Origin of the sequence: Citrobacter sp. Cf116, from assembly GCF_030336505.1 — a bacterium.
Lineage (GTDB): Bacteria > Pseudomonadota > Gammaproteobacteria > Enterobacterales > Enterobacteriaceae > Citrobacter > Citrobacter freundii.
The window spans coordinates 346,030-403,700 of sequence record NZ_JAOWEQ010000024.1; the positions used below are offsets into that span (position 1 = coordinate 346,030).

Sequence of the window (57,671 nt, forward strand, 5' to 3'; positions counted from 1 at the left end):
TCGTCTTCCTGCCGGATTATTGTGTCTCGGCGGCGGAAATGCTGATCCCGGCGGCGGATATCTCTGAGCAGATTTCAACCGCAGGGAAAGAGGCTTCCGGCACCGGTAACATGAAGCTGGCGCTGAACGGTGCGTTAACCGTTGGTACGCTGGATGGCGCAAACGTCGAAATCGCCGAGAAGGTGGGTGACGAGAATATCTTTATCTTTGGTCATACCGTGGAAGAGGTGAAGGTGCTCAAAGCCAAAGGCTACGACCCGGTGAAATGGCGTAAAAAAGACAAAGTGCTGGATGCTGTCCTGAAAGAGCTGGAAAGCGGGAAATACAGCGACGGCGACAAGCATGCCTTTGACCAGATGCTGCACAGTATCGGCAAGCAGGGCGGCGACCCGTATCTGGTAATGGCGGACTTCGCGGCCTACGTTGAAGCTCAGAAGCAGGTTGACGTGTTGTATCGTGACCAGGAAGCCTGGACCCGGGCGGCGATTCTGAATACCGCACGTTGCGGCATGTTCAGCTCGGATCGCTCCATCCGCGATTATCAGGCTCGTATCTGGCAGGCGAAACGTTAAGGAATCGCGATGGAAAGCAAACGTCTGGATAATGCCGCGCTGGCGGCGGGGATCAGCCCCAATTACATTAATGCCCACGGTAAACCGCAGTCTATTGGTGCCGAAACCAAACGGCGTTTGCTTGACGCCATGCATCGCACCACCGCTGCCACTCAGGTGGCGGTAACTCCGGTGCCGAATGTCATGGTCTATACCGCCGGTAAGAAAATGCCGCTGGCGGTTGAGGGAAGCGGAGAGTTTAACTGGCTGCTGACCACCGAAGAGGGCGTGCAGCACAAAGGGCATGCCGTCGGCGGTAAATCTTTCACTCTTCCGGCGAAGCTGCCGGAGGGGTATCACACGTTGACCCTGACCCAGGGCGAGCTGCGTACCCATTGTCGTATCATCGTGGCACCAAAGCGCTGCTATGAACCGCAGGCGCTGTTAGCCGGGCAGAAGCTGTGGGGCGCATGCGTTCAGCTCTACACCCTGCGATCAGAAAAGAACTGGGGGATTGGCGACTTTGGCGATCTCCGCGCCATGCTGGTAGATGTGGCGCAACGCGGCGGCGCGTTTATCGGGCTTAATCCTATTCACGCGCTGTATCCGGCTAACCCGGAGAGCGCCAGCCCGTACAGCCCGTCTTCACGCCGCTGGTTGAACGTGATTTATATTGATGTGAACGCCGTAGACGATTTCCGCCTGAGTAAAGAGGCGCAGGCGTGGTGGCAGAAACCCGCGACTCAGCAAGCTCTGCAACGTGCGCGCGATGCCGAGTGGGTTGATTATTCTGCCGTTACTGCACTGAAGATGACGGCGCTACGTATGGCGTGGAAAAGCTTCTCTGCACGTGATGATGAGCAGATGGCGGCATTTCGCCAGTTTGTGTCTCAGGAAGGGGACAGCCTCTACTGGCAGGCAGCCTTTGATGCGCTGCATGCGCATCAGGTCAAAGAGGACGCATTACGCTGGGGATGGCCGGTGTGGCCGGAAGCTTTCCAGTCAGTGGACTCGCCAGAGGTAAAACGCTTCTGCGAAGAACATCGTGACGATGTGGATTTCTACCTGTGGTTACAGTGGCTGGCGTATACCCAGTTTGCTGACTGCTGGAAAACCAGCCAGAGTTTTGCGATGCCGATTGGACTGTATCGCGATCTGGCGGTTGGCGTGGCCGAAGGTGGGGCGGAAACCTGGTGCGACCGCGAGCTGTATTGCCTGAAAGCCTCGGTTGGTGCGCCGCCGGATATTCTCGGTCCGCTCGGACAAAACTGGGGGCTACCGCCGATGGATCCGCACATCATCACGGCACGCGCCTACGAACCGTTTATCGAACTGCTGCGCGCCAATATGCAGAACTGCGGTGCGCTGCGTATCGACCATGTTATGTCGATGCTGCGTCTGTGGTGGATCCCCTACGGTGAAACTGCCGATCACGGCGCTTACGTGCACTATCCGGTCGATGACCTGCTTTCAATTTTGGCGCTGGAGAGTAAACGTCATCACTGCATGGTAATTGGTGAGGATCTGGGTACTGTGCCGGTGGAGATCGTCAGCAAGCTGCGCGACAGCGGCGTGTACTCCTACAAAGTGCTTTATTTCGAGAATGACCATGAGAAAAACTTCCGTACGCCGAAAGCGTACCCGGAACAATCAATGGCAGTCGCGGCGACGCATGACCTTCCTACGCTTAAAGGTTATTGGGATAGCGGCGATTTGACGCTGGGTAAAGCACTGGGCCTGTATCCGGATGAAGTCGTGCTGCGCGGGTTGTATCAGGACCGAGAACTGGCGAAACAGGGGCTGCTGGACGCGCTGCACAAATACGGCTGCCTGCCAAAACGTGCCGGTCACAAGGCATCCCTGATGTCGATGACGCCGATTCTTAATCGCGGCATGCAACGCTACATCGCTGACAGCAACAGTGCGCTGCTGGGCCTACAACCGGAAGACTGGCTGGATATGGCTGAACCGGTCAACATTCCGGGGACCAGCGACCAGTACAAAAACTGGCGGCGTAAGCTCACCGCCACGCTGGAGCAGATGTTCGCCGATGAGAGAGTGAATAAGCTGATTAAGGATTTGGATAAGCGGCGAAAAGCGGCGGCGAAGAAGAAGTAGTGTTATTTTGCCGGATGGCGACGCAGAGTGCGTCTTATCCGGCCTACGATGACAGCGGTAGGCCGGGTAAGCGAAGCGCCACCCGGCACCGTTTTATCAGACCACCATACCCAGCAGCAGACACCCTACCAGACCGCACACGGAGATAATGGTTTCCAGCATTGACCATGACTTGATGGTTTCACCGATGGTCAGGTTGAAGTACTCCTTGAACAGCCAGAAACCTGGATCGTTCACGTGGGAGAAGATGACAGAACCGGAACCAACCGCAATAACCATCAGCTCAGGGCTTACGCCGGTTGTTGCAATCAGCGGCGCCACTATCCCACCAGCGGTGATCGCTGCAACGGTTGCGGAACCCAATGCGATACGCAGTACTGCAGCGATAGACCATGCCATCAGCAGCGGAGACACGTTAGAGCCGTGCATCATTGAGGCGATGTATTTGTCCACGCCGCTATCAACCAGAACCTGTTTGAAGGCACCGCCGCCGCCGATGATCAACAGCATCATCGCAATGATTTTGATTGAAGACACCAGCGTGTCGTTAATCTGATCCATCGAACGTCCGCGGTTCAGACCAAACGTGAACATCGCAATCAGCACTGCAATCAGCGTTGCCATGACCGGGTCACCGAGGAATTCTGCAACCGTCAGGAAAGCATGACCTTTCGGCAGAATCATCTCCGCCACGGCGCGCATTGCCATCAGAATAACCGGGACCAGAGAGGTCCAGACGCTGACGCCAAAGCCTGGCATCTCTTCTTCAGTGAAGGTTTTTGCGCTGTACAGACCTTCCGGGATTGGCTTATCAATGCCTTTCAGGAAACGTGCGTATACCGGACCGGCGAGAATAACGGTCGGGATTGCCAGAATCGTACCAAACAGCAGGGTTTTACCCATATCTGCGTGGAAAATGGTGGCAATAGCGGTTGGACCCGGGTGCGGTGGCAGGAAGCCGTGCGTTACGGACAGTGCCGCAGCCATTGGCACGCCAACGTACAGCAGCGGGATATTGGCAGCAGCGGCAATGGTGAACACCAGCGGCAGCATCAGTACGAAACCAACTTCGTAGAACAGGGCAAAACCAACGGTGAAGCCGGTTAATACCACCGCCCATTGAATATGTTTTTTGCCGAATTTAGCAATCAGCGTGGTTGCGATGCGCTGTGCGCCGCCGCAGTCCGCCAGCATTTTGCCCAGCATGGCGCCAAAACCCATAATCAGGGCGAGGCTGCCAAGAGTTCCGCCGACGCCGGCTTTAATTGAACCGATGACTTTATCCAGTGGCATCCCTTGCATCAATCCGACAGCAAGCGCCACCAGGACGAGAGCGATGAAACCGTTCATTTTGAAACGGATCATCAGGAGGAGTAACAAGATTACACCGATAGCAACGATGACTAATGGCATGATTTACCTGGCCTTAACTTTGTTATGGGTAACGTCAGTGTTTAGATGACAAATTCCGATTGTCCCGACCGGGAACAGAGTATTCTCAGCACCAATGCTGGTTGCCTGCAAAACTAATCAGTTTAGCTGGCTATTATGTGTGTGTTAGGTGCTGATACGAATGATACGGGTAACATGTGGCGCTTGAAAATCACCTGGGCAGGCAAAATTTAAATTATGAGAGGCTGGTCAAATTATGCAGGGGATTATTACAGGGTACGTGCAGAGAAATGTAAGGGCGTAGGCCGGATAAAGCGTTTACGCTGCCATCCGGCATCGATGCCCGGTGGCGACGCGGATGCGTCTTACCGGGCCTACAAGTCTGGTCGTTAGTAGTAAGAGTGCTCGCCGCGCTGGTGTTCGGTTAAATCGCGAACGCCTTTCAGTTCAGGGAATTCAGCCAGCAGCTGCTTCTCGATACCTTCTTTCAGCGTCACATCGACCATTGAACAGCCGTTACAGCCGCCGCCAAACTGCAGAATGGCGTAGCCTTCATCGGTGATTTCCATCAGAGATACGCGACCACCGTGGCCAGCCAGCTGTGGGTTGATCTGCGATTGCAGCATGTACTCCACGCGTTCCATCAGCGGCGCATCATCGGCAACTTTACGCATTTTGGCGTTTGGTGCTTTCAGGGTCAGCTGGGAGCCTAACTGGTCGGTAACGAAATCGATTTCTGCATCTTCCAGATACGGTGCGCTCAGTTCATCAACATATGCGGTCAGCAGGTCAAATTTAATGGCGGTGTCGGTTGCTTCCACGGCGTCCGGCGGACAATAAGAAACGCCGCATTCAGCGTTAGGCGTGCCGGGATTAATCACAAATACGCGGATTTGTGTCCCTTCTTCCTGATTTGCCAGCAGTTTGGCAAAGTGCGCTTGTGCAGCATCGGAAATATGGATCATAGTAATGGCCTAATAGTTGACTATTTTACTTGGTTATAATACGCCCATCATCGAGGCTCTACAAGGTTCGACACAGGCACCATACCTGGACAGTCGCCGCGCCGTTGCGTAAAAGCAGCTGCGCGATTTCCGCGACGGTACTTCCGGTAGTGACGACATCATCCACAATAACCATATGGAGTCCCTGCACCGGCAATTCAAGGCGAAAGGCATTTTTCAGGTTACGTTTACGTAATCGGGCGCTGAGATGGTGCTGCGTGGCGGTTGCCCGAACCCGCGAGACGGTCTGGCTGTCCCAGTCGCAACCCAGCCAGCGTGCAAGCGGACGGCACAGTAAATCGCTCTGATTAAACCCTCTGCGCCAGTGTCGGCGTTGCCAGAGCGGGACGCTGACCAGCCTGTCTGGCAGAGGAAGAGCGCTGACGCGCCGGGCCTGTAATACCTCCAGCAACAGCAAACGTGAAAGGGCGGAGGCCATTTCACTGCGTCGCGAAAACTTGAGCTGGTGGATAAGCCCGCTCAACGGCGGAACATAGTCGCTGACGGTGACCAGCCGCTGCCACGGCGGCGGTTTTTGCTGGCAGCGCCCACAGGGAATGACGGTATGAGCGGCAGGGAGTCCACATTGGGGGCATAGGCTGGCGTGTTGGCGCGTTGCCCGCGTACAGACTGAGCAGATCCCCCAATGCCCTAACGTCAGGGGCATTCGGCATAGCCAGCACAATCCCGGTACTGTTAGCATAGATGCATCCTTTCAGGCTAAAAGAGAACAATAACTGATGAATGACATCTGGTGGCAGACCCAGGGTTCGGGAAATTGCCATCTTGTGCTGCTGCACGGATGGGGACTGAATGCGCAAGTGTGGCATTGCATAAGCGAGGAACTGGGTTCGCATTTTACGCTGCATCTTGTCGACTTACCGGGATTTGGTCGTAGCCAGGGTTTCGGTGCAATGTCGCTGGAAGAGATGGCTGAGCGGGTATTGAAACAGGCACCGGAGAAAGCTATCTGGCTCGGCTGGAGTCTGGGCGGGTTGGTCGCGAGTCAGGTAGCCTTAACGCATCCTGAGCGTGTTCAGGCGCTGGTGACCGTCGCGTCTTCCCCTTGCTTTAGCGCGCGGGATGAGTGGCCGGGTATCAAGCCAGAGGTGCTGGCAGGCTTCCAGCAGCAGCTGAGCGAAGATTTCCAGCGTACAGTGGAGCGTTTTCTGGCATTGCAAACGATGGGTACTGAAACCGCGCGTCAGGATGCGCGAGCGTTGAAGAAAACGGTGCTTGCTTTACCCATGCCGGAAGTCGAGGTGCTTAATGGCGGGCTGGAGATCCTGAAAACAGTTGATCTGCGTGAACCGCTGTGCGCGGTGGAAATGCCTTTCCTGCGGTTGTACGGCTATCTTGATGGCCTGGTGCCGCGCAAAGTCGTCCCGATGCTGGATGCCCTGTGGCCGCAGAGCGAGTCGTTGGTGTTTGCTAAGGCGGCGCATGCGCCGTTTATCTCGCATCCGGCGGAGTTCTGCTCAGCGCTGGTGGCGTTAAAACAACAGCTATAGCCAATGTTGATTTGCCCGGTAGCGTCGCGCTTGCCGGGCCTGAAATTAATGCGGTTGCGCAGGCAGGTCTTTAGCGCTAAGCCCGGTAATTCTGAGTATTGTTAATCTGTCGATACCATCCACTAGCATGGTTGTCGCGATGCGCAAAGCTTCCTCTCGTTTGCCCGTTTGTAACCCCTCTTGTAATCCTTTCCGATGGCCTTCCTGAAGGCCATTAAGATGCCCTTCCTGTCGTAATCTTTCGGCGATAGTCATCAACTTGTCCTTATGTTGGGGTAAACGTTCGGCGATTTCATGAATAAATTCCCCAAAATGCATGGTGTCTCCGGCTTGCATCAGGTAATTAAACAAGGCTTTCAACTGGTTGTCATTAGCGTGTCCTTTAACAAGCAGGATGGCCAGTTTTTCTACCAGCCCCATTAAATCGCGTTTACGGATATATTTTTGGATGAGTTCCAACAGCGCCATCCGGCGATGCTGCATAATCTCGTCATCGGGCATAACGGTGATATCGATCAATGGAAACGCGGTGCTATAAAGCTGTCTGGCGGACTCTGGGTCATCAAACTCGTCCAGCCAACAAAGTGAATAGGGGTATGGGCTTGCTGCACCATGATAAAAAAGTAGGGGGATTACCAGAGGCAGCTTCTTATGTCCCGCATCCAGATGACGCTGCATTACCGCAATGGCATAGCGCATTAGCCGAAATGCCATGTGAGCATCGGCGCTGCTTTGATGTTCAATAATGGTGTAAATGTAACCATCACCTTCGCGAGTTTTTAACGACCACAGCACGTCGGAATAGTACGCGCGTAAATCGTCCTCGATAAAGCTGCCTGATTCCAGTTGCAGCGTTTTAAGATCGCATAGTTTTTGTAAAGAGGCTGGAAGATGGAGCTGAAGAAAGTCGCGTGCGGTTGCCGGGTGGTTTAAGAACGTTTTGAAAATCGCGTCATGCGGCGCAGCAGTCGTGTCAGTATTCATGGCGATCCGTCACCTGAGAAACAAGATGACGAGACTCTACTTTCATGGTCGGCAGTAATCATCCACGAATTAATAACGATGCGTAGCTGGCTGGAGGATAGATCTTTTTTGCTGAAATAATGAAATCTATGTGGAATCCATTACGCAAAAAAGCCGGATATCTGCATAAACGAATTATCCGGCCTGGACGTTTGCATCATTTGTAGGCCGGATAAGCGTAGCGCCATCCGGCAAATAGCATCTGATTAGCGTAAAGCCCACCATTCGCGCAGGCAGGCTTTACCTTCCGGGCAACTTTTGCAGCTTCCGGAAAGACACCCGTCGGCATCTTCCTGAATCCGCACCGCTTTGCCCATCTTTTCTAACTGATTCAGCATGGCGTCAATCATGGGCTGCGGGGTATGCAGCGTGTGGCTAATTTGTGTTGCCTCCATGCGCCCCCGCAAAGCCAATAAATCACGAACCTGAATAAGTGATGCCATTGTCGATAACCTTAGTGGCAATCGCCAGTCGTGCTGGAACAGCAGGAACTCGCCGTTCTGTTGGTTGCCAGCAGTGCGAGGTCCACGCGGCTGCGAGCTCGACGCAGCAGGCCCAGCAACACGATGTTAAACAGGATGACCGCTAAAATGCACACCAGGCTGTAGGTCGGGTGCTCTTTGTAGCTGACCGTCTGATAAAACAGCGTCGACAGAGAGTAGGCGATATTCAGGCCCCACAGAATCGAGAAACTCATCCAGCCACGGCTGGATTCACGTGCGATAGCGCCCATCACTGAAATGCACGGCACATACAGCAGAACAAAGATCAGGTAGCTGTACGCGGCGGCGGCGCTGCCAAATTTCTCGCCCATCACGCCCATTGCGCCCGTCGCCATTTCGCCGTCGCCCTTGCTGGCTTCGATAGGGTTAGCCAGTACGCTCAGGCTGAAGGTGTTTTTCAGGCTTTGCCAGGTTTCATCCACTGCGCCGATCAGCTCGTCACCGAGGTGGAAATCTGCCGGGTTGAACTCTTCTTCCTGAATGTTTTCCGCGGTATAGAGCGTGTTCAGCGTACCCACCACCACTTCTTTCGCCATCGCGCCGGTGAACAAACCTACGGTTGCCTGCCAGTTATCTTCGTGAACGCCAATCGGTTTAAACACAGGAGTAATAACACGGCTAACGGAGGCCAGAGCAGAGTCGTTGATGTTATCGACGATTTTCCCGCTCAGCGAGAAACTGTTAAACGCGCTGAGGAAAATGCTGACGATGATGATGACTTTACCTGCACGCAGAACGAAGCCTTTCAGGCGTTGCCAGGTCTGAATAATCAGACTCTTGATGTGCGGCACGTGATATACCGGCAGCTCCATCACGAACGGTGTTGCTTCACCACGCATGATGGTGTGTTTGAGCATCAGGCCCGTCAAAACAGCCATCACGATACCCAGTACGTACAGCGAGAAGACCGCCAGTGCGCCGTTCTGACCAAAGAACGCCGCGGCAAAGACGGCGAAAATCGCCAGACGTGCGCCGCAGGACATAAACGGCGCCATCATGATGGTCATCAGACGCTCACGCGGGGCGTCCAGCGTACGTGCGCCCATCACGGACGGTACGTTACAGCCAAAGCCGACGATCAGCGGGACGAACGATTTGCCCGGCAGTCCCAGCGCCTGCATCAGACGGTCCATCACAAACGCGGCGCGCGCCATGTAGCCGGAGTCTTCAAGGAAGGAGAGGAACAGATACATCATGCCGATTTGCGGTACCAGCGGCAGCACGGTGTTAATCCCGCCGCCAAGGCCCTGGGCCAGGAAGATGGTTAGCCAGTCCGGGAAGTGCAGCGTGTAGCCAATCCACTGAATACCATGGATAAAGAGTGCTACGGAGCCAACGTCAAACAACGGTTGCAGTGCGCCGCCGATGTTAATGGCGAGCAGGAACATCAGGTACATCACGAACAGGAAAATCGGTAGCCCGAGGAAGCGGTTGAGAACGATTTTATCTACCGCGGTGGTGAAACGGCTCGGTTCTGCCGTCAGAGTATTGCTGACGGTATCGCAGATAGCGGCAATGCACTGATAGCGCGCATCGGCGATATGCAGCGCCGGATCATCCATTGTCTCGCTCAGGCGTGCGATAGAGGCATCGAGATTTTGCGCGGCATCACCCGCATAGGCGCGGCTGTAGATATCGCCTTCCAGCATCTGCAGGCCAAGCCAGCGGCGCTGTTTGAGCGGCATATCTTTAGCCATCGCGTCGGCGAGGGAGTCCGCTTCCTGCAGCAACGGCTGGGCATAATGGACCAGCTCGACAGTGTCGTTTTCTTTGTAGCGATCGATCGCTAGCTTCAGCGCTTCAATGCCGCGGGCGCGGGTGGAAACCAGCGGAACCACCGGGCAGCCAAGACGTGCTGAGAGGGCGTCGATATCAATACGGATTTGCTGCTTTTCAGCGATATCCAGCATATTCAACGCGACGATGCAGGGGATGCCCAACTCAAGCAGTTGCAACGTCAGGTAGAGGTTGCGTTCAAGGTTTGAAGCATCGACCACGTTGATCAACAGATCCGCGTCGCCGCTTAAAATATAGTGGCAGGCAATCTGCTCATCGAGAGAGGTCTGGGATGAGATTGTCGTCAGAGAATAGGTGCCGGGTAAATCCACCAGCGTGACCTGATGGTCCGTTGTGGCGAAATGACCTTCTTTACGCTCAACGGTAACGCCAGCCCAGTTACCTACACGCTGGCGCGCGCCGGTGAGCTGGTTGAATAAAGTTGTCTTGCCGGAATTAGGATTACCAATTAAACCAATGGTTAGTTTTTTCATTTTTATAGACTCACTGTATTAACAGGAAACCGCTTCCACTTCTAATAACGCCAAATCCTTTTTACGCAATACCAGACTTACGCGACGCGTTTCGATATGGATAGGATCGCCGAGCGGGGCGACGCGTACCACGTTGAAGGAGGAGCCGGGCAGCATGCCAAGTGACAACAGTTTCTGACGATAAGCCGGGCTGATTTCACGGGCAAAGCCGGTAATTTTCCACGCACTGTCAGGAGTGAATTGCATAGGGACCTACTTATATCTCGCTAACTGGATGATTACCTCATGGGGCGACAGGGCGGCATGAGACCAGATGATTAGCCAACGTAAGGAAAGAGTAAATAATCAACAAAACAATGATAATGAGAATGGTTTCTATCATCAATAGAATAAATGTGACGGAATGTACAATTGGATAATAATTTGAGCCAATTTTGATATTCCTCAATATTTATTCTGGTAGGGAAAGAATGGTTCGCGGAGGTAATTATTGAGAATCTTAATGTTTAATTAAGGTTTCATCTGTTAATAAAGTGATAAATATATTGTGGTGAAAAGCGGGGGATATATTAAATATGCCGGATAAGGTATTGATTCCATCATCCGGCACACGGTTTAAACTTAGCGCTTTTTACCCATTGCCGCTGCCAGCGCATCCATCATCGCGCTGTTGCCCGCAGGCTGGGCGTCACGACCACGCGGTTTCGCCGCTTTTGGCGCCGGGCGATTGCCCTGAGTGCGATCGTTATTCCCGCCGCCGCGACGCGCATTGGTTTCACCCGGCTGCTCGTCCAAACGCATGGTCAGCGCGATACGCTTACGTTGCAGGTCCACTTCCAGCACTTTCACCTTCACAATGTCGCCCGCTTTCACCACGGTGTGTGGATCGTCGACGAACTTATTCGACAGCGAAGAGATATGCACCAGACCATCCTGATGAACGCCGATATCAACAAACGCGCCGAAATTGGTGACGTTGGTGACCGCCCCTTCCAGGATCATTCCCGGCAGCAGATCGTTCATGGTTTCGACGCCATCGGCAAACTGCGCGGTTTTAAATTCAGGACGCGGATCGCGGCCCGGTTTTTCCAGCTCTTTGATGATGTCGGTGACGGTCGGCACCCCGAAGCGTTCGTCAGTAAAATCGGCGGCTTTCAGATTGCGCAGTTCGTTGCTGTTGCCCATCAGGTCACGCAGCGATTGCTCGGTAGCGGCCAGAATGCGTTCCACAATCGGATAGGCTTCCGGGTGAACGGTGGAGGCATCCAGTGGGTTATCGCCATGGTTGATGCGCAGGAAGCCTGCGCACTGTTCAAAGGCTTTTGGCCCCAGACGGCTGACTTTCAGCAGTTGCTGACGGTTCTGGAACTGACCGTTCTCATCACGCCAGGCGACGATGTTTTGCGCCATCATGCGTGTCAGACCGGCCACGCGGGTCAACAGCGGAACGGAAGCGGTATTGAGATCGACGCCGACGGCGTTCACACAGTCTTCCACCACCGCGTCCAGCTTACGCGCCAGCTGCGTCTGACTAACGTCGTGCTGATACTGGCCCACACCGATCGATTTCGGATCGATTTTCACCAGCTCAGCCAGCGGATCCTGCAGACGACGGGCGATAGACACTGCGCCACGCAATGAAACGTCGAGATCCGGGAACTCCTGCGCCGCCAGCTCGGAAGCCGAGTAAACCGATGCCCCGGCTTCGCTGACGATCACTTTCTGCGCGGTGACTTTCGGGAACTGTTTCTGCACGTCGAGGAAGAAGCGCTCGGTTTCGCGCGACGCTGTACCGTTACCAATCGCCACCAGCTCAACGTTGTATTTTTCACACAGCGCCGCAACGGCAACGGCGGCTTTGGCGGCCTGACCGGTGTGTGGATAAATGGTGTCGGTCGCGACCAGCTTACCGGTACCGTCAACAACCGCCACCTTCACGCCGGTACGCAGGCCGGGATCGAGGCCCATGGTGGCGCGCAGGCCGGCCGGAGCCGCCATCAGCAGGTCATGCAGGTTACGGGCAAAGACGTTGATTGCTTCATCTTCCGCGCGTTCGCGCACGGTGCCCATCAGTTCGGTTTCGAGGTGCATCAGCACCTTAATTCGCCATGTCCAACTGACCACGCCTTTGCGCCAACTGTCGGCAGGTGCGTTATTCAGGCGCAGTCCCAGGTGGTTCTGGATAATCTGTTCGCCGTGGCTCTCTTTTGGCGGCTCATCGAATTGCGGATCGGCATTCAGCGAAAGCTGCAGCACGCCTTCGTTACGGCCACGGAACATGGCCAGCGCACGGTGGGATGGCACGGTAGAGATCGGTTCGTGGTGATCGAAGTAGTCGCGGAATTTCGCGCCTTCCTCTTCTTTACCGCTTACCACGGTGGAAACCAAATGCGCGTTCTTCCACAGGTAGTCACGCACTTTCGCCAGCAGCGCGGCATCTTCAGCGAAGCGTTCCATCAGGATGTAACGTGCGCCGTCGAGGGCCGCTTTGGTATCCGCCACGCCGTTGTCGGCGTTGAGATATTTAGCGGCTTCTGTTTCCGGGTCGTGAGACGGCTCGTTCCACAGCAGGTCTGCCAGCGGTTCAAGGCCTGCTTCAATGGCAATCTGCCCACGGGTACGGCGCTTAGGTTTGTACGGCAGATAGAGATCTTCGAGTTCGGTCTTACTTAACGTGCCGTTGATCGCTTTCGCCAGGTCGTCGGTCAGTTTGCCTTGCTCGCCGATAGATTTCAGGATTGCCTGACGGCGGTCTTCCAGTTCACGCAGATATCCCAGACGGGTTTCCAGATTACGCAGTTGCGTATCGTCCAGACCGCCGGTGATTTCCTTACGATATCGTGCGATAAACGGCACGGTGTTCCCTTCGTCAAGCAGGCGAACGGCAGCTTCTACCTGTTCAGCACGAGCCTGAATTTCACCTGCGATAATGCGGCAGAAAGAATCATTCATCATGGATAGCTTCGTCTATAGGATAAAAAATCAGGGGATAGTTATACGGATTGACTGACAAAAATGCCAGCCATCTGCCGGGGCTTCGGATTGTTCCGGTCTCACTTAACGTATTCAATCTCGTTCACGTACCAGCTGGCTTCGCCACCAGGGGTGTTTACTACTGCGAGATCGCCGACTTCTTTTTTCAGCAGCGCTCGCGCCATTGGTGAGTCGATAGAGATGTAATCTTTACGACCGAAGATCTCATCGTAGCCAACAATACGGAATTTGCGGATGTCGCCATCGTCATTTTCAATCTCAACCCATGCGCCAAAGAAGACTTTGCCCTCCTGCTGCGGGGAGTAATCGACGATTTTCAGATTCTCCATGCACTTGGTCAAATATCGGACGCGACGGTCGATCTCACGCAGGCGCTTTTTATTATACTGGTAGTCGGCATTTTCGCTGCGGTCACCCAGACTCGCGGCCCAGGTTACTTTTTTGGTGACTTCCGGGCGCTCTTCACGCCAGAGATAATTCAGCTCTTGTTTGAGTTTTTCATACCCTTCACGGGTTATCAGGGGCGTTTTCATCTTATTGTTTTACCTTCGACTCTGTGATGATGCGCACAATTAGTATTACGTGAGCATATCAACAGAATAAATAATGTATTGCGAGAAACATTGTATACTTAAGCTGCTGTTTAATATGCTTTGTAACAATTTAGCCTGGAATTCATACCAGAATTCGCTGGTGACTCACGTTAGCTTTCTTAAGAATATACACTTAATTGTTGCGAACCTTTGGGAGTAATAACAATGCAAGAGAACTATAAGATTCTGGTGGTCGATGACGACATGCGCTTACGTGCGCTTCTGGAGCGTTATCTGACCGAGCAGGGCTTCCAGGTTCGAAGCGTCGCAAACGCTGAGCAGATGGATCGTCTGCTGACCCGTGAGTCTTTCCACCTGATGGTGCTGGATTTAATGCTGCCGGGAGAAGATGGCCTGTCTATTTGCCGTCGCCTGCGCAGCCAAAGCAACCCGATGCCGATCATTATGGTCACGGCGAAGGGCGAAGAAGTGGACCGTATTGTAGGACTGGAAATCGGCGCTGACGATTACATTCCGAAACCGTTTAACCCGCGTGAGCTACTGGCACGTATTCGCGCAGTCCTGCGCCGTCAGGCGAATGAACTGCCGGGCGCGCCTTCTCAGGAAGAAGCAGTCATTGCGTTTGGTAAGTTCAAACTGAACCTCGGTACGCGTGAAATGTTCCGTGAAGATGAGCCTATGCCGCTCACCAGCGGTGAGTTTGCGGTGCTGAAAGCACTGGTCAGCCATCCGCGTGAGCCGCTGTCCCGCGACAAGTTGATGAACCTGGCCCGTGGTCGTGAATATTCTGCGATGGAACGTTCTATCGACGTCCAGATTTCCCGTTTGCGTCGCATGGTGGAAGAAGACCCGGCGCATCCACGCTACATTCAGACCGTATGGGGTCTGGGCTACGTCTTTGTTCCGGACGGTTCTAAAGCATGAGGCGAATGCGCTTCTCGCCACGAAGTTCGTTTGCCCGCACGTTATTGCTCATCGTCACCTTGCTGTTTGCCAGCCTGGTGACGACTTACCTGGTAGTGCTGAACTTCGCGATTCTGCCGAGCCTCCAGCAGTTTAATAAGGTCCTGGCCTACGAAGTTCGTATGCTGATGACCGATAAACTACAGCTGGAGGACGGTACGCAACTGGTGGTGCCGCCCGCATTCCGTCGGGAAATTTATCGTGAGCTGGGTATTTCCCTCTATTCCAACGAGGCCGCTGAAGAAGCCGGACTGCGTTGGGCGCAACACTATGAATTCTTAAGCCATCAGATGGCGCAGCAGTTGGGTGGCCCAACGGAAGTCCGCGTTGAGGTAAACAAAAGCTCGCCGGTTGTGTGGCTGAAAACCTGGCTGTCGCCCAACATCTGGGTACGTGTGCCGCTTACGGAAATTCATCAAGGCGATTTCTCACCGCTGTTCCGCTATACGCTGGCGATTATGCTGCTGGCTATCGGTGGCGCGTGGCTGTTTATCCGTATCCAGAACCGACCGTTGGTGGATCTTGAACATGCGGCGCTGCAGGTGGGGAAAGGTATCATTCCACCGCCGTTGCGTGAGTATGGCGCTTCAGAGGTGCGCTCCGTAACCCGAGCCTTTAACCATATGGCCGCAGGTGTGAAGCAGTTGGCCGATGACCGTACGCTGTTAATGGCGGGCGTGAGCCACGATTTACGTACTCCGCTGACGCGTATTCGTCTGGCAACGGAAATGATGGGCGAAGAGGACGGTTATCTTGCGGAGTCCATCAATAAGGACATCGAAGAGTGTAACGCCATCATCGAGCAGTTCATCGATTACCTGCGTACCGGTCAAGAGATGCCGATGGAGATGGCGGATCTGAACTCGGTGCTGGGTGAAGTGGTTGCGGCAGAAAGCGGCTATGAACGTGAAATCGAAACTGCGCTGCAGCCTGGCGCCATTCAGGTGAAGATGCACCCGCTGTCGATCAAGCGTGCGGTTGCCAATATGGTGGTTAACGCCGCCCGCTACGGCAACGGCTGGATTAAGGTTAGTAGCGGTACGGAGACGCATCGCGCCTGGTTCCAGGTAGAAGATGATGGTCCGGGCATCAAGCCGGAGCAGCGTAAGCACCTGTTCCAGCCATTTGTCCGCGGCGACAGCGCGCGCAGTACCAGCGGCACGGGGCTGGGTCTGGCGATTGTGCAACGTATTATCGATAACCATAACGGCATGCTGGAGATTGGTACCAGTGAACGTGGTGGGTTGTCGATTCGTGCATGGCTTCCGGTTCCTTTCACTCGCGCGCAGGGTATCACGAAAGACGTATAAGAAAGGGAGGCGAAATGCCTCCCTTTTTGTTGCTGTAGGCCGGATATGTGGCAACCGCCATCCGGCATTTTTCGTTACAGCTTCGGTCCGGCGCTAACCAGCGCTTCACCCGCAGGGGTGTCTGTGTATTTCTCGAAGTTCTCGATAAACAGTTTCGCCAGTGCATTGGCTTTTTCCTGCCACTGCTCTGGAGACGCGTAGGTATTACGCGGATCGAGAATGCGCGTATCCACGCCCGGCAACTCGGTCGGGATAGCCAGGTCAAACATCGGCAGACGGAACGTTTCTGCGTCATCCAGCGAACCGTTCAGGATGGCGTCAATAATCGCACGGGTATCTTTGATAGAGATACGTTTGCCAGTACCGTTCCAGCCGGTGTTAACCAGATACGCCTGCGCACCTGCCGCCTGCATACGTTTCACCAGCACTTCTGCATACTGCGTTGGGTGCAGAGACAGGAATGCTGCGCCGAAGCAGGCAGAGAAGGTTGGGGTCGGTTCGGTAACGCCGCGTTCGGTACCGGCCAGTTTGGCGGTGAAGCCAGACAGGAAATGGTACTGAGTTTGGTCTGCTGTCAGGCGAGAAACCGGCGGCAGCACGCCAAAGGCGTCGGCGGTCAGGAAGATAACCTTCGTTGCATGACCCGCTTTTGACACTGGCTTAACGATATTATCGATGTGATAAATCGGGTAGGAAACGCGGGTGTTTTCAGTTTTGGAACCGTCGTCGAAGTCGATGGAGCCATCTTCGCGCACGGTGACGTTTTCCAGCAGCGCGTCACGACGAATTGCGTTGTAGATTTCTGGCTCGGCATCTTTAGACAGTTTGATGGTCTTCGCGTAGCAACCGCCTTCGAAGTTAAATACGCCGTCGTCATCCCAGCCGTGTTCGTCATCGCCAATCAGGCGACGTTTCGGATCGGTGGACAGAGTTGTTTTACCGGTACCGGACAGGCCAAAGAAGACTGCCACATCACCTTTTTCCCCGACGTTTGCTGAGCAGTGCATGGAGGCAATGCCTTTCAGCGGCAGCAGGTAGTTCATCACGGAGAACATACCTTTCTTCATTTCGCCGCCGTACCAGGTGCCGCCAATCAGCTGGATACGCTCAGTCAGGTTGAAAGCCACGAAGTTTTCAGAGTTCAGACCCTGCTCTTTCCATTGTGGGTTGGTGCACTTAGCGCCGTTCATCACGATGAAATCCGGTTTAAAATCAACCAGCTCTTCGTCGCTTGGGCGGATGAACATGTTTTTGACGAAATGCGCCTGCCAGGCAACTTCGGTAATGAAGCGCACGGAAAGACGGGTATCGGCGTTAGCGCCGCAGAATGCATCAATGATAAACAGGCGCTTGCCGGAAAGTTGCTGGGTAACTAATCCTTTCAGATGCTGCCAGGTTTCCGGGGAGAGCGGTTTGTTGTCGTTCTTACCTTTACCTTTGTCGGACCACCAGAGCGTGTCGCGCGTGGTGTCGTCACGGACAATGTACTTATCCTTTGGCGAACGTCCGGTAAAGATACCGGTATCAACGGCAACGGCGCCCAGATTCGTTAACACGCCACGTTCATAACCTTCCAGGTTTGGATCAAGTTCTTCCTGGAAAAGCGTGTCGTAGTCTGGATTGTAAACGATATCCTGAACGTCATTGATACCATAAGCCTTGAGATCTTGCGGGGTTAAACTGTTGTTCACACGCATTTCACTGCTCCTTAGCCAATATGTATTACCTGGAATAGTAAGGTTTTTTAGGGATTGCTAACCGCGACAAGGCTCATAGATTTACGCATCCGGGAAAATCACGGGTTACCGAATACGCTGCGACTCCTGTCACAAAGAGGCGGATATTATGGCAGGAAACCCTTTTTTGTTGTGGAAAATGTTCTTAAAACGTTAATGAAGAGTGTTTTTGGCGGGAATCTTGTGAGTGTAATCGCATTCACGTAAGAAAATAACGTAACTCATACATATACAATATCGATTCACTTCCCGTCGCGTTAGTCTGAAATCAGCCTACCAATGCTCAAAATTGTGAAGTTGATGCGATAATTAGCTTTTCCCTTCATTCTGGAAACTGACATGGATAGTGCTGAAATTTCACGTACAACGCGTTTGGGCATGATATTTATCGGCCTGCTGCAGGGGGCATTATGCTACCTGCTGATGACATATCTGGTGCCCCATAACGACGGCTGGCTGTTCTATGGCATGCCTGCGACGATTGCGATCACCTCGGCACTTTTGCTTACTGTCGTTTCTTTCAAACAACGCGCGCTGTGGTATTGGATGGTGCTGATCTTTGTTGTGGTGCTGGCGATGAGCGTCTGGCTAAAGTGGCAAGTCGAGGACAGTGATAAGTGGCGGCAACATGAAGTTTTTATGTTCTACGGTTGGCGCTTACTGCTGATGGCGATGCTTGCCTTGCCCTGGATTCAGTACTCGCTTCATGTCTCTCGTGAGCAGGCGCGTTACCCGCATTTTTATCGGCAATTGTGGCTTAATGCGTTGACGTTGCTGATTGTCTTTGTCGCCAACGGTCTGTTCTGGCTGGTGCTCATGCTATGGAGCGAGATGTTTAAGCTGGTCGGTATTCCCTTCTTCAGCACGCTCTTCTTTGATACCGACTGGTTTGGCTATGTGGCCTTTGGTCTGATTACCGCACTGGCAGTGGTACTGGCTCGTACACAGTCGCGTTTGGTCACGGCGGTACAAAAATTACTGACGTTTATTGCCACCGGTCTGTTACCTCTGGTCGCGCTGTTGGCGCTGATGTTCATACTGACCTTGCCCTTCACTGGACTGGAGGCTATTTCGCAACGCGTGTCTGCGGCCGGGTTGATGTCAACGCTGACGCTGCTCCTGTTGCTGTTGATGGCTATCGTGCGTGAACCGCAAAAAGAGGCGTTACCCTATCCTGGCGCGTTACGCTACCTGATCAAATGCTCTCTGATTGTCGCGCCCATCTATATGCTGATTGCCGGTTGGTCACTGTGGGTGCGAATACAGCAGTACGGTTGGACGCCTGAGCGTTTGTATGGCGTGCTGGTGGTCGTGGTACTGCTGGTATGGTCGTTTGGCTATCTGGCCAGCATTTTACGCCGCGGGCGCAATCCGCTTGAGCTTCAAGGGCCGGTCATTCTTGGCGTTTCGTTGCTGGCATTGGGGCTGTTGGTTCTGCTGTCGTCGCCGGTTATTGATGCCTGGCGTATCAGCGTTAGCAGCCATATGGGGCTGTATCACAGCGGGAAAATTAAACCGGATCAGGTCAGCCTGTATATGTTGGATCACAGCGGAAAACCGGGGCGCGCAGCGTTGGAAGCATTACAAAAAGATGTGGCGTTTAATCAAGACAGTAAGCGCAGACGCGACTTGAATTCTCTGCTGCAAGGGAGCCGGGATCCGGTTAAAGAGCTAACCGCAACACAGTTAGTATCGAAGGTTGTGATTGCTCCGGGAAGCGAGAAGCCAGACGATGCGTTCTGGACGTTTGTCAAAGCACAGGGGTATCGTATCACCTCTTGTGCTGAGCAGAATGCGTGCGTATTGGTGAGTCAGGACCTCAATGCGGATGGTCATCCTGAGCAGGTGCTATATGCTTTTGGCGATGGGGAGAGTCTGGTCTTCGGCATGCAGAAAAACAAATGGGATTTGTTAGCTGTTGCCAGGCTACCAGAAGGATTCAATAAGGATAAATTGCTGCAGGCGGTGGCGAATCAGCAACTGGGTTCAGCCCCCAGAATCTGGCGGGATATCACTATTGATGGCAAAAGACTGCCGATGACTTATTACACCGAGTGAGTGTGTTGCCGACAGCGTTTTTGCCGGATAGCGGCGCGAACGCCTTATCCGGCCTACGACAGTTTTTCCGTAGGCCTGATAAGCGCCTTCAGGCAAGACGGTGATTAATGCACCTGTGGATCGGCAGGGGAGGCGTTGCTGCGGATCTCTGCAATATCCATGGCGTTAAACAGATAGTGGCTACCGCAGTAATCGCAGTGCATATCGATCTCGCCTTCTTCCGCCAGAATGCTGTCAACTTCTTCGTCCGGCAACGTTTTCAGTGCGCCTGCGCAGCGTTCGCGTGAACAGGTGCATTTGAACTCAACGTCCTGCGGATCGTAGAGAGTAACCTCTTCTTCGTGGTATAAGCGCCACAGCACTTCGTTGGCCGGCAGCGTCAGCAACTCTTCGGCCTTGATGGTTTCGGTCAGGGCGGTCAGGTGATCGAAATCATCTGCCTGTGCGTTTTGCGCCGGCATCACTTGCAGCAGCATTCCGCCAGCAGCGGGTTTGCCATCAACGTCGCCAGTGCGGATGAACAGGCGTGTCGGCAGCTGTTCGGAACGCATGAAGTAGTCTTCCAGACAGGCTGCCAGCGTGTCACCTTCCAGACCGACCACGCCCTGATAACGCTCGCCTTCTTCCGGGGTAATGGTGATCACCAGGTAGCCGTTGCCCACCAGGGTTTTCAAATCGGCATCTTCAGGAATATCACCCTGCATGCGGGCCACGCCGCGCATCTGCTGATTGTTGTTACCGTTGATGACGGCCAGGCTCAGCGGACCATCACCCTGCAACTGCACAGTGATATCACCGGCAAACTTCAGCGTAGCGGTGAGCAGGCTGGTGGCAACCAGCAGCTCAGCCAGTACGTTTTTGACCGGCTGCGGGTAAGTATGATTTTCGAGGATCTGTTGCAGGGTTTCCGAAACGGTCACCAGCTCGCCGCGCACGGCAAAGTTTTCAAACAGATAACGATGTAATTGGTCATGTTGCGGCATAATCATCTCTCTTGCAGGTGACAGTCACTCGCTGTCGCCATGTTTAAATCGTAACAGGTCGCGGCGCTCTTTCTTGTCCGGTCGTCTGTCCGGGTGCGGCATGGTTAACGCGTTAAGTTTACGCGCCAGCGCCATTTTTTCGCGTTTTTCCACGCTTTCCGCGGTTTCTTCATACAGCGTAACGGCTTCCGTTGCCGGGCGACGCTGCTCGGTTATGGCCTTGATAATGACCGTTCGCTCGTCATTTCCCTGGCGAAGGGTGAGGGTGGCGTTCAGCTCGACAATCTTGCTCGGCTTACTGCGCTGGCCGTTGTAGTGCACCTTACCGCCTTCAACCATTTCGCGGGCTAGCGCACGCGTTTTGTAAAAGCGTGCAGCCCACAGCCATTTATCCAGCCTGACTTCAGCAGAGGGCTTTTCTTTCATGGCGTCTCCTTCACATCAGTGAGGGGATCAGTCGGCGGTAGTCATTCAGTGACGGATGGCGTGCGTACTGCTTTTCGGCGATGCCGGAGTCGGGATTGGTCACGCCGAGGCAGTAACGAATACCGTACAGAGCAGCGGCGTCGAGAATGGGTTCGCTGTCGTCAATAAACAGCGTCTTCTCTGCACTCATTCCCGTTTCTTCAGCCACAGCGTGCCATAACCGCTGATCCTCTTTGGGATAACCAAATGTGTGGGTGGAAAGTAATAAATCAAGGTGTGAGGCCAGACCGGTATGCTCCAGCTTCACCGCCAGATTATGCGGATGCGCGTTGGTGAGCAAAATACGGCGCTTGCCGCTGGCTTTTAAAGCATCAAGAAACGGTACGGTATCTTCACGCAAAACGGCGCGCGGTCCCTGTTCCGTTGTCATGGCGCAAATATCCAGATCCAGGCACTCGCTCCAGTAATCCAGGCAGTACCAGTTTAGCGTATGCTGCACGGCATGATACTGCTGACGAATATAGTCCTGGGCCTCCTGGGGAGAGATACCCTGCTTCGCGCCATAGGTTTCCGGCACCAGTTTTTGCCAGAAATAGTTATCGAATGCCAGGTCGAGCAGCGTGCCGTCCATATCTAACAACACGGTGTCGACATCCTGCCAGGCAATATTGATATGCATGGAAACTCCCCACAAGAAAACATGATGCGCGACAGAGTAGCATATCCTGTCGTGCGAGCGTGTTATCGAATCAGGCTTTCCGGGTCGTCAATCAGCGTTGGATTCAGGCAACTTTCGTAGTAGCTCTGAATTTCCGCGATGCGGGTGCGGTGACGCTGGTAGCGTCTGAATGCCTGCACGCTGTTGTAGACAGCGCATCCGAGCATGGAGAACATCAGCAGCGTCGTGCCAAGGTAGCGCCATAACCCTGAACGATCCGGGATACGGTGCAGGCCAATGTGCTGGGTGCCATTGGCGTCAGTCGAAATATTGGTGACGATCCCCTCTGCGCGAAATGGTGTCTGCATCAGCATCTGCGCCAGGCGCTGGAAGGCGTTCCACTGTTCCTGGGGAGGATAGTCATATAGCGAGGTCGTCGGCCACGGCTGATCGACCAGATCGCTGCCTTCATCGCTGATAATCAGGAAACCGCCGGGAGCAGGGCTATTCAGCGCCTGGGCCGCTCGCGCAGTCTCGCGTGAAATAAATGGTGCCGTAGAGGTATTCACCAGATTATCTAACGACTCAGCGCTTACCGGACGCAGCAGCACGTTCACCCCATCCAGTTTGCCTGCGTTCGCTCGCTTTACCAGCGCGGCCCAGTCTTTGCTGTTACCGAGGTTAACCAGCGCATTCTTTAAGCGTACACATTCATCTTTGGCTGCACACAGATCGGCCGTTTTCAGGACAATCTCACCAAAATCGTCCAGTAACACCATGCCGGACTTTTGGATTGCCGAGCGTAGCGATGCGCTGACGCGAGAGTCATCGTCAGGTTTGGGATGCAGCTGGCGGTTCACGGCCTGCGTGAGCGCAGTGGCCTTATTCACCAGATCGGATTCGGGCAGCGGTAATGCGCGTGCGTCATTCCAGATAATTTGCGAGCAATCGAAAGGCATAAACGGCGTGGTGGGCTGCGCATTCCAGCTCCCTTGGGTATGAATATTACACATACCCGTACCGCTCAGGTGCAGCGTGTCACCCACACGAACGCCCGCGTTTTCGAGCTGTTTAACGCTGGTGGCTTCGATAGTTTGCGCGCCCTTCATCCAGGAAAGCGTGACCTTTATCGGCATATCCAGCGGGATCCAAAACAGCAGCATCAGCAGTACCAGCAACGAGCCGCCCGCGATGACGGCGTTGCGCAGCCAATGTTGCAACGGGAAATTTTTGACTTCATCGTGCAGAGATAAAAAACGCCCCTGGCGGACAACGTGGCGATCGAGATAAATATCGATATCCGTTTGCTGGCCAAGGTCTTGGGCGATGTAAGGTTGCCAGTGAGGTGGGTAGATCAGATCGATAATACCCAGCGAGATATTATTAATATGCTCCTGGTCGTTTTCGCCAAACAACCCCCAGCGACGCGGCGTACCGCGCAAACAATGAATTTCCCGCAGGGCGGTTTTGGACGGCGGGGCGAATAATCCCCACAGGCCCGCAGCTAACAGCAACACCGCGCCACCGACTGCCCATGGAACAAACGTATTCGGGATAACCAAACAGAAAAAGAACAGCAGGAATGATGCGGTTATCAGCAACGCCTCGCGCAATCCCGAAGGGCGGCTGAGCGCATATTCTTCATGGGTTTCCTGGCGAATATTCAGCAGTTCAATCTGCTCACTTTCTTCACCACGAATGGATGCCTGGGTAGAAGCGGTGTGCTGCAACGCATAGCCACGCGCTTCCTGCATATATTCCTGCAGCGTATGGCCGTTCAACGAGATAACCAGCGGTATTGTATTGGTATGGATTATCTCAACGCTATTTTCGTCATTGATGTATTGTTCCCAGAAAGGGGGAAGGTGTACCTCAACGGAATCAAGATAGTAGCGCCATTTGTTAGGATCGTCGGTAGTGATGCCGTAACGTGTAATCGAACGAGTAAGCACGATGACGCTATTACTTTGGGCATTCAACGTTAATGAGACTGGCGCAGAACTGGCTCCAGTTGGACCAGGTACTTGCTGAATTTGACTAAGGCTTTCGAGATAGTTTTCGACGGCAGTGCGTTCTTCAGGCGCGAGTTTACGTTTCGAGGCGTCTGAGAAAACGCTGCTCAAGGGTAAATTTTTCTGCCTGGATTTTGATTTGAGTAGCCATCCTGCAAGCAATGAGCAGGCCAGCAAAGCAGCTAAAAAAATCAGAATGGTGCTCATGCTTTCCCCATCTTACTTAGTCTGTCAGGCGTGGTCAGTCGCACCCTGTTCAATATTCGTGATTCTGTGGTTGGCTATCGGCAAGTGTGGAGTCGAACTTGAGCATCTTTAAGTACAGCCCAGTAAAAGCGAATCATAGCAAAATCACTAAAAATGGAATATCAGCAAATTCCTGGAGTTATTTCAACCTATTGACTTTTAATTTGAAATAGGGATTAACTTTTAGTACGTTACATAAATGTAAATAAACGGCAATTCACATTGCCGAAACCGTGCGGTATATCGCACAATAACCCCAGATTTCACAGCAAAGATCCTCACAATGAGCAAATCATTACAGAAACCCACGATTTTGAAAGTGGAAACCGTCGCCCAATCCCGGCTGTTTAAAGTCGAAAGCGTGGACCTTGAGTTCAGCAATGGCGTACGCCGCGTTTATGAACGTATGCGTCCATCCACGCGTGAAGCGGTAATGATTGTGCCGATTGTTGACGACCACATGATCCTCATCCGCGAGTACGCAGTCGGGACCGAATCTTACGAACTGGGTTTTTCTAAGGGATTAATCGATCCTGGCGAAAGCATTTTTGAGGCGGCGAATCGGGAGCTGAAAGAAGAGGTGGGGTTTGGCGCAAAAGATCTGACGTTTTTAAAGAAACTCAGCATGGCACCATCTTATTTCTCCAGCAAGATGAACATCGTGGTGGCAGAAGATTTATATCCTGAATCGCTGGAGGGTGATGAACCTGAGCCATTGCCGCAGGTGCGCTGGCCGCTGGCGCATTTGATGGACCTGCTGGAAGATCCTGATTTTCACGAAGCGCGTAATGTCAGTGCCTTGTTCCTCGTACGCGAATGGCTGAAAGGGCTGGGGCGGCTTTAATTTCTCTGCAGCTAATACACGAACAACAAAAAAGGCGCCTAAGCGCCTTTTTTGATCAGAACAGTTCGTGCGTCTCACCATTATCGATAATGGTCGTCCCCACTTCATGCACCGCCTGTTGCGTCGGCTGAGTGCCTTCAATGAAGTATTCTGCGCGGCTATTGCCACCGCTTGCCAGTTGTCCTGTGCTGCGATCGATATTGACCGTTACGATACCCGGTGGCGGCGTCAACGGCTGTTCAGGCACGCCTTCCAGCACGGACTTCATGTAGGCATCCCATGCTGGCTGCGCACTCTTCGCACCGCCTTCGTAGCCGGAGATTTGGTCTTTGATCGCGCCGGAAGCTGTCGTATGACCAAGGTTGCGGCGATGATCATCAAAGCCGATCCATACTGACGTCACCACGCCTGGTCCGTAACCGGAGAACCACGCATCTTTAGAGCTGTTGGTGGTTCCGGTTTTCCCGCCGATATCATGACGCTGTAAATCGCGACCTGCGCGCCAACCGGTTCCCATCCAGCCTGGTTCACCAAATATATTGGTGTTCAGCGCGCTTTTAATCAGGAAGGCCAGCGGTGTGTTGATCACGTGCGGAGCGTATTCCTGTGTGCCGCTTTGCGCGACCAGTGCCTGGTTAGCCTGCTCAAGCTGCGGCATAGGCACGGCGGCATTCTGCTGTTCCTGCGAGACGGCGACATCTTCTACGTTACTGTTTTCCAGCACGTTAGATTTCTGGGTATCGCCGTAAATCACCGGAATATCGCATTCCGGGCAGGCAATTTTCGGCTTCGCTTCGAAGATAACGCCGCCCATATCGCTTTCGATCTTACTGATGAAATACGGATCGACCAGGAAGCCGCCGTTAGACATCACTGCGTAACCGCGCGCCACCTGCAACGGTGTGAACGAAGCCGAACCCAGCGCCAGTGACTCGGTATGCACAATGTTCTGTGCCGGGAAACCGAAACGTTGCAGATACTCTGCCGCATAATCCACGCCCATGGCGCGCATGGCGCGTACCATCACCACGTTTTTCGACTGACCCAGCCCCTGACGTAAGCGGATAGGACCGGCATACTGCGGCGGGGAGTTCTTCGGCTGCCAGTCGGAACCAGCACCGGCATCCCAGCGGGAGATTGGTACGTCGTTGAGCATGCTCGCCAACGTCAGACCTTTATCCATCGCGGCGGTATACAGGAATGGCTTGATGTTAGAACCCACCTGGCGTAATGCCTGCGTTGCGCGGTTAAACTTGCTCTGGTTGAAGTCAAAACCACCAACCAGTGCCAGCACCGCGCCGTTTTGCGGATTGATGGAGACCAGTGCGGAGTTGACGTCCGGCACTTGCGCCAGCCACCAGGCATCGCCCACCTGGCGTACCCAGATTTGCTGGCCGGCCTGTACCACGTCGGTCACTTTACGCGGCGTTGGGCCTTGTTGAGTATCCGAGCGGTAAGGACGCGCCCAGCGCATACCATCCATGCGTAATGACACTGACGTACCATCCGCCAGCGCGGCAATGGCTTCCTGCGGATTGGCACTGGTAACAACCGCCGGTAACAGCGGTCCATAAGTCGGCAGCGCTTTCAGCGTATCGGTGATTTTTTTGCTGTCCCAACTGCTTTCGCCCACTTTCCACAGCACGTTCGACGGGCCGCGGTAGCCGTGGCGCATGTCGTAATCCATCACGTTGTTGCGTACTGCCTGCTGAGCTGCCTGCTGTACTTTGCGTGTAATGGTGGTGGTGATGCGATACCCGTCTTCATAGGCTTTCTCACCATAACGGTTATACATCTCCTGGCGCACCATTTCTGACAGATACGGTGCAGAGAAAGCGATTTCCGGCGCGTGGTAGTTGGCGTCAATGGCCTCGCCGCGCGCCTGATCGTACTGGGCCTGCGTGATGTAGTTTTCGCTCAACATACGCGACAGTACAACGTTACGTCGCGCGGTTGCCCGGTCCATCGAATAGAGAGGGTTGAAGGTTGACGGCGCTTTTGGCAGACCGGCAATCACCGCAATTTCACTTAAGCTGAGTTGATCCACCGTTTTACCGAAATAGACCTGCGCGGCAGCACCCACGCCATAGGCGCGATACCCCAGGTAAATCTTGTTCAGATACAGCTCGAGGATCTCATCTTTACTCAGCAGTTGTTCAATGCGGATCGCCAGGAACACTTCTTTGATCTTACGCATCAGCGTACGTTCCGGGCTCAGGAAGAAGTTTCTCGCCAACTGCTGGGTAATGGTACTCGCCCCTTGCGACGCGTGACCAGAGAACAATGCTACGCTGGCCGCACGGAAGATCCCCACCGGGTCTACCCCGTGGTGCTCATAAAAGCGGCTGTCTTCTGTGGCGATAAAGGCTTTAACCATTACCGGCGGCATCTGATCCAGCGTGACCGGGATTCGACGTTTCTCGCCATACTGCGCGATTAGCTCGCCGTCAGCGCTGTAAACCTGCATCGGGATCTGTAAACGCACATCTTTGAGCGTCGCGACGTCAGGTAATTGCGGCTCGATATAGCGATAAAGGCCATAAATCGAGCCTGCTCCCAGCAGGATGCAACATACTGCAAGGATTAATAAATACTTTACGAACTTCACTGGAGATTTCCCATTTAGTGGCATTTGGGCAGTTTATAAACAAACGCGCGGTAGTATAAAGGCAAGCCAGACGCATTGATATACCCGTTAAAGCGACGGGTGATAAGGAGATCATCAGCAATGGCTTTCAATATCTGGAAAATTGGTCTGCATATTCAGCAACATGAAGTGCTGGCTGTCGCTATCGTTCGCGAAGCATCAGGTTGGTATCTGCAGCGCTGGTGGCGTATACCGCTGACGCCTCAGGTTATCGTCGATGGCCACATTCGCGAGCCTGAACAGCTGGTCGCCGCGCTACTGCCGTGGAGCCGGGAGCTCCCTCGCCGACACTATATTCATCTCTCTTTTCCCGCCAACAGGACGTTACAAAAAAAGTTTCCTCGTCCGACAATGACGTTACGCGAGCCAGAGCAAACCGCATGGTTGTCCGGTTCGATGGCGCGTGAACTGGATATGGCTCCGGATGCACTGCATTTTGATTATAGCGAAGACACTTTGAGCCCGGCGTTTAACGTCACTGCTGCGCAAAGCAAAGAGATTTCAGCGCTTCTGACGCTTATCCAAACCCTGAAGGTGCAGGTTACGGCGATTACCCCGGACGCCAGCGCGTTACAGCGATTTATTCCCTTCCTGCCGGAGCATCACCAGTGTCTGGTATGGCGTGATGATGCCCAGTGGTTATGGGCGACCCGTTCAGCATGGGGACGTAAATCAACGGGCGATATTGGCCGTATCGAGGAGCTTGCCACGACATTATCTCTGCCCACGACAGTCATTGCGCAATGCTCCCCCGGCGGCTTCGATCCTTTAAGCGCCGTGTCTGTACGCCAGCCGCCCATTCCAACGCAAAGCCATCACTTCGCCATTGCTCTGGGACTCGCTATGGGGGGCGTGTACTGATGATTGCGACCATTAATCTTCTGCCCTGGCGTCAGGCTCGGCGTTACGCTTGCCTGCGCTTCTGGGGCATCTTATTTAGCGCTTCACTCTTGCTTAGTATTGGCGTGTTGTTGCGCTATTACAGCGCTTTGAGTGTAGAGAATCGGGCTGAATTGTTGCTGGCAGACGCCGAAAAGACGCGGGCCGAGGCCCTCATGGCGCTGAAGCCGCGTGTGCAACAGCGCCAGCAACGATGGCAGCAGGTTCAGGCGCGGAACAAACAGCGTGAGCAGACCCGAAGCTGGCAGCGGGCTTTGCAAGGGCTGGCGGAATTACTGCCGGAGCAGGCGTGGTTAACAAAAATGACCTGGCAGCAGGACACGCTGGAACTGACGGGAAACACGCTGAACTTTGCCGCATTGAAGGCATTGGAAGCGCAATTACGCCAGTTGCCGTTGTTTATGTTGAACAGCCCAGGAGAAACGCAGCAGGATGCGCAGGGACGCTGGCAATTCCACTTTCGACTGACACGGAGCGACGCGCATGATAACGCTCTGTGATGTCTGGTTAGCGCAGTCGCCACGCTTTCGACTCATATGCTGGTGCGGCTGGATGTTGGGGTTACTCATACTGGTGACGCTATGTCTTTACCCCGTAGCGCGGGAGCGGACTATGCAACGCGAGTCGCTGGTCCAGCAACGTGCGGCTATTCAGATGCAATGGCGAGATGTATATCTGCTGGCGGCATCACCAGCAGAGTCTGAAGAGAAACTGACCCTGTTCTCCCCACTGCTGTTTCAGAATTCACTTACCCGTCTTATCCACTGGCAACCCTCAGCTCAGGGGGGAGAGATGGCGCTGATATCGGCCTGGGATGCTATCCCGCTGACGTTTGTCCAGTTGGCGGATCAGGGGATGAACGTCAGCCGATTTTCGCTTAGCGCAGAAGGCACGGAGCTGCTGCTAACGCTACAGCTGGAGCGCCTGAATGATGGTTGAACGCTGGTTGTTGGCATGTATAAGCGTACTGATGCTCACCGGTATGCGTAATCCCTTCCTGCCGCCGGAGGACCGTTGTCAAATTGCTGAGCTGTCGACATGGCGTTTTCAGGGCATGGTGAGTCAGGGCACACGACCCATCGGCATCGTTCAGGATAGCCAGAAAAAATGGCGGCGGGTTAAGCGAAATGACGTCCTGGAAAACGGTTGGACGATTATGCAGATAACGGCCCAGAACATAACCCTCGACACAGAAAAAAACTGCGAACCGCCGCGGTGGCAGTGGCAGCGACAAGGAGCGGTAAATGAAGCGATGGATAGCGTTGATAGTAATGGCACTGGCGGTCGGGATAACGAGCGCGCTGGCGACGAAACCGCAAAACGTGACGCTGGTGGTCGATGATGTGCCGGTTACGCAGGTATTGCAGGCGCTGGCTGAACAGGAACAAAAAAACCTGGTGGTTTCGCCGGATGTCAGCGGTGTGCTGTCGCTGCATTTGACGGATGTCCCCTGGAAGCAGGCATTGCAGACGGTGGTAAAAAGTGCCGGGCTGGTATTACGTCAGGAAGGCAACGTCCTGCATGTGCATTCTGTTCAATGGCAGAGTGAAAATGCGGCTCGTCAGGAAAACGAGCAGGCGCGGATTCAGGCTAGTCTTCCGCTGGAACATCGCAGCATCATTTTGCACTATGCTGATGCCACCGAGCTGGTAAAAGCCGGAGAAAAGCTGCTCAGTGCTAAAGGAAGCATGACGGTGGATAAACGAACCAACCGCTTACTGCTGCGTGACAATCGTGTTGTTCTCGACACCCTGGAAACGTGGGTAGCGCAAATGGATTTGCCAGTTGCCCAGGTTGAACTGGCGGCGCATATCGTCACCATTAATGAAAAAAGTTTGCGTGAGCTGGGGGTGAAGTGGTCACTGGCTGACGCACAACAACCGGGGGCGGTTGGGAATGTCACAACGCTTGCCAGCGATCTCTCTGTAGCCACCGCCACATCCCGTGTGGGATTTAACATTGGCCGTATTAACGGTCGTTTACTGGAACTGGAGTTGTCTGCGCTGGAGCAAAAACAGCAACTGGATATCATTGCCAGTCCACGATTACTGGCATCTCACCTGCAACCTGCCAGTATTAAGCAGGGCAGTGAGATCCCTTATCAGGTCTCCAGCGGTGAAAGCGGTGCGACATCCGTCGAGTTCAAGGAAGCGGTACTGGGGATGGAGGTGACGCCAACGGTGTTGCAGAAAGGGAGAATCAGGCTGAAACTGCATATCAGCCAGAATGTTCCGGGACAGGTTCTACAACAGGCAGATGGCGAAGTGCTGGCTATCGACAAGCAAGAGATTGAAACGCAGGTCGAGGTAAGAAGCGGCGAGACGATTGCGCTTGGCGGGATTTTTTCACATAAGAATAAATCCGCAGCCGACAGCGTGCCGCTATTAGGCGACATTCCCTGGCTTGGCTCTCTTTTTCGCCATGATGGTAAAGAAGATGAACGGCGCGAGTTAGTGGTCTTTATTACGCCCAGGCTGGTTTCAACGGAATAACTTATGCATGAAAAGCCGTTGTTTTTGCACTGAACACGTTTCAGGGATTTGACGTGAGGGTGTATTTAGCATACAAGGAGTACCGATTTGAGCGTCGGTACTTTTCTTTACTTATGCGGCAGTGAATACGCTTTGCCTTTCCGGTGGTGTGCCATAGGCTTATTGGGTGTCATTTGGCTGCGCGATACGTCGCCAGGTCTGATGTTTGCAGGGTAGCATGCCTGCCACGACCAGAAATGCGTTAGGTTTGGTGATTTATTCAGTTGCCAAACCCGCTTGAGTATTGAGATAATTTTCAGTCTGACTCTCGCAATATCTTATGAGGTTTCAGTTCATGTCCTGCTGCGCTGGGTGTCTGCGAAGCGGGTTTACCATTAACGAATAGTCTTAGTAGTACCGAAAAAATGGCAGAGAAACGCAATATCTTTCTGGTTGGGCCTATGGGTGCCGGAAAAAGCACTATTGGGCGCCAGTTAGCTCAACAACTCAATATGGAATTTTACGATTCTGATCAAGAGATTGAGAAACGAACCGGAGCTGATGTGGGCTGGGTCTTCGATGTAGAAGGTGAAGACGGCTTCCGTGATCGCGAAGAAAAAGTCATCAACGAGTTGACGGAAAAACAGGGTATTGTGCTGGCAACTGGCGGTGGCTCTGTAAAATCACGTGAAACACGTAACCGTCTTTCCGCGCGTGGCGTCGTGGTCTATCTTGAAACGACAATTGAAAAACAACTTGCGCGTACTCAACGTGACAAGAAACGCCCGCTGCTGCAGGTAGAATCACCGCCTCGTGAAGTTCTGGAAGCGTTGGCTGACGAACGCAATCCTCTGTACGAAGAGATTGCTGACGTGACCATTCGCACCGACGATCAGAGCGCAAAAGTCGTAGCAAACCAGATTATTCATATGTTGGAAAGCAACTAATTCTGGCTGAATACACACTCGTCTGCGGGTACAAGTAACTAAGGTGGATGTCGCGTAATGGAGAGGATCACAGTCACTCTCGGGGAACGTAGTTACCCTATCACCATCGCGGCTGGTTTGTTCAATGAACCAGCTTCATTCTTACCGCTGAAATCGGGCGATCAGGTTATGTTGGTGACCAACGAAACCCTGGCCCCCCTTTATCTCGATAAGGTTCGCGGCGTACTTGAACAGGCGGGTGTTAACGTTGATAGCGTTATCCTTCCCGATGGCGAGCAGCATAAAAGCCTGACGGTTCTGGATACGGTTTTCACCGCGTTACTGCAAAAACCGCACGGTCGTGATACCACGTTAGTTGCCCTTGGCGGCGGCGTGATTGGCGATCTGACCGGTTTTGCGGCAGCCAGCTATCAACGTGGTGTTCGTTTTATTCAAGTCCCGACAACCCTGTTGTCGCAGGTCGACTCCTCCGTTGGCGGCAAAACCGCCGTAAACCATCCCCTCGGTAAAAACATGATTGGCGCGTTTTACCAACCGGCCTCCGTGGTGGTGGATCTCGATTGTCTGAAAACGCTTCCTGCGCGTGAGCTGGCATCGGGGCTGGCGGAAGTGATCAAATACGGCATCATTCTTGACGGTGAATTTTTCAGCTGGCTGGAAGACAATCTGGATGCGTTGCTGCGTCTGGACGGTCCGGCGATGGCGTACTGTATTCGTCGTTGTTGTGAGCTGAAAGCAGAAGTTGTCGCAGCAGACGAGCGCGAAATGGGCTTACGTGCTTTACTGAATCTGGGGCACACGTTTGGTCATGCAATCGAAGCTGAAATGGGTTATGGCAATTGGTTACATGGTGAAGCGGTGGCCGCTGGTATGGTAATGGCTGCCCGTACGTCTGAACGTTTGGGTCAGTTCACCTCCGCTGATACGCAGCGCATCATTACGCTGTTACAGCGAGCAGGCTTACCGGTGAATGGGCCGCGTGAAATGTCCACTGAGGCTTATCTGCCGCACATGCTGCGAGATAAAAAAGTGTTAGCGGGAGAGATTCGTTTGGTGCTTCCGCGAGCGATAGGGAAGAGTGAAGTGCGCGGCGGAGTGTCGCACGAGGTGGTTCTTAACGCTATTGCTGATTGCCAGCAGGCGTAACAACAAGAAAGGTCAGGCTTACGTTGCGAAACGTAGGTCTTTTAGCTTCAGGTTATGTGCAAAGTCGTAAGCATTAACCTTTGAGTGGGGTGTTAAATGGATGAATTCAAACCAGAAGACGAGCTGAAACCCGATCCCAGCGATCGTCGTACTGGTCGTTCTCGTCAATCGTCTGAACGCGATAATGAGCCGCAAATCAATTTTGATGATGTTGATCTGGATGCTGACGATCGCCGTCCTGCGCGCGCACGCAAAGAGCGTGATGAAAAGCAGGACATTGAAGAAGAGTATGAATCTGATGACGATACCGTGGATGAAGAGCGTGTAGAACGTCGTCCGCGCAAGCGTAAGAAAGCCGCCAGCAAGCCTGCCTCCCGCCAGTATATGATGATGGGCGTGGGTGTTCTGGTACTGCTGCTGCTGATTATCGGCATTGGTTCTGCGCTGAAAGCCCCCTCATCTTCTTCCAATGAGCAGGCAGCATCTGGTGAGAAGAGCATCGATCTCTCTGGCAGCAATGCAACGGATCAGGCGAGTGCAACGACACCTGCAACGGGCGCAGAGCAGACTGCTGGCAATACCCAGCAGGATGTTTCCCTGCCACCGATTTCCTCTACCCCGACTCAAGGTCAGACACCTGCGGCAACTGAAGGGCAGCAGCGTGTTGAAGTGCAGGGCGATTTGAACAACGCTCTGACACAACCGCAAGGGCAGGAGCAAGTTAACAACGCTGTGGTTAACTCTACGCTGCCGACCGAACCTGCGACCGTTGCGCCGATGCGTAATGGTAATGCTGCGCGCCAGACTGCGAAAGCGGAAACGACTGAACGTCCTGCGTCTACGCATCAGGAACGTAAACAGGCCGTAATTGAGCCGAAGAGCAAATCGCAAACTACGGTGAAAGCGACGCCGACAGAGCCGAAACCTGTTGCCCAGGCAAAACCAACCGCAACTGCGCCGACTACCACAACCAAAGCACCTGTGGTAACCGCTACGCCGAAAGCGACCGTTGAGCCGAAAGCAACCACGACGGCGCCAGCACAGACCGCAACGCCTGCGCCAACGGCGACAGCAACAACGACAACACCTGTTGCTGGCGGAGCGAAAAGTGCAGGTAACGTTGGAGCGTTAAAATCTGCGCCGTCCAGCCATTACACGCTGCAGCTCAGCAGTTCTTCTAACTACGACAACCTGAACGGTTGGGCGAAGAAAGAAAACCTGAAGAACTATGTGGTGTACCAGACAACGCGTAACGGTCAACCGTGGTATGTTCTGGTAACAGGCGTGTATGCGTCTAAAGAAGATGCGAAACGTGCAGTGTCTACGTTACCCGCTGATATTCAGGCGAAAAACCCGTGGGCAAAACCGCTGCACCAGGTTCAGGCCGATTTGAAGTAAGATAGGATATGTTCTGCAATGGTTTGCTGTTTCGCCCAATTGCGGGACAAAGACTAAAGCGCAGGATGCTGTCGGAGCTTTCTCCACAGCCGGAGAAGGTGTAATTAGTTAGTCAGCATGAAAAAAAATCGCGCTTTTTTGAAATGGGCAGGGGGGAAATACCCCCTGCTTGATGATATTAAACGGCATTTACCTCAGGGTGAGTGCCTGATTGAACCTTTCGTGGGTGCCGGGTCGGTGTTTCTCAACACCGACTTTTCTCGTTATATTCTTGCCGATATCAACAGCGACCTTATCAGTCTCTATAACATCGTGAAGACGCGTACCGATGAGTATGTGCAGGCTTCTCGTGAGCTGTTTATGCCTGAAACCAATCAGGCTGAGGTGTACTATCGGTTCAGAGAAGAATTTAATGCCAGCCAGGATCCGTTCCGCAGAGCAGTACTGTTCTTGTATCTGAACCGCTTTGGTTACAACGGATTGTGCCGTTATAACTTGCGCGGCGAGTTTAACGTCCCGTTTGGGCGTTATAAAAAACCTTACTTCCCGGAAGCCGAGTTGTACCATTTTGCAGAGAAAGCGCAGAATGCGGAGTTCCATTGCCTCTCATATGAAGAGTGTATGGACCGTGCGGATAGCAACTCTGTGGTCTATTGTGACCCGCCTTATGCACCACTTTCGGCGACGGCAAATTTCACTGCGTATCACACCAACAGCTTTAGCCCGAAAGAGCAGGCGCATTTGGCCGAGATGGCAGAAAAGCTGGTCAGTAAGCAGATCCCAGTGTTAATTTCGAACCACGATACGCCCGATACCCGTGAATGGTACCGAGCGGCGAAACATTTTCAGGTCAAAGTGCGGCGCAGCATAAGCAGCAATGGCGGCACGCGTAAAAAGGTGAACGAACTGCTGGCACTATATAAACCAGGAGTCGTAACGCCTGCGAAGAAATAAATCTCAAGGAGAAGCGGATGAAACAGTATTTGATCGCCCCCTCAATTCTGTCGGCTGATTTTGCCCGCCTGGGTGAGGACACTGCGAGAGCGCTGACTGCCGGTGCCGACGTCGTGCACTTCGACGTCATGGACAATCACTACGTACCGAACTTGACCATCGGACCGATGGTACTGAAATCGCTGCGTAAATATGGCATCACTGCCCCGATTGATGTTCACCTGATGGTGAAACCGGTCGATCGTATTGTCCCGGACTTCGCCGCCGCCGGTGCCAGCATCATTACTTTTCACCCGGAAGCCTCCGAGCATGTCGATCGCACTTTACAGCTGATCAAAGAGCATGGCTGTAAAGCGGGCCTGGTGTTCAACCCGGCAACGCCGCTGAGCTATCTGGACTACGTCATGGATAAGCTCGATGTGATCCTGCTGATGTCCGTTAACCCAGGCTTTGGCGGGCAGTCCTTCATCCCGCAAACGCTGGATAAGCTGCGCGAAGTGCGTCGTCGCATTGATGAATCTGGCTACGATATCCGCCTCGAAGTGGACGGCGGTGTCAAAGTGAACAACATTGGCGAAATTGCCGCGGCAGGCGCAGATATGTTTGTCGCAGGCTCCGCTATTTTCGACCAACCAGACTACAAAAAAGTCATTGATGAAATGCGCAATGAACTGGCGAAGGTAAGTCATGGATAAGTTTCAGGATATTCGGGGCGCTGCATTTGACCTCGACGGCACGCTGGTCGACAGCGCGCCGGGATTAGCCGCAGCGGTGGATATGGCGCTGTATGCGCTGGAATTGCCGGTTGCCGGAGAAGAACGCGTTATCACCTGGATTGGTAACGGTGCAGACGTACTGATGGAGCGCGCGCTGGCGTGGTCTCGTCAGGAGCGCGCGACATTACGTAAAACGATGGGTAAACCGCCCGTTGATGATGATATTCCCGCTGAGGAACAGGTACGTATTTTGCGTAAGCTGTTCGACAGATACTACGGTGATGTCGCAGAAGAGGGGACATTCCTGTTCCCTGATGTTGCCGACACGCTGGGCGCGCTGCATGCGAAAGGATTGCCGCTGGGTCTGGTGACCAACAAACCGACCCCGTTTGTCGCGCCATTACTCGAAGCATTAGATATCGCCAAATACTTTAGCGTGGTCATCGGTGGTGACGACGTGCAGAATAAAAAACCGCATCCGGATCCGCTGCTGCTGGTGGCAAGCAAGCTTGGCATCAAGCCTGAGCAAATGCTCTTCGTAGGGGATTCACGCAATGATATTCAGGCGGCAAAAGCTGCTGGCTGTCCGTCCGTTGGCCTGACCTATGGCTACAACTACGGTGAGTCGATCGCGCTGAGCCAGCCCGACGTTATTTACGACCGTATTAATGAACTACTGCCCGCTCTCGGGCTTCCGCATAGCGAAAATCAGGAATCAAAAAATGACTAAGCCCATCGTTTTTAGTGGCGCACAGCCCTCAGGTGAATTGACCATTGGCAACTATATGGGTGCGCTGCGTCAGTGGGTGAGCATGCAGGATGACTACCATTGCATCTACTGCATCGTTGACCAACATGCCATCACCGTTCGTCAGGATGCTCAGCAGTTGCGTAAAGCAACGCTCGATACGCTGGCGCTGTACCTGGCATGCGGTATCGATCCTGAAAAAAGTACAATTTTCGTGCAGTCTCACGTACCGGAGCATGCACAGTTAGGTTGGGCACTGAACTGCTACACCTACTTCGGCGAGCTGAGCCGTATGACCCAGTTCAAAGATAAATCCGCACGCTATGCGGAGAACATCAACGCCGGCCTGTTTGATTATCCGGTACTGATGGCGGCAGACATTCTGCTGTATCAGACCAACCAGGTACCGGTTGGCGAAGATCAGAAACAGCATCTGGAACTGAGCCGCGATATCGCCCAGCGCTTCAACGCCCTGTATGGCGAGATCTTCAAAGTGCCTGAGCCGTTCATTCCTAAATCCGGCGCGCGCGTGATGTCGCTGCTGGAGCCGACGAAGAAAATGTCCAAGTCGGATGACAACCGCAACAACGTGATCGGCCTGCTGGAAGATCCGAAATCTGTGGTTAAGAAAATCAAACGCGCGATGACCGACTCTGAAGAGCCGCCTGTTGTACGCTACGACGTGCAGAACAAAGCGGGCGTTTCCAACCTGCTGGATATCCTCTCTGCGGTCACCGGCCAGAGCATTCCGGAGCTGGAACAGCACTTCGAAGGCAAAATGTATGGTCATCTGAAAGGTGAAGTCGCAGAGGCCGTTTCCGGTATGCTGACCGAGCTTCAGGAGCGTTATCACCGTTTCCGTAACGATGAAGCTTTCCTGCAGAAAGTGATGAAAGACGGTGCGGAAAAAGCCAGCGCACGTGCTTCTGTTACGCTGAAAGCCGTTTACGAAGCGATTGGTTTTGTCGCCAAGCCGTAATGCGCTCTGTGTTGTTGAAGAAACCGGGTTACGCCCGGTTTTTTTTCGCCTGTTGGTTTGTGAACCTCAAAAAATGTGAAGCGCCTCGCCGTTTGCATATTTCCTCATTGCGTTATATCTTCACTTTAATGAAGATATAAATATTCAATTTACTGAAAATATAAAATGCGTCGGACATTTATCAAGAAAGAGGGGGTTGTGCTGACAACCCTGGCTCGTTACCTGCTCGGTGAGAAGTGCGGTAACAGATTGAAAACTATTGATGAACTGGCAGCCGAGTGTCACTCATCGGTAGGGTTAACTCAGGCTGCGTTGAAAACGCTGGAATCCTCTGGGGCAATCCGTATTGAGCGTCGTGGGCGTAACGGTAGCTATTTGGTGGATATGGATAACCGTACGCTGCTAAAGCATGTGGATATTAATAACGTGGTCTGTGCGATGCCGCTGCCTTACACCCGTTTATATGAAGGACTGGCGAGTGGGCTGAAAGCGCAGTTCGATGGGATCCCGTTTTATTATGCACACATGCGTGGGGCTGATATTCGCGTGGAATGCCTGCTAAACGGCGTCTACGACATGGCGGTGGTTTCTCGTCTGGCGGCGGAAAGTTACCTTGCTCAGGACGGGCTGCGCATCACGTTGGCGCTGGGACCGCATACCTACGTTGGCGAGCATCAGCTAATTTGTCGCAAGGGCGAATCTGCAGTTGTAAAACGTGTCGGGCTCGATAACCGTTCGGCGGATCAGAAAATCATGACCGAGGCCTGTTTTGGCAACCGTGACGTTGAATTGATCGATATGCCTTATCACGAAAGCTTGCAGCGCATCGCGAAAGGGGATGTGGATGCGGTTATCTGGAACGTGGTTGCCGAGGCCGAGCTGGCGGTACTGGGGTTAGAAGCCACGCCGCTCACCAACGATCCGCGATTTCTGCAGGCCACGGAGGCCGTGGTACTTACCCGCGCAGAGGATTATGCGATGCAGCAGCTACTGCGCGCCGTTGTTAACAAAGAGGCGCTGCTTGCCCACCAACAACGTGTGGCGAACGGTGAACAGGAACCCAGTTATTAAGTGAAGGCAAACGACATGGAAAACAGGCTTAACCTGCTGTGTGAAGCAGGCGTTATCGACAAGGATATTTGTAGCGGCATGCTGCAAGTGGTCAGGCGGTTGGATGAAGAGTGGCGTTTGCCGATTCACAGCGAGCAAGGAACCATGGCGATGACCCATATGGCGAGTGCGTTAATGCGCAGTCGCCAGGGCGAAGTGATTGAAGCGCTGGATGGTGAGTTGCTGGAGGAGTTGGCGCAATCTCATCTCTGGCCAACTATTTTGCTGGTACATCAGGCGCTGATGAAAGAGTTTACGGTGGCGCTGCACGCGAATGAAGAAGGCTATATGTTGGCGAACTTGTATGGATTGTGGATGGCGGCGAACGAAGGTGTCTGAAATCACTGGGAAATGAGCTTATTGCATCTTAAATATTCAAAAAAATGAATATTTAACTGAAGGATTAGAAACGAGGCAGAGAAATGTTTATAGACGCATTGAAACGCCAGAACCCTGCGCTAATCTCCGCCGCTATCGCGTTATGGCAGCAGGGAAAGATCGCCCCTGATAGTTGGGTCATTGATGTTGACCAGGTCATTGAGAATGGCAAACGTCTGCTGGATGTCGCGGGGCAACATGGTATCTCGCTGTATCTGATGACCAAACAGGTTGGACGTAACCCGTGGCTGGCGGAGAAACTGTTGCAGCTTGGCTATGAAGGCATCGTGGTTGTCGATTACAAGGAGAGTCGCGTCATGCGCCGTGCCGGGTTGCCGGTTGCGCATCAGGGACATCTGGTGCAGATCCCGTCGCGGCTGGTCAATGAAGCTGTAGCGCAAGGTACTGAAGTCATCACATTGTTCTCACTGGAGAAAGCGCGCGAAGTTTCCGCTGCTGCGGTGAAGGCCGGTTGTGAACAGAACGTGATGCTGAAGGTGTACGACAAAGATGATTTTCTCTACCCGGGACAGGAAAGCGGATTTCCGCTGATGTATCTGACGGATGTGGTCAATGAAATCCGCAGACTGCCGGGCCTCCGCCTGAGCGGCCTCACCCATTTCCCATGCCTGTTATGGGATGAAAACTCCGCGCAGACGATGCCGACGCCTAATCTGCATACGCTGGTAAATGCCCGACGTCAGTTGGTTGAGGCCGGGATTGCCATTGAGCAGCTTAATGCGCCGTCAGCCAGTAGCTGTTCGTCACTCCCTTTGCTGGCGGAATATGGTGTCACCCATGCGGAGCCGGGTCATGCGTTGACCGGCACCATTCCTTCCAATCAAAAAGGCGACCAGCCGGAACGCATTGCGATGCTGTGGTTGAGCGAGATATCGCACAATTTTCGCGGGGACAGTTATTGCTACGGCGGGGGCTATTATCGTCGCGGCCATGCGCAAAATGCGCTGGTCTTTACGCCAGAAAATGACGCGCCGTTCGCAGCGAAGCTAAAACCCGTGGACGACAGCAGCATTGACTACTACCTGCCTGTGGCCGGTGAGTTTCCGGTGAGCAGCGCGGTGATCTTCTGTTTTCGCACCCAGATCTTCGTGACGCGTAGCGACGTGGTGCTGGTGTCGGGCATTCAGCGCGGCGTAGCTGAAATCGTCGCGCGATACGACAGTCTCGGCAATATTCTGGAGGACTAATGGCCCGATTCGTGGTGTTGGTAATCGACAGTTTTGGCGTTGGCGCAATGAAAGACGTCACGCGGGTCAGGCCGCAGGATGCCGGAGCGAATACCTGTGGTCATATCCTGGGCGAACTCCCGCAGTTACGGCTGCCAACGCTTGAGAAGTTGGGGCTGATTAACGCTCTGGGCTTTGCGCCGGGCGTGATGAAACCTTCGGAATCGGCAGTCTGGGGCGTTGCGGAGCTGCAGCATGAAGGGGGAGATACCTTTATGGGCCATCAGGAGATTTTAGGTACACGGCCTCAGGCCCCGCTGCGGATGCCATTTAGCGACGTCATTGATCGCGTTGAGCAAGCGCTAAAAGCCGCAGGCTGGCAGGTGGAACGTCGCGGCGGCGACCTGGCGTTTCTTTGGATCAACGATGCGGTTGCAGTGGGCGATAACCTCGAAGCGGATTTAGGTCAGGTCTACAACGTCACTGCCAACCTGTCCGCTATTGCGTTTGATGAGGTGCTAAAGATTGGCCGCGTAGTGCGTGAACAGGTTCAGGTCGGGCGCGTCATCACCTTTGGCGGCCAGCTTGCGAACAGCCAGCGCATTCTGGATGCCGCCGAAACGATGGAAGGGCGCTTTGTCGGCATTAATGCCCCACGCTCCGGCGCGTATGAAAGCGGTTTTCAGGTCAGGCATATGGGCTTTGGCGTAGATGAGCAGGTACAGGTACCGCAAAAACTGCATGACGCCGGAATCCCTACCGTGCTGGTCGGTAAAGTGGCGGACATCGTTGGCAATCCGCACGGGCGCAGCTGGCAAAACCTGGTAGATAGCCAGCAGATTATGGATATCACGCTTAACGAATTTAACGCGGAATCGACGGTATTTATCTGTACCAACATTCAGGAAACCGATCTCGCCGGACACGCTGAAGACGTCGCACGTTATGCCGAACGGCTGCAGCTTGTTGATCTTAATCTTTCACGCCTTCTGACCGCTATGGAGCCAAATGACTGTCTGGTGGTCATGGCCGATCACGGCAACGATCCGACCATAGGGCACAGCCACCATACCCGGGAAGTTGTGCCGGTATTGGTGTATCAACAGGGGCTTGAGCCTGCGCAATTAGGCATCCGGGCGACGTTATCCGATGTTGGCGCTACGGTGTGTGAATTTTTCGGCGCGGCGGCGCCACAAAACGGCTGTTCTTTTCTCTCGGCATTGCGCCTTACAGGAGACACCTTATGAACTTTGATCCGACGGGCTACACCTGGGTCCACGAACATCTGCATATCGATCTCTCCGGATTTAAGAATAACCTCGACTGCCGGTTAGATCAGTACGATCTCATTTGTCAGGAAATGAAGGATCTCCGGGCGTTAGGCGTCAGCAACATTATTGAGATGACCAACCGCTATATGGGACGTAATCCGCAATTCATGCTCGACCTGATGCGCGATACCGGCATCAACGTCGTGGCCTGCACAGGCTATTACCAGGATGCGTTCTTCCCTGAACATGTTGCGGCGCACAGCGTGGAACAGCTCGCGCAGGAGATGGTCGATGAGATAGTCATCGGTATTGATGGCACTGAATTGAAGGCCGGAATTATCGCGGAAATTGGCTCTAGTGAAGGCGTGATTACGCCGCTTGAAGAGAAGGTGTTTATCGCCGCGGCACGGGCACACATCGAAACCGGACGCCCCATCTCAACCCATACCTCTTTTAGCACGATGGGAGTGGAACAGCTGGTGTTGCTACAGGCGCACGGCGTCGACCTTTCCCGCGTAACCGTTGGTCACTGCGACCTGAAAGATAATCTCGACAATATCTTACGCATGATCGAGCTCGGCGCGTATGTGCAATTCGATACCATCGGAAAAAACAACTATTACCCGGACGAGAAACGCATCGCCATGCTGCACGCGATACGCGATCGCGGACTGCTTAGCCACGTCATGCTCTCTATGGACATTACCCGCCGCTCGCATTTAAAAGCCAATGGCGGCAATGGCTACGACTATCTGTTAACCACCTTTATCCCACAGCTGCGCCAGTCAGGATTCAGTCAGGCCGATGTGGACATGATGTTACGTGATAACCCCTCAAAATTTTTCCAATAAGGACAGAATCATGAAAAAGATTGGCGTTGCTGGCTTACAGCGTGAGCAGATTAAAAAAACCATCGAAACCGCAGCACCGGGCTGCTTTGAAGTCTCCATTCATAACGATATGGAAGCGGCGATGAAGGTGAAATCCGGACAACTGGATTACTACATCGGCGCTTGTAACACCGGTGCGGGTGCAGCACTGTCGATTGCCATCGCGGTGATTGGCTACAACAAGAGTTGCACTATCGCCAAGCCGGGTATTAAGGCGAAAGACGAACATATCGCAAAAATGGTTGCGGAAGGGAAAGTGGCATTTGGTCTCTCCGTCGAACATGTTGAACATGCGATTCCGATGCTGGTTAACCACCTGAAATAAAAGGCATGACTATGGATCTGTATATTCAGATTGTGGTGGTGGCCTGCCTGACCGGCATGACGTCACTTCTGGCACACCGCTCGGCGGCCGTCTTTCATGACGGCATCCGCCCGATTCTGCCGCAACTGATCGAGGGGTACATGAACCGCCGGGAGGCGGGAAGTATCGCGTTTGGTCTGAGTATCGGCTTTGTCGCGTCGGTGGGGATCTCCTTTACCCTGAAAACCGGCTTGCTCAACGCCTGGCTGCTGTTCCTGCCGACGGATATTCTCGGCGTGCTGGCAATGAACAGCCTGCTGGCGTTCGGTCTGGGCGCTATCTGGGGCGTATTGATTCTGACCTGCCTGCTGCCGGTGAACCATCTGCTCACGGCGCTGCCGGTGGATGTGCTGGGTAGCTTGGGTGAATTAAGTTCGCCGGTGGTTTCTGCATTCGCACTCTTCCCGCTGGTGGCGATTTTCTACCAGTTTGGCTGGAAACACAGCATTATCGCGGCGGTGGTGGTACTGATGACCCGCGTGGTGGTGGTGCGTTACTTCCCGCATCTGAACCCGGAATCAATTGAGATTTTTGTGGGGATGATGATGCTGCTGGCGATCGCCATTACGCATGATATTCGCCATCGTGGCGATGAAGAGATGGATGCCAGCGGGTTATCTGTCTTTGAAGAACGAACCTCACGGATTATTAAAAACCTGCCGTATATTGCCATCGTTGGCGCGCTGATTGCCGCCGTTGCCAGTATGAAAATTTTTGCTGGTAGCGAGGTCTCAATTTTTACGCTGGAAAAAGCCTATTCAGCGGGGATTACGCCTGAGCAATCGCAGACGCTGATTAACCAGGCGGCGCTGGCGGAATTTATGCGTGGGTTGGGTTTTGTGCCGTTGATTGCCACCACCGCGCTGGCAACCGGTGTGTACGCGGTAGCGGGCTTCACCTTTGTTTATTCCGTTGGTTATCTGGCACCGAACCCGTGGATAGCGGCAATCCTTGGCGCTATCGTGATTTCCGCGGAAGTGCTGCTGCTGCGCTCAATTGGCAAATGGCTGGGGCGTTATCCGTCAGTGCGTAACGCATCGGACAATATTCGTAATGCGATGAATATGCTGATGGAAATGGCGTTGCTGATAGGCTCGATTTTTGCCGCCATCAAGATGGCGGGCTACACCGGCTTCTCGATTGCGGTAGCGATTTACTTCCTTAACGAATCGATAGGGCGTCCGGTGCAGAAGATGGCGGCCCCGGTCGTGGCGGTGATGATTACGGGTATTGTGCTGAATATTCTCTACTGGTTTGGTCTGTTTGTTCCGGCCTGAGGAGGCGTAAAACATGAAGACGTTCCCTCTGCAAAGTCTGACGCTCGCGCAAGCACAACAAAAGCAGTTTGCGCTGGTGGATACGCTCTGCCGTCACTTTCCTGGCGCTGACTTTCTGGCTGGTGGCGATTTTGGGTTGGCCCCGGGACTGAATCAGCCCCGGGTCACGCAGCGAGTGGAAAAGGTGCTGGCCGAGGCGTTTCATGCTGAAGCCGCCGTGCTGGTTCAGGGGGCTGGCACCGGGGCTATTCGCGCTGGGCTGGCCGCACTGCTCAAACCCGGGCAGCGGCTGCTGGTACACGACGCACCTGTGTATCCTACAACACAGGTGATCATCGAGCAGATGGGCATCACCCTGGTCAGGGCTGATTTCAACAGCCCCTCGGCAATCATGCGGGCTATTACGCAGTATCGCCCTGATGCCGCGCTGGTACAGCATACGCGGCAGCAACCGCAGGACCATTACGTTTTAGCGGATGTGTTGGCGGAAATAACACAATGTGGCGTACCGACATTAACCGATGATAACTACGCGGTGATGAAAGTAGAGGGTATCGGCTGCGAGTGTGGGGCGACGCTGTCCACCTTTTCCTGCTTTAAGCTCTTCGGCCCGGAAGGCGTAGGGGCGGTTATCGGCAAGGCAGAGGTCATCGCTAAAATTCGTAGCACCCTCTATTCCGGCGGCAGCCAGATCCAGGGAGCGCAGGCGCTCGAGGTTCTTCGCGGTCTGGTTTTCGCTCCGGTGATGCATGCGGTGCAGGCTGGTGTTTCTGAGCGTCTGCTGAGTCTGCTCAATAGTGGAGCGATACCCGAGGTGAAACAGGCTGTTATTGCCAATGCCCAGTCGAAGGTGCTGATCGTGGAGTTTCACCAGCCGATTGCCGCCCGTGTGCTGAAAGCGGCGCAAGAGAGAGGTGCGCTACCGTATCCGGTAGGAGCGGAGTCGAAATATGAAATCCCGCCGCTGTTTTATCGCCTCTCCGGGACCTTCCGTGAAGCGAATCCGTTGCTGGGTGATTATGCGATTCGCATTAATCCTAACCGAAGTGGAGAAGAAACGGTGCTGCGTATTTTGCGCGAGAGCGTGAGCGCGATGATGTGTGAATGAGTAGCTAATCTATAAATGCAAAAACCGGGAAATTCCCGGTTTTTTTGTATCTGCGCAATCGCGTATATTATTGATTTGCAGCCGGGCCGCAGCCACCAATAATTTTAGAAATTGAAATCGCCGGATGGAATAAATAATCGTAGCTACAGTTGTTTTTTGTGTTTTCAATATGACCAGTACATGCGGTCAGCGTAGCCAGCACACCTGCCATGATGGTGATTTTTGCAAATTTAAACATGATAAAATCCTTGTAAGATATCTATTTTTTAAATGGATGAAATCCATTTCTCGGCGGTTAAGATATCAACTAAGGAAGATTTTAAATAGTCCGAATAAGGACGTGATAATGTTAGGGTAAATTATATTTTTAATGAATTGAAATGCTATGAAATGTATCTATTATTAATAAATTGATGAATGATATTTTATTTAGATTAAATATTAACTTTTGTGAATCATAAATAAATGCCCTGAATATCAGGGCATTTATTAGCATTCAATTAATGATTCGAGAACCAGTTCAGCTTATCGCGTAGTCCAACCACGCGACCGACGATAATCAGCGCCGGACTTTCAACCTGCTGTGCCAGCTCGCCGAGCTGTGTCAGAACCCCGTTGACGACGCGTTGCTTCACGGAAGTCCCGTTTTCTACCAGCGCGACGGTCATATCAGGCTGCATGCCAAATTCAATCAGTTTTTCCTGGATGGTGGCTGCCTGATTCAGTCCCATGTAGAACACCAGCGTCTGTTTCTCGGCCGCCAGGTTTTCCCAGTCCAGCTCACCGCCGGTTTTCAGGTGTCCGGTAACCAGACGTACGCTCTGAGCGTAATCACGATGGGTCAGTGGAATGCCGGAATAGGCAGAACAACCGGATGCTGCGGTAATACCAGGCACTACAGAGAATGGAATACCGGCATGGCACAGCGTTTCCAGCTCTTCGCCACCACGGCCAAAGATGAACGGGTCGCCACCTTTCAGTCGTACCACGCGCTTGCCCTGTTGTGCTTCACGCAGCAGGATCTGATTGATCTCTTCCTGCGGTACGCAGTGATAGCCCGCACGTTTGCCGACGAACACCCGGTCTGCATCGCGGCGTACAAGGTTCATGATGTCGTCGGAAACCAGGCGGTCATAGACCACGACATCCGCTTGCTGGATCTGCTGTAGCCCTTTCAGCGTCAGCAGGCCGGCATCGCCAGGACCGGCGCCAACCAGCACCACTTCACCACGGTGATCCAGCGGTTCGCTGAGCATTTGCTCGGTGGTTTCCTCGACGGCTTTCAGGTCATTGTTCGCCAGCGACTGCGCCAGGCGGTCATTCACGAACAATTTTTCCCAGAAGCGGCGACGTTCACCCATGCTGGCAAACTGTTTCTTCACCCGGGAGCGCAACTTGCCGGCATATTGTGCGACCTGGCCCAAATGCTGAGGCAGTACGGATTCAAGCCTTTCACGCAGCAGACGGGCAAGCACCGGCGATGTCCCGCCGGAGGAGACCGCCACCATCAGCGGCGAGCGGTCGATAATGGAGGGCATGATAAAACTGGCTGCTTTTGGCGCGTCGACCACGTTGCAGAAGATACGACGTGACTCCGCGGCGGTGCTGACGCTTTGGTTGACGGCATCGTCATCGGTGGCGGCAATAGCCAGCCAGCAGGTGTTGAGCAGGGACTCATCGAACGGTCCCTCAACCAGCGTCAGCATGCCTTCATCTGCCCATACTTTGAACTGCGGAATAAACGCCAGTGCATTAACCGTTAAACGGGCGCCCGCTTCCAGCAGTAACCGCGCTTTGCGTTCTGCGACATCACCACCGCCGACGATCAAGCAGTCGCGGTCACGTAGTTGACAAAATATAGGCAAATGGTCCACGACATTACCCCTTAATTAATTATTAGCAGCCGCCTCTGGCTGGTTGATTTTTGCCGGAGCCGGACGCTCCGATTTTGGCGTAGCATACCAATAACCTAATCCCATGAATACGACACCGGACAAAGTATTACCGAGTGTCACCCACAGCAGGTTATGACCAATTCCTGACAGGGTATAAGCTTCGCTGTGATGACCGAACCAGGAGAGGGCAAACAGCGTCATGTTGGCCACCGAGTGCTCGTAGCCGGAAGCGATAAACGCCAGCAGACACCACCAGATAGCGAGGAATTTTGCCGCGCCTTCGGTACGGATTGCCATCCATATTGCCAGACAAACCAACCAGTTACACAGTGCGCCTTTAAAGAACAGCACCGTTGCAGGCGCGGTGGTTTTCGCCAGCGCGACCGAATGGACGATGCTGGTATCGACCGGCAGCAGACTGCCGCCTCCCCAGCTATAAAGCAGGGCGACAAACACGGATCCGACCAGATTTCCCAGCCAAGTTTGCGGTAGGATAGCCCACATTTGGCCGTGGCTGATGGTGCCCGCTTTGACGCCAAGCGTCAGGAACATGGTGTGACCGGTAAACAGTTCTGAACCGGCAATAATAACCAGCGTTAAGGCGATACCAAAGGTTGCACCCATCACCAGCGGACGTACGGACGGGTCGAGCAGGTTACCGAGGGTAAAAATAAGGATGATGCCGAGGCCAACATAGGCCCCTGCCATTGCCGAACTGACCCAGAACCCGAGCGGGTTATTTGCCGACAGGCGTGCGATGCGCGCAGCGTTAGCCGCACACTTATTGATAGTGTCTGTGAACATGTGTTGATTATCCTTTTCTCACTTCATCCTTTGCACTGCCTCTTTGTTGGCAGCCCTCGCTCACCCCAGTCACATAGTGAACTATGCTCCTGGGGGTTTGCTCAGTTGCCGCCGCGATGCAGCACAAATGATTTTGTGATAACAATTACAATGAAAAAAATACAAAAAAGGGGAGGCGTTGCGCCTCCCAAAAATTTATTAACCGCGCAGTTGCACCGTGCCGTCTTTCACTCGCGCTTCGTAATGTTTCACGGAGAACTGTTCGTCTTCCATGCACAGTCCGTCGCTTAAACGAAAACGCTGTTTTTTCAGCGGGCTGGCAACCCACAATTCGCCCTGGTGTTCAGCAATCAGCCCACGAGAAAGCACGCTGGACTCAAAGAACGGGTCGATGTTGCTGATCGCAAACACCTGGTCGCTGTGATACGGGCGGAAAATCGCAACCTGCTCGTTACCTAACAGGGCGCAGACGCCTGTTGCAGGCAGAATGTCATCGATTTTGCAGATGTTTTTCCACTGGCTCATGCGTTTTCCTCCACCAGAGTCACCGGGATACGCTCATAAGGCGTGGCCGGACGATGTTGTTCACGTTCAGGCACAACCTGGACATTCGGATCGCGTTTATCGCTGTTGATAAAGTGTTTGAAGCGAACCTGCGCGGATGGAGTGTTAACGGTTTCTGTCCACTCGCAGACCACCGCTTCACGCAGACGGGCCATCTCTTCTTCAAGATGCTGGTTCAGGCCCAGCTTGTCGTCGATGATGACGGACTTCAGATACTCGATACCGCCTTCCAGATTGTCTAACCACGGTGCGGTGCGGGTCAGTTTGTCGGCGGTACGGATGTAGAACATCATGAAACGATCAAGATACTTGAGCAGCGTTTCGCGATCGATATCTGCTGCCAGCAGGTCTGCATGGCGAGGTTTCATCCCGCCGTTACCGCAAACGTACAGGTTCCAGCCTTTCTCAGTGGCGATGATACCCACGTCTTTGCCCTGAGCTTCCGCACATTCGCGGGTACAACCGGAGACGCCGAATTTCATTTTGTGCGGAGTACGAATGCCTTTGTAGCGATTTTCCAGCTCCACGCCGAAGCCGACGCTATCGCCGACGCCATAACGACACCAGGTGCTACCTACGCAGGTTTTCGCCATACGCAGCGCTTTGGCATACGCGTGGCCGGTTTCAAAACCCGCTTCAATCAGCTGACGCCAGATTTCCGGCAGGTCATCTTTCTGCGCGCCGAACAGACCGATACGCTGAGAACCGGTAATTTTGGTGTACAGGTTAAACTCACGCGCGATACGGCCCACGGCCACCAGGCCTTCAGGGGTAATTTCACCGCCCGCAGAGCGCGGGATCACGGAGTAAGTACCGTCTTTCTGGATGTTAGCCAGGAAGTTGTCGTTGGTGTCCTGCAGCGGCGTGTGCTGTGGTTTGAGGATGTACTCATTCCAGCAGGACGCCAGCAGGGAACCCACGGTAGGTTTACACACTTCGCAGCCGTAACCTTTACCGTGTTTAGCCAGCAACTCTTCGAAAGTTTTAATGCCTTCTACGCGGATCAGGTGGAACAGTTCCTGACGTGAATACGGGAAGTGTTCGCACAGGTTGTTGTTAACTTCGATACCCTGTTTCGCCAGTTCGGCGTTCAGGACCTGCGTTACCAGCGGGATACACCCGCCACATCCGGTACCGGCTTTGGTTTCCGCTTTCAGCGCCGCAACGGTATGGCAGCCTTTGTTGATAGCGGCAACCAGCATGCCTTTGGTGACGTCAAAGCAGGAGCAAATCTGCGCGCTGTCCGGCAGTTTATCGACACCGATAGATGGCTTACCGCTGCCCGCATGTGCTGGCAGAATCAGTGAATCTGGATTTTCCGGCAGTTCAATGGCGTTCAGCACCAACTGCAGCAGATTGCCGTAATCGCTGGTGTCGCCAACCAGAACCGCGCCGAGCAGGGTTTTGTTATCTTCGCTAACGATCAGGCGTTTGTAGACTTCTTTGCTTTCGTCGAGATAGACATAGCTACGTGCGCCCGGCGTGCGAGCATGCGCGTCGCCAATACCGCCGACGTCAACGCCGAGCAGCTTCAGCTTGGCGCTCAGGTCCGCGCCTTCAAAGGCGTTTTCAGTTTCGAGAATATGGTCAACGGCAACCTGCGCCATTTTGTAGCCAGGAGCGACCAGACCATACACGCGGTTGTTCCAGCTTGCGCATTCGCCGATGGCATAGATGTCCGGGTCAGAAGTCTGGCAGGTGTCGTTAATGACGATACCGCCGCGTGGCGCGACGTCAAGGCCGCACTGGGTGGCCAGTTTGTCGCGTGGACGAATACCGGTAGAGAAGACGATGAAATCGACTTCCAGTTCGCTACCGTCGGCAAAACGCATGGTTTTGCGCGCTTCGGTGCCTTCCTGAACGATCTCTTTGGTGTTTTTGCTGGTGTGCACACGCACGCCCATGCTTTCAATTTTGCGACGTAACTGCTCGCCACCCATATGATCCAGCTGTTCAGCCATCAGCATTGGGGCGAATTCAATCACGTGGGTTTCAACGCCGAGGCTTTTCAGCGCACCAGCGGCTTCCAGGCCCAGCAGGCCACCGCCGACCACGGCACCGCGTTTGCTACGGCGCGCGCAAGACTCAATCGCGTTGAGGTCTTCGATGGTGCGGTAAACGAAGCAGTCCTGGGTTTCCGAACCTTTAATCGGTGGGATCCACGGGTAAGAGCCCGTCGCCATGATTAGCTTATCGTAGTAAACCGTACGACCTGCGCTGGAGTGGATTACTTTCTCCTGGCGGTTAATGGTAATTGCGCGCTCGCCCACTAACACCTTAACGCCGTGCTTCTCGTAGAATCCTTCACGCACCAGAGAAAGCTCTTCGGCGGTGTGGTGGGAGAAGTAGGAAGACAGGTGTACGCGGTCGTATGCTTTGCGGGGTTCTTCACAGAAGACGGTAATATCAAAATTGGCAGCGTCGGATTTATCAAGAAGATCCTCAATAAAGCGATGGCCGACCATACCATTACCGATAATAGCGAGTCTGACTTTGCTCATTTTTGCCTCGATTTCTTTTCTATTACTGCCTACCTTAACGATTCAGCAACCGCACTTATTGATGCAAATCAAATTCGCCCTTATATACTCCTTAAGAGGTATATAACTGATTTGTCAGCATTTTTATAAGTGACGGAATTATTTGAGTTTTCGTGTTTGTACAAATAGCGTACAAATTAAGGGGTTTTTGTAAGAATTGGCCTACATGACCAGAGAAAGAAGAGAGGAGGCGAAAATATGCCGGATGATGTGGATACAATCCGGCAGTGTGTAGGCCGGGCTAGCGAAGCGCCCCCGGCACTGAAATTAATGCGTTGCTGGCGCGTTATGCTGGCGATGACGCGTGACGAAGCCAAGAATAAAGCACATTACGAATACAACCGCATATAAGCCGTTAGCCGTCTGCAATGCCGCCTGTGGGCCGCTATGTGCCACAATAGGGCCGGTTACCACGAAGGTGAGCATAGTACCGATGGTGCCGCAGGTCAGAACGAAGTTAACCAGTTTGGGTGAGGCGACCTTCGTCTGCTGGGATCCAAGGGTAATGATGGTGGTATAAATCGCGCTGGAGAAGAAGCCCAGCGTTAGAATGAACCACGGCATATGTTCCGGCGTACCCGTGATAAACAGATACATCAGTACGGTGGCCAGACCCGCCAGTACGGTCAGGATGCGTTGCAAATCGAAGAAACGCAGAATGAAGCTAAACGCCCACATGCCAACCATGTAAGACATCCAGAAGTCGCTGACCAGTTTACCTGCGTCGTTCAGGCTCATACCCAGGCTTTTGGCGTATTCCGGAACCCAGGAGATAAAGCCCAACTGACCGAGGATGTAGCACAGTGCGGCGATCGCCAGAAACAGCACGCCAATCCCCCATTTTTCTTTTACTACCGGCGCGTCTGACTGCTGAGCGTGTTTACCCAGTGCCGGAAATTCACAACCGAAGGTCAGCAGGAAAATGGCGACGTATACCAGGCCGATGCAGGCATAGACCCAATACCATTCGATGCTGCGCGCTAACAGGAACGCGGCAACCATCGGGAAAATCATACCGGCCATGCTGAAGAAGGAGTCAGTAAACAGCAGGCGTGAACCGCGCTGGCGACCTTCGTACATTTGAGTTACCAGGAACGTACCAATCGACATGGTTATACCGCTCACAAGACCCAATACAAACATGGCGGCAGAGAACAAGGCCAGGCTATGGCTGAGCATCAGTCCGGCGACTGCCAGTACCATCAGGATAAAGCCGAAGCGCAACTGGGTTTTCAGGGGCACGATTTCCATTAGCCATGCATTTAGAAAGATAGAAATCAGAATGCCGGCATTCAGGAAGGTGAAGGTGTTACTCATGCTGGAAACGGGCAAATGGAAGTAATCTGCGATGTTTCCCATCACCATCCCGGTGACAATTACCAACGCACCTGTCAGGGCGTAGGAGAGAAAGCTAATCCATGTGAGCTTGATGCGATTGCTGTTAGTCATGACTGGCCTGTATAGAAGTGTAAGGCGCATTGACTGCGCCGTGAGCGGGCAGATTTTAGGCGCTTTTGTGATGTATTTAAATATTTATTGGTAATGACTTTGTTTATTACATTTTTGTATGTGATCTAAATCACATTGATTCATGCGGCAGTAAGGTTACATTTGTTTCAAGTACGTAAAATTAGGTAAAGGGATAGCCTTGTCCTTGAAGGCTCTTTAGAATCAATTCACTTGCTTCATTTCTGCTCTTGTTAAGGAATTCTCATGCTCAAATCGACTCTGGCGGCTGTTGCAGCTGTTCTCGCTCTTTCTGCTCTCTCTCCCGCAGCACTGGCAGCAAAAGGTGATCCTCATGTTCTGCTGACAACCTCTGCTGGTAACATTGAGCTGGAGCTGAACAGTCAGAAAGCCCCGGTTTCAGTGCAAAACTTTGTCGATTATGTCAACAGCGGTTTCTATAACAACACTACGTTCCACCGTGTGATCCCTGGCTTCATGGTGCAGGGTGGCGGTTTTACCGAGCAGATGCAGCAGAAGAAACCTAACCCGCCAATCAAGAATGAAGCCGATAACGGACTGCGTAACACCCGCGGCACGATTGCTATGGCGCGTACAGCGGATAAAGACAGCGCGACCAGCCAGTTCTTTATCAACATTGCAGACAACGCTTTCCTCGATCACGGCCAGCGCGACTTTGGCTATGCTGTCTTCGGAAAAGTTGTGAAAGGTATGGATGTCGCGGATAAGATCTCTCAGGTACAGACCCATGATGTCGGTCCATACCAGAATGTTCCGTCAAAACCGATTGTTATCCTTTCTGCTAAAGTTCTGCCGTAATCGTATCTAGCGCGGGTAGTTCTTGCCCGCGTTCCCCCCTCTCTCTGCGTAACCCGAAATTGCTGCTTATACTTGTGGCAAGTGTCGGCTCATTCAGGGAGGTCACGTGAAAAAACTCACCGATAAACAAAAGTCCAGGCTGTGGGAACAGCGGCGAAACGCCAATTTCCAGGCCAGCCGACGGCTGGAAGGCGTAGATATTCTACGGGTTACTCTGAGTGCTGAAGACGCTCTGGCGCGTCTTGAAGAGCTGAGGAGGCACTATGAGCGATAAATTCGGTGATGGTCGCGACCCGTATTTATATCCGGGCCTGAATGTCATGCGTAACCGTCTGGGGATTCATCAGGCGCAGCGTTTGGCGCAGGCGGCTTATGAACTGACGGCGCTGCGTGCGGCGACTATCGAATTGGGGCCGCTTAAACGGGGCTTACCGCACCTGTGTGCCATTCATCGCCAGCTGTATCGGGATATTTTTGACTGGGCGGGACACCTGCGCGAAGTCGATATTTACCAGGGCGATACTCGCTTTTGCCATTTCGCCTATATCGAGAAAGAGGGCAATGCACTGATGCAGGACCTGGAAGATGAGTCCTGGCTGGTGGGATTACCGGAAGACAAGTTTGTCGATCGTCTTGCGCACTATTATTGCGAAATCAATGTGCTGCATCCGTTTCGCATTGGTAGCGGTCTGGCGCAGCGTATTTTCTTCGAACAGTTAGCGATTCATGCAGGGTATGTGCTGAGCTGGGATGGCATTCCGGTTGAGGAGTGGAATCAGGCTAATCAGAGCGGGGCGATGGGTGACCTGTCTGCACTGCGGGCGATATTTCGTAAAGTGGTAAGCGAAGCACCGGAAACTGAGTAGAATAGCGCGGTTCTTATGTACCGGAGCCGCCATGATCCTGCTTATCGATAACTATGATTCTTTCACCTGGAACCTGTACCAATACTTCTGCGAACTGGGGGCAGATGTCCTTGTCAGGCGCAACGACGAGCTGACGCTGGTGCAAATTGACGCGCTGAGCCCGCAAAAAATCGTCATTTCCCCGGGACCCTGTACGCCGGATGACGCCGGTATTTCGCTGGAGGTTATTCGCTATTTCGCAGGGAAGATCCCTCTGCTGGGCGTTTGTCTGGGGCACCAGGCGATGGCGCAGGCCTTTGGCGCGACCGTGGTTCGGGCGGCGAAAGTGATGCATGGTAAAACGTCGCCGATTACGCATAACGGGCAGGGCGTTTTTCAGGGGCTCGCCAATCCATTAACGGTAACGCGCTATCATTCTCTGGTGGTCGCTCCCGAAACCCTTCCTGACTGCTTTGAGGTGACCGCCTGGAGTGAAACGCAGGAGATCATGGGTATTCGCCACCGGGAGTGGGATATGGAAGGGGTGCAGTTTCACCCGGAGAGCATTCTCAGCGAACAGGGGCATCAGCTGCTGGCTAATTTCCTCAACCGGTGATTTGTGGTTGCTATTTAGTGATTTTTTATTCATATTTTGTGATTATAATTTCACTAGCATTTCTGCTTAACAGGGTGGTAATGACATGGCAACTGAACAAACTGCAATTACACGCGCGACATTCGATGAAGTGATTCTGCCGATTTATGCACCGGCTGAGTTTATCCCGGTAAAAGGGAAAGGGAGTCGAGTATGGGATCAACAGGGTAAAGAGTATGTTGATTTCGCGGGCGGCATTGCAGTTACCGCGTTAGGGCATTGCCATCCTGCGCTGGTTGAGGCGTTAAAAACCCAGGGTGAAACCCTGTGGCATACCAGCAACGTTTTCACCAACGAACCTGCGTTGCGCTTAGGCCGTAAAATCATTGAGGCAACATTCGCCGAACGCGTACTGTTCATGAACTCCGGTACCGAAGCTAACGAAACCGCCTTTAAGCTGGCGCGCCACTATGCCTGCGTGCGCCATAGCCCGTTCAAAACCAAAATCATTGCCTTCCATAACGCGTTTCACGGCCGCTCGCTGTTTACCGTATCCGTCGGTGGGCAGCCGAAATATTCCGACGGCTTTGGACCAAAGCCGGCAGATATCATCCATGTCCCGTTTAACGATCTGCATGCGGTCAAAGCGGTGATGGACGATCACACCTGCGCGGTGGTGATCGAGCCTATTCAGGGCGAGGGTGGCGTTACTGCGGCAACGCCGGCATTCCTGCAAGGCTTGCGTGAGCTCTGTGATCAGCACCAGGCGCTGTTGGTATTTGATGAAGTACAGAGCGGGATGGGGCGTACTGGCTCACTGTTTGCCTATATGCACTACGGCGTGACGCCGGATATCCTCACCAGCGCCAAGGCGCTCGGTGGCGGTTTCCCGGTGAGCGCGGTGCTGACCACCCAGGAGATTGCCTCCGCGTTTCACGTGGGTTCACACGGCTCCACATACGGCGGTAACCCGCTGGCCTGCGCGGTTGCGGGAGCTGCGTTTGATATCATCAACACGCCGGAAGTGCTGGAAGGTATTCAGGCCAAACGCCAGGCGTTTGTTCAGCATTTGCAGAAAATTGACCAGCAGTTTGACATTTTCAGCGACATTCGCGGTATGGGACTGCTGATTGGCGCCGAACTGAAGCCGCAGTTTAAAGGCCGGGCGCGTGATTTCTTGTACGCCGCGGCGAATGAAGGCGTGATGGTACTGAACGCCGGACCGGACGTGATGCGTTTCGCGCCGTCGCTGGTGGTGGAGCAGACCGATATCGATGAAGGGATGCAGCGCTTCGCGCAGGCCGTGGCGAAAGTGGTGGGTTGATTGCCGGATAGCGGCGCGAGCGCCTTATCCGGCCTACAGGGTAAGGTGTGATTCGTAGGCCGGATAAGCGTAGCGCATCCGGCAGTCGACCTTAACCTTTCATGTCCCGCAACCGGCGGCTCAGCCAGATCCCGTGGTGCGGTCGCTGACGCCATGCTACCGACGAAATGGTATGCATGGTGTTCAGATGCCCCAAAACCCGCTGCAGATGCTGCTCAAGGGTGCTTAAAGGCCCATGGGACAGCATCTCTGGCGCCTCAAGAATATTCACATCGCCGGAGCTTCCGGGTCCGTCATATTCCAGCCGCTGCTGACAGCGCTGGATCGCAATTTCACAGGACTCCAGATATCGCTGCGCCAAATCCGGCGTCAGCATCGTATGTTCCCTTGCCAGCGTAGTCATTGCGTTGATGTGTTCGACGATGAACTGACTATGCGTAACCCACAGTTTCATGTCCGCCAGATAGTGCGAGTTGAACCCAGGCTCCTGCATCGCCTGGTTAAGTGAGTTGAACAGCGTGTTATGCGCCTGGTTGACCCGCATACGTTGATACGCCAGCGGTGTGGCCTGGGGATCGTTGCTAAGAATCAGGCGAATGGCCTCCTGATCGGCTTCTAACGCATCGTGGGCGTTTTTACGCAGTAAACCGCTCTGCCACTGCGGCCACAGCCAGAGCATCCCGCCAAAAGCGATCAGGCAGCCAGTGACCGTATCGATAAACCGCGGCACGATAAACTGTTCCCCGTTCAGTGTCAGCAGTTGCAGGGTATATACCGCGGTGACGGTAAAGCCGACGGTAGCCCAGCCGTAGTTTTTGCGGATGGTCAGATAACTCACCAGGGTTATCAGTAGCATGCCTGCCAGCGTGTAACCTTCCTGAATATGAAAGTGCAGTGTGACGCCAGCGATCACCAGGCCGACGAGCGTCCCTACTGAACGGTGTAAAATACGTACCCGAGTCGCCCCATAGCCATTTTGCGTGACGAACAAGATTGTCATCAAAATCCAGTAGGGTTTTGGCAGGTGTAAGGCGCTGCCCATCAGGCTGGCAATGCTCAACATGACGCTGATGCGTCCGGCATTACGCAGCGCCGGGGATTTCAACGACAGATAGCTTTTCAGGGCAGGGATCAGCGGCAGTCGACGCTGCTTGTCAGCCATTAAATCCCG

At 53.5% G+C, this 57,671-nt stretch carries 54 protein-coding genes (2 of these 54 only partly in view); 32 read left to right on the forward strand and 22 right to left on the reverse strand.

Going from position 1 to position 57,671, the window contains the following annotated elements; translation table 11 throughout:
* Positions 1-572, forward strand: partial view of a maltodextrin phosphorylase gene (gene malP / locus OGV74_RS02830; RefSeq protein WP_003023502.1) — the end only. 1,822 nt of this gene lie to the left of the window's left edge; 572 of the gene's 2,394 nt are visible here — the last part of the coding sequence; the start codon falls outside the window, past its left edge; it ends in the stop codon at positions 570-572.
* 9 nt (positions 573-581) lie between these two features.
* Positions 582-2,669 (forward strand): 4-alpha-glucanotransferase, encoded by a 2,088-nt coding sequence (malQ, locus tag OGV74_RS02835; RefSeq protein WP_032937252.1) that lies wholly within the window; start codon positions 582-584, stop codon positions 2,667-2,669.
* 96 nt (positions 2,670-2,765) lie between these two features.
* Here malQ and gntT read toward each other — a convergent pair whose 3' ends face one another.
* From gntT to gntX, 3 genes are all read right to left on the reverse strand, one after another.
* Positions 2,766-4,082, reverse strand: coding sequence for a gluconate transporter (gene gntT, locus OGV74_RS02840; RefSeq protein ID WP_003023507.1), 1,317 nt, complete (start codon positions 4,080-4,082; stop codon positions 2,766-2,768).
* 368 nt (positions 4,083-4,450) lie between these two features.
* Positions 4,451-5,026, reverse strand: coding sequence for a Fe-S biogenesis protein NfuA (gene nfuA / locus OGV74_RS02845; protein WP_003023509.1), 576 nt, complete (start codon positions 5,024-5,026; stop codon positions 4,451-4,453).
* Between the two features lie 58 nt (positions 5,027-5,084).
* Positions 5,085-5,768: a DNA utilization protein GntX gene (gntX, locus tag OGV74_RS02850; RefSeq protein ID WP_286520267.1), complete on the reverse strand. Its 684-nt coding sequence runs from the start codon at positions 5,766-5,768 to the stop codon at positions 5,085-5,087.
* A 37-nt stretch (positions 5,769-5,805) separates the two neighbouring features.
* Here gntX and bioH point away from each other — a divergent pair, with 37 nt between their 5' ends.
* A complete protein-coding gene (bioH, locus tag OGV74_RS02855) occupies positions 5,806-6,576 on the forward strand; it encodes a pimeloyl-ACP methyl ester esterase BioH (protein WP_032950398.1) in 771 nt (256 codons plus the stop codon).
* A 45-nt stretch (positions 6,577-6,621) separates the two neighbouring features.
* On the opposite strand, the gene OGV74_RS02860 is transcribed toward bioH, so the two are convergent.
* The 6 genes from OGV74_RS02860 to greB all read right to left on the reverse strand — a co-directional run bounded on the left by OGV74_RS02860 (position 6,622) and on the right by greB (position 13,899).
* On the reverse strand, positions 6,622-7,560 hold the full coding sequence (locus OGV74_RS02860) for an Rpn family recombination-promoting nuclease/putative transposase (protein ID WP_086504639.1): 939 nt from the start codon (positions 7,558-7,560) through the stop codon (positions 6,622-6,624).
* Positions 7,561-7,805: 245 nt separating this feature from the next.
* Positions 7,806-8,042 carry a [Fe-S]-dependent transcriptional repressor FeoC gene (feoC, locus tag OGV74_RS02865; RefSeq protein ID WP_003023516.1) on the reverse strand — a complete coding sequence of 79 codons (237 nt, stop codon included), beginning with the start codon at positions 8,040-8,042 and terminating at the stop codon, positions 7,806-7,808.
* 11 nt (positions 8,043-8,053) lie between these two features.
* A complete protein-coding gene (gene feoB / locus OGV74_RS02870; protein ID WP_286520271.1) occupies positions 8,054-10,372 on the reverse strand; it encodes a Fe(2+) transporter permease subunit FeoB in 2,319 nt (772 codons plus the stop codon).
* Between the two features lie 18 nt (positions 10,373-10,390).
* Positions 10,391-10,618 carry a ferrous iron transporter A gene (feoA, locus tag OGV74_RS02875; protein ID WP_003023519.1) on the reverse strand — a complete coding sequence of 76 codons (228 nt, stop codon included), beginning with the start codon at positions 10,616-10,618 and terminating at the stop codon, positions 10,391-10,393.
* Between the two features lie 375 nt (positions 10,619-10,993).
* The gene (locus OGV74_RS02880) at positions 10,994-13,327 is read right to left on the reverse strand and encodes a Tex family protein (protein ID WP_016151100.1); all 2,334 of its coding nucleotides are present in this window, start codon (positions 13,325-13,327) and stop codon (positions 10,994-10,996) included.
* Positions 13,328-13,425: 98 nt separating this feature from the next.
* Entirely contained in the window at positions 13,426-13,899 is a 474-nt protein-coding gene (gene greB / locus OGV74_RS02885; RefSeq protein WP_003023524.1) for a transcription elongation factor GreB, read from the reverse strand.
* Between the two features lie 225 nt (positions 13,900-14,124).
* Here greB and ompR point away from each other — a divergent pair, with 225 nt between their 5' ends.
* Both ompR and envZ read left to right on the forward strand, forming a co-directional pair.
* A complete protein-coding gene (gene ompR / locus OGV74_RS02890) occupies positions 14,125-14,844 on the forward strand; it encodes an osmolarity response regulator transcription factor OmpR (protein WP_001157751.1) in 720 nt (239 codons plus the stop codon).
* Positions 14,841-16,193 (forward strand): two-component system sensor histidine kinase EnvZ, encoded by a 1,353-nt coding sequence (gene envZ, locus OGV74_RS02895; RefSeq protein ID WP_003837891.1) that lies wholly within the window; start codon positions 14,841-14,843, stop codon positions 16,191-16,193. The genes ompR and envZ overlap by 4 nt, the downstream gene beginning before the upstream one ends.
* Positions 16,194-16,267: 74 nt before the next feature.
* Here envZ and pckA read toward each other — a convergent pair whose 3' ends face one another.
* The gene (gene pckA, locus OGV74_RS02900) at positions 16,268-17,890 is read right to left on the reverse strand and encodes a phosphoenolpyruvate carboxykinase (ATP) (RefSeq protein WP_003023529.1); all 1,623 of its coding nucleotides are present in this window, start codon (positions 17,888-17,890) and stop codon (positions 16,268-16,270) included.
* Between the two features lie 378 nt (positions 17,891-18,268).
* Here pckA and OGV74_RS02905 point away from each other — a divergent pair, with 378 nt between their 5' ends.
* The gene (locus tag OGV74_RS02905; RefSeq protein WP_086504638.1) at positions 18,269-19,987 is read left to right on the forward strand and encodes a DUF4153 domain-containing protein; all 1,719 of its coding nucleotides are present in this window, start codon (positions 18,269-18,271) and stop codon (positions 19,985-19,987) included.
* 104 nt (positions 19,988-20,091) lie between these two features.
* On the opposite strand, the gene hslO is transcribed toward OGV74_RS02905, so the two are convergent.
* From hslO to igaA, 4 genes are all read right to left on the reverse strand, one after another.
* The gene (hslO, locus tag OGV74_RS02910) at positions 20,092-20,970 is read right to left on the reverse strand and encodes an Hsp33 family molecular chaperone HslO (protein ID WP_003023531.1); all 879 of its coding nucleotides are present in this window, start codon (positions 20,968-20,970) and stop codon (positions 20,092-20,094) included.
* 24 nt (positions 20,971-20,994) lie between these two features.
* A complete protein-coding gene (hslR, locus tag OGV74_RS02915) occupies positions 20,995-21,396 on the reverse strand; it encodes a ribosome-associated heat shock protein Hsp15 (RefSeq protein WP_003837900.1) in 402 nt (133 codons plus the stop codon).
* 10 nt (positions 21,397-21,406) lie between these two features.
* Positions 21,407-22,075, reverse strand: a complete 669-nt coding sequence (gene yrfG / locus OGV74_RS02920; RefSeq protein ID WP_003023533.1) for a GMP/IMP nucleotidase — start codon at positions 22,073-22,075, stop codon at positions 21,407-21,409.
* A gap of 62 nt (positions 22,076-22,137) precedes the next feature.
* Entirely contained in the window at positions 22,138-24,273 is a 2,136-nt protein-coding gene (gene igaA / locus OGV74_RS02925) for an intracellular growth attenuator protein IgaA (RefSeq protein WP_086504637.1), read from the reverse strand.
* A 322-nt stretch (positions 24,274-24,595) separates the two neighbouring features.
* Between igaA and nudE the strand changes: the two genes are divergently transcribed.
* On the forward strand, positions 24,596-25,156 hold the full coding sequence (gene nudE, locus OGV74_RS02930; RefSeq protein ID WP_286520275.1) for an ADP compounds hydrolase NudE: 561 nt from the start codon (positions 24,596-24,598) through the stop codon (positions 25,154-25,156).
* A gap of 55 nt (positions 25,157-25,211) precedes the next feature.
* Here nudE and mrcA read toward each other — a convergent pair whose 3' ends face one another.
* On the reverse strand, positions 25,212-27,764 hold the full coding sequence (gene mrcA, locus OGV74_RS02935; protein ID WP_003837905.1) for a peptidoglycan glycosyltransferase/peptidoglycan DD-transpeptidase MrcA: 2,553 nt from the start codon (positions 27,762-27,764) through the stop codon (positions 25,212-25,214).
* Between the two features lie 120 nt (positions 27,765-27,884).
* Here mrcA and OGV74_RS02940 point away from each other — a divergent pair, with 120 nt between their 5' ends.
* The 20 genes from OGV74_RS02940 to OGV74_RS03035 all read left to right on the forward strand — a co-directional run bounded on the left by OGV74_RS02940 (position 27,885) and on the right by OGV74_RS03035 (position 45,647).
* A complete protein-coding gene (locus OGV74_RS02940) occupies positions 27,885-28,664 on the forward strand; it encodes a type IV pilus biogenesis protein PilM (RefSeq protein ID WP_061547476.1) in 780 nt (259 codons plus the stop codon).
* A complete protein-coding gene (locus OGV74_RS02945; protein WP_057064803.1) occupies positions 28,664-29,203 on the forward strand; it encodes a PilN domain-containing protein in 540 nt (179 codons plus the stop codon). The genes OGV74_RS02940 and OGV74_RS02945 overlap by 1 nt, the downstream gene beginning before the upstream one ends.
* Complete coding sequence (locus tag OGV74_RS02950; protein ID WP_086504636.1) at positions 29,187-29,642, forward strand: HofO family protein; 456 nt, start codon at positions 29,187-29,189, stop codon at positions 29,640-29,642. The genes OGV74_RS02945 and OGV74_RS02950 overlap by 17 nt, the downstream gene beginning before the upstream one ends.
* Entirely contained in the window at positions 29,632-30,045 is a 414-nt protein-coding gene (locus tag OGV74_RS02955; protein WP_003023548.1) for a HofP DNA utilization family protein, read from the forward strand. Before OGV74_RS02950 ends, OGV74_RS02955 begins: the two co-directional genes overlap by 11 nt.
* Positions 29,948-31,195, forward strand: a complete 1,248-nt coding sequence (gene hofQ, locus OGV74_RS02960) for a DNA uptake porin HofQ (protein WP_008321545.1) — start codon at positions 29,948-29,950, stop codon at positions 31,193-31,195. The genes OGV74_RS02955 and hofQ overlap by 98 nt, the downstream gene beginning before the upstream one ends.
* Positions 31,196-31,599: 404 nt before the next feature.
* A complete protein-coding gene (aroK, locus tag OGV74_RS02965; RefSeq protein ID WP_003023552.1) occupies positions 31,600-32,121 on the forward strand; it encodes a shikimate kinase AroK in 522 nt (173 codons plus the stop codon).
* A 57-nt stretch (positions 32,122-32,178) separates the two neighbouring features.
* The gene (gene aroB, locus OGV74_RS02970) at positions 32,179-33,267 is read left to right on the forward strand and encodes a 3-dehydroquinate synthase (protein ID WP_003837915.1); all 1,089 of its coding nucleotides are present in this window, start codon (positions 32,179-32,181) and stop codon (positions 33,265-33,267) included.
* 96 nt (positions 33,268-33,363) lie between these two features.
* Complete coding sequence (damX, locus tag OGV74_RS02975) at positions 33,364-34,665, forward strand: cell division protein DamX (RefSeq protein WP_086504635.1); 1,302 nt, start codon at positions 33,364-33,366, stop codon at positions 34,663-34,665.
* 117 nt (positions 34,666-34,782) lie between these two features.
* The gene (dam, locus tag OGV74_RS02980) at positions 34,783-35,619 is read left to right on the forward strand and encodes an adenine-specific DNA-methyltransferase (protein WP_003023558.1); all 837 of its coding nucleotides are present in this window, start codon (positions 34,783-34,785) and stop codon (positions 35,617-35,619) included.
* A 17-nt stretch (positions 35,620-35,636) separates the two neighbouring features.
* On the forward strand, positions 35,637-36,314 hold the full coding sequence (gene rpe, locus OGV74_RS02985) for a ribulose-phosphate 3-epimerase (protein ID WP_003023561.1): 678 nt from the start codon (positions 35,637-35,639) through the stop codon (positions 36,312-36,314).
* Entirely contained in the window at positions 36,307-37,065 is a 759-nt protein-coding gene (gph, locus tag OGV74_RS02990) for a phosphoglycolate phosphatase (protein WP_003837920.1), read from the forward strand. Before rpe ends, gph begins: the two co-directional genes overlap by 8 nt.
* Entirely contained in the window at positions 37,058-38,062 is a 1,005-nt protein-coding gene (trpS, locus tag OGV74_RS02995) for a tryptophan--tRNA ligase (RefSeq protein WP_003023564.1), read from the forward strand. Before gph ends, trpS begins: the two co-directional genes overlap by 8 nt.
* A gap of 165 nt (positions 38,063-38,227) precedes the next feature.
* Complete coding sequence (gene yhfZ, locus OGV74_RS03000) at positions 38,228-39,133, forward strand: GntR family transcriptional regulator YhfZ (RefSeq protein WP_003023565.1); 906 nt, start codon at positions 38,228-38,230, stop codon at positions 39,131-39,133.
* 15 nt (positions 39,134-39,148) lie between these two features.
* Positions 39,149-39,511 (forward strand): hypothetical protein, encoded by a 363-nt coding sequence (locus OGV74_RS03005; protein ID WP_003023568.1) that lies wholly within the window; start codon positions 39,149-39,151, stop codon positions 39,509-39,511.
* Positions 39,512-39,594: 83 nt separating this feature from the next.
* Positions 39,595-40,758 (forward strand): YhfX family PLP-dependent enzyme, encoded by a 1,164-nt coding sequence (locus OGV74_RS03010; protein WP_086504634.1) that lies wholly within the window; start codon positions 39,595-39,597, stop codon positions 40,756-40,758.
* On the forward strand, positions 40,758-41,984 hold the full coding sequence (locus OGV74_RS03015) for a phosphopentomutase (protein ID WP_054528851.1): 1,227 nt from the start codon (positions 40,758-40,760) through the stop codon (positions 41,982-41,984). The genes OGV74_RS03010 and OGV74_RS03015 overlap by 1 nt, the downstream gene beginning before the upstream one ends.
* A complete protein-coding gene (locus OGV74_RS03020) occupies positions 41,981-42,859 on the forward strand; it encodes a phosphotriesterase-related protein (protein WP_086504633.1) in 879 nt (292 codons plus the stop codon). The genes OGV74_RS03015 and OGV74_RS03020 overlap by 4 nt, the downstream gene beginning before the upstream one ends.
* Positions 42,860-42,869: 10 nt before the next feature.
* A complete protein-coding gene (locus OGV74_RS03025; RefSeq protein ID WP_003023576.1) occupies positions 42,870-43,223 on the forward strand; it encodes a DUF2620 domain-containing protein in 354 nt (117 codons plus the stop codon).
* 11 nt (positions 43,224-43,234) lie between these two features.
* Positions 43,235-44,539 carry a YhfT family protein gene (locus OGV74_RS03030; RefSeq protein WP_046671293.1) on the forward strand — a complete coding sequence of 435 codons (1,305 nt, stop codon included), beginning with the start codon at positions 43,235-43,237 and terminating at the stop codon, positions 44,537-44,539.
* A gap of 13 nt (positions 44,540-44,552) precedes the next feature.
* A complete protein-coding gene (locus OGV74_RS03035) occupies positions 44,553-45,647 on the forward strand; it encodes an aminotransferase class I/II-fold pyridoxal phosphate-dependent enzyme (RefSeq protein WP_086504632.1) in 1,095 nt (364 codons plus the stop codon).
* A 67-nt stretch (positions 45,648-45,714) separates the two neighbouring features.
* Here the strand turns inward: OGV74_RS03035 and OGV74_RS03040 are convergent, their stop codons facing one another.
* The 6 genes from OGV74_RS03040 to tsgA form a co-directional block, all read right to left on the reverse strand.
* Positions 45,715-45,885, reverse strand: a complete 171-nt coding sequence (locus OGV74_RS03040; protein ID WP_086504631.1) for a YhfL family protein — start codon at positions 45,883-45,885, stop codon at positions 45,715-45,717.
* A 262-nt stretch (positions 45,886-46,147) separates the two neighbouring features.
* On the reverse strand, positions 46,148-47,521 hold the full coding sequence (cysG, locus tag OGV74_RS03045) for a siroheme synthase CysG (RefSeq protein WP_016151091.1): 1,374 nt from the start codon (positions 47,519-47,521) through the stop codon (positions 46,148-46,150).
* Between the two features lie 15 nt (positions 47,522-47,536).
* Entirely contained in the window at positions 47,537-48,346 is an 810-nt protein-coding gene (nirC, locus tag OGV74_RS03050; RefSeq protein WP_003023587.1) for a nitrite transporter NirC, read from the reverse strand.
* Between the two features lie 198 nt (positions 48,347-48,544).
* A complete protein-coding gene (nirD, locus tag OGV74_RS03055) occupies positions 48,545-48,871 on the reverse strand; it encodes a nitrite reductase small subunit NirD (RefSeq protein ID WP_003023590.1) in 327 nt (108 codons plus the stop codon).
* Entirely contained in the window at positions 48,868-51,411 is a 2,544-nt protein-coding gene (gene nirB / locus OGV74_RS03060; RefSeq protein WP_003023592.1) for an NADPH-nitrite reductase large subunit, read from the reverse strand. Before nirB ends, nirD begins: the two co-directional genes overlap by 4 nt.
* Positions 51,412-51,717: 306 nt before the next feature.
* Positions 51,718-52,899, reverse strand: coding sequence for an MFS transporter TsgA (tsgA, locus tag OGV74_RS03065; RefSeq protein ID WP_003023593.1), 1,182 nt, complete (start codon positions 52,897-52,899; stop codon positions 51,718-51,720).
* 264 nt (positions 52,900-53,163) lie between these two features.
* On the opposite strand from tsgA, the gene ppiA reads away from it, so the two are divergent.
* The 5 genes from ppiA to argD all read left to right on the forward strand — a co-directional run bounded on the left by ppiA (position 53,164) and on the right by argD (position 56,500).
* The gene (gene ppiA / locus OGV74_RS03070; protein WP_003023595.1) at positions 53,164-53,736 is read left to right on the forward strand and encodes a peptidylprolyl isomerase A; all 573 of its coding nucleotides are present in this window, start codon (positions 53,164-53,166) and stop codon (positions 53,734-53,736) included.
* A 106-nt stretch (positions 53,737-53,842) separates the two neighbouring features.
* A complete protein-coding gene (gene ficA, locus OGV74_RS03075) occupies positions 53,843-54,010 on the forward strand; it encodes a FicA/YhfG family antitoxin (RefSeq protein WP_003023597.1) in 168 nt (55 codons plus the stop codon).
* Positions 54,000-54,602, forward strand: a complete 603-nt coding sequence (locus OGV74_RS03080) for a putative adenosine monophosphate-protein transferase Fic (RefSeq protein ID WP_003023599.1) — start codon at positions 54,000-54,002, stop codon at positions 54,600-54,602. Before ficA ends, OGV74_RS03080 begins: the two co-directional genes overlap by 11 nt.
* Positions 54,603-54,633: 31 nt before the next feature.
* Complete coding sequence (gene pabA, locus OGV74_RS03085) at positions 54,634-55,197, forward strand: aminodeoxychorismate synthase component 2 (RefSeq protein WP_086504630.1); 564 nt, start codon at positions 54,634-54,636, stop codon at positions 55,195-55,197.
* Positions 55,198-55,282: 85 nt separating this feature from the next.
* Positions 55,283-56,500 (forward strand): bifunctional acetylornithine/succinyldiaminopimelate transaminase, encoded by a 1,218-nt coding sequence (gene argD, locus OGV74_RS03090; protein ID WP_003023603.1) that lies wholly within the window; start codon positions 55,283-55,285, stop codon positions 56,498-56,500.
* Between the two features lie 91 nt (positions 56,501-56,591).
* Here argD and OGV74_RS03095 read toward each other — a convergent pair whose 3' ends face one another.
* On the reverse strand, positions 56,592-57,671 hold the 3' portion of the coding sequence (locus OGV74_RS03095; RefSeq protein WP_003023605.1) for a YccS/YhfK family putative transporter. It continues 1,008 nt past the right edge of the window; only the last 1,080 of its 2,088 coding nucleotides appear in the window; the start codon falls outside the window, past its right edge; its stop codon occupies positions 56,592-56,594.

What these genes read in the sequence shown, in the direction of transcription:
- malQ (WP_032937252.1), top strand. Translation starts at nt 582, where the DNA reads ATGGAAAGCAAACGTCTGGATAATGCCGCGCTGGCGGCGGGGATCAGC.
- gntT (WP_003023507.1), bottom strand. Translation starts at nt 4,082, where the DNA reads ATGCCATTAGTCATCGTTGCTATCGGTGTAATCTTGTTACTCCTCCTG.
- nfuA (WP_003023509.1), bottom strand. Translation starts at nt 5,026, where the DNA reads ATGATCCATATTTCCGATGCTGCACAAGCGCACTTTGCCAAACTGCTG.
- gntX (WP_286520267.1), bottom strand. Translation starts at nt 5,768, where the DNA reads ATGCTAACAGTACCGGGATTGTGCTGGCTATGCCGAATGCCCCTGACG.
- bioH (WP_032950398.1), top strand. Translation starts at nt 5,806, where the DNA reads ATGAATGACATCTGGTGGCAGACCCAGGGTTCGGGAAATTGCCATCTT.
- OGV74_RS02860 (WP_086504639.1), bottom strand. Translation starts at nt 7,560, where the DNA reads ATGAATACTGACACGACTGCTGCGCCGCATGACGCGATTTTCAAAACG.
- feoC (WP_003023516.1), bottom strand. Translation starts at nt 8,042, where the DNA reads ATGGCATCACTTATTCAGGTTCGTGATTTATTGGCTTTGCGGGGGCGC.
- feoB (WP_286520271.1), bottom strand. Translation starts at nt 10,372, where the DNA reads ATGAAAAAACTAACCATTGGTTTAATTGGTAATCCTAATTCCGGCAAG.
- feoA (WP_003023519.1), bottom strand. Translation starts at nt 10,618, where the DNA reads ATGCAATTCACTCCTGACAGTGCGTGGAAAATTACCGGCTTTGCCCGT.
- OGV74_RS02880 (WP_016151100.1), bottom strand. Translation starts at nt 13,327, where the DNA reads ATGATGAATGATTCTTTCTGCCGCATTATCGCAGGTGAAATTCAGGCT.
- greB (WP_003023524.1), bottom strand. Translation starts at nt 13,899, where the DNA reads ATGAAAACGCCCCTGATAACCCGTGAAGGGTATGAAAAACTCAAACAA.
- ompR (WP_001157751.1), top strand. Translation starts at nt 14,125, where the DNA reads ATGCAAGAGAACTATAAGATTCTGGTGGTCGATGACGACATGCGCTTA.
- envZ (WP_003837891.1), top strand. Translation starts at nt 14,841, where the DNA reads ATGAGGCGAATGCGCTTCTCGCCACGAAGTTCGTTTGCCCGCACGTTA.
- pckA (WP_003023529.1), bottom strand. Translation starts at nt 17,890, where the DNA reads ATGCGTGTGAACAACAGTTTAACCCCGCAAGATCTCAAGGCTTATGGT.
- OGV74_RS02905 (WP_086504638.1), top strand. Translation starts at nt 18,269, where the DNA reads ATGGATAGTGCTGAAATTTCACGTACAACGCGTTTGGGCATGATATTT.
- hslO (WP_003023531.1), bottom strand. Translation starts at nt 20,970, where the DNA reads ATGCCGCAACATGACCAATTACATCGTTATCTGTTTGAAAACTTTGCC.
- hslR (WP_003837900.1), bottom strand. Translation starts at nt 21,396, where the DNA reads ATGAAAGAAAAGCCCTCTGCTGAAGTCAGGCTGGATAAATGGCTGTGG.
- yrfG (WP_003023533.1), bottom strand. Translation starts at nt 22,075, where the DNA reads ATGCATATCAATATTGCCTGGCAGGATGTCGACACCGTGTTGTTAGAT.
- igaA (WP_086504637.1), bottom strand. Translation starts at nt 24,273, where the DNA reads ATGAGCACCATTCTGATTTTTTTAGCTGCTTTGCTGGCCTGCTCATTG.
- nudE (WP_286520275.1), top strand. Translation starts at nt 24,596, where the DNA reads ATGAGCAAATCATTACAGAAACCCACGATTTTGAAAGTGGAAACCGTC.
- OGV74_RS02940 (WP_061547476.1), top strand. Translation starts at nt 27,885, where the DNA reads ATGGCTTTCAATATCTGGAAAATTGGTCTGCATATTCAGCAACATGAA.
- OGV74_RS02945 (WP_057064803.1), top strand. Translation starts at nt 28,664, where the DNA reads ATGATTGCGACCATTAATCTTCTGCCCTGGCGTCAGGCTCGGCGTTAC.
- OGV74_RS02950 (WP_086504636.1), top strand. Translation starts at nt 29,187, where the DNA reads ATGATAACGCTCTGTGATGTCTGGTTAGCGCAGTCGCCACGCTTTCGA.
- OGV74_RS02955 (WP_003023548.1), top strand. Translation starts at nt 29,632, where the DNA reads ATGATGGTTGAACGCTGGTTGTTGGCATGTATAAGCGTACTGATGCTC.
- hofQ (WP_008321545.1), top strand. Translation starts at nt 29,948, where the DNA reads ATGAAGCGATGGATAGCGTTGATAGTAATGGCACTGGCGGTCGGGATA.
- aroK (WP_003023552.1), top strand. Translation starts at nt 31,600, where the DNA reads ATGGCAGAGAAACGCAATATCTTTCTGGTTGGGCCTATGGGTGCCGGA.
- aroB (WP_003837915.1), top strand. Translation starts at nt 32,179, where the DNA reads ATGGAGAGGATCACAGTCACTCTCGGGGAACGTAGTTACCCTATCACC.
- damX (WP_086504635.1), top strand. Translation starts at nt 33,364, where the DNA reads ATGGATGAATTCAAACCAGAAGACGAGCTGAAACCCGATCCCAGCGAT.
- dam (WP_003023558.1), top strand. Translation starts at nt 34,783, where the DNA reads ATGAAAAAAAATCGCGCTTTTTTGAAATGGGCAGGGGGGAAATACCCC.
- rpe (WP_003023561.1), top strand. Translation starts at nt 35,637, where the DNA reads ATGAAACAGTATTTGATCGCCCCCTCAATTCTGTCGGCTGATTTTGCC.
- gph (WP_003837920.1), top strand. Translation starts at nt 36,307, where the DNA reads ATGGATAAGTTTCAGGATATTCGGGGCGCTGCATTTGACCTCGACGGC.
- trpS (WP_003023564.1), top strand. Translation starts at nt 37,058, where the DNA reads ATGACTAAGCCCATCGTTTTTAGTGGCGCACAGCCCTCAGGTGAATTG.
- yhfZ (WP_003023565.1), top strand. Translation starts at nt 38,228, where the DNA reads ATGCGTCGGACATTTATCAAGAAAGAGGGGGTTGTGCTGACAACCCTG.
- OGV74_RS03005 (WP_003023568.1), top strand. Translation starts at nt 39,149, where the DNA reads ATGGAAAACAGGCTTAACCTGCTGTGTGAAGCAGGCGTTATCGACAAG.
- OGV74_RS03010 (WP_086504634.1), top strand. Translation starts at nt 39,595, where the DNA reads ATGTTTATAGACGCATTGAAACGCCAGAACCCTGCGCTAATCTCCGCC.
- OGV74_RS03015 (WP_054528851.1), top strand. Translation starts at nt 40,758, where the DNA reads ATGGCCCGATTCGTGGTGTTGGTAATCGACAGTTTTGGCGTTGGCGCA.
- OGV74_RS03020 (WP_086504633.1), top strand. Translation starts at nt 41,981, where the DNA reads ATGAACTTTGATCCGACGGGCTACACCTGGGTCCACGAACATCTGCAT.
- OGV74_RS03025 (WP_003023576.1), top strand. Translation starts at nt 42,870, where the DNA reads ATGAAAAAGATTGGCGTTGCTGGCTTACAGCGTGAGCAGATTAAAAAA.
- OGV74_RS03030 (WP_046671293.1), top strand. Translation starts at nt 43,235, where the DNA reads ATGGATCTGTATATTCAGATTGTGGTGGTGGCCTGCCTGACCGGCATG.
- OGV74_RS03035 (WP_086504632.1), top strand. Translation starts at nt 44,553, where the DNA reads ATGAAGACGTTCCCTCTGCAAAGTCTGACGCTCGCGCAAGCACAACAA.
- OGV74_RS03040 (WP_086504631.1), bottom strand. Translation starts at nt 45,885, where the DNA reads ATGTTTAAATTTGCAAAAATCACCATCATGGCAGGTGTGCTGGCTACG.
- nirC (WP_003023587.1), bottom strand. Translation starts at nt 48,346, where the DNA reads ATGTTCACAGACACTATCAATAAGTGTGCGGCTAACGCTGCGCGCATC.
- nirD (WP_003023590.1), bottom strand. Translation starts at nt 48,871, where the DNA reads ATGAGCCAGTGGAAAAACATCTGCAAAATCGATGACATTCTGCCTGCA.
- nirB (WP_003023592.1), bottom strand. Translation starts at nt 51,411, where the DNA reads ATGAGCAAAGTCAGACTCGCTATTATCGGTAATGGTATGGTCGGCCAT.
- tsgA (WP_003023593.1), bottom strand. Translation starts at nt 52,899, where the DNA reads ATGACTAACAGCAATCGCATCAAGCTCACATGGATTAGCTTTCTCTCC.
- ppiA (WP_003023595.1), top strand. Translation starts at nt 53,164, where the DNA reads ATGCTCAAATCGACTCTGGCGGCTGTTGCAGCTGTTCTCGCTCTTTCT.
- OGV74_RS03080 (WP_003023599.1), top strand. Translation starts at nt 54,000, where the DNA reads ATGAGCGATAAATTCGGTGATGGTCGCGACCCGTATTTATATCCGGGC.
- pabA (WP_086504630.1), top strand. Translation starts at nt 54,634, where the DNA reads ATGATCCTGCTTATCGATAACTATGATTCTTTCACCTGGAACCTGTAC.
- argD (WP_003023603.1), top strand. Translation starts at nt 55,283, where the DNA reads ATGGCAACTGAACAAACTGCAATTACACGCGCGACATTCGATGAAGTG.